Source organism: Mesorhizobium sp. WSM4807, from assembly GCF_055811615.1.
The window spans coordinates 225456-279118 of record NZ_JBVVQY010000002.1; the positions used below are offsets into that span (position 1 = coordinate 225456).

37 protein-coding genes and 2 pseudogenes (1 of these 39 only partly in view) are annotated in these 53663 nt (G+C 61.4%); 28 read left to right on the forward strand and 11 right to left on the reverse strand.

The genetic code is table 11. The features are described from left to right. Both cysN and cysQ read left to right on the forward strand, forming a co-directional pair. Window positions 1-979: the 3' portion of a sulfate adenylyltransferase subunit CysN gene (gene cysN, locus AC0L3N_RS03395; RefSeq protein WP_473545600.1), read on the forward strand. It extends 959 nt beyond the left edge of the window; 979 of the gene's 1938 nt are visible here — the last part of the coding sequence; its start codon lies beyond the left edge, outside the window; the stop codon is at window positions 977-979. Between the two features lie 10 nt (window positions 980-989). Beyond that, window positions 990-1775 (forward strand): 3'(2'),5'-bisphosphate nucleotidase CysQ, encoded by a 786-nt coding sequence (cysQ, locus tag AC0L3N_RS03400; protein WP_165848499.1) that lies wholly within the window; start codon window positions 990-992, stop codon window positions 1773-1775. A 158-nt stretch (window positions 1776-1933) separates the two neighbouring features. On the opposite strand, the gene AC0L3N_RS03405 is transcribed toward cysQ, so the two are convergent. From AC0L3N_RS03405 to AC0L3N_RS03420, 4 genes are all read right to left on the reverse strand, one after another. Beyond that, entirely contained in the window at window positions 1934-3076 is a 1143-nt protein-coding gene (locus AC0L3N_RS03405) for a DegT/DnrJ/EryC1/StrS family aminotransferase (protein WP_473545602.1), read from the reverse strand. 253 nt (window positions 3077-3329) lie between these two features. After that, the gene (locus tag AC0L3N_RS03410; RefSeq protein ID WP_473545604.1) at window positions 3330-4253 is read right to left on the reverse strand and encodes a carbohydrate kinase family protein; all 924 of its coding nucleotides are present in this window, start codon (window positions 4251-4253) and stop codon (window positions 3330-3332) included. Beyond that, window positions 4250-4693: an RbsD/FucU family protein gene (locus AC0L3N_RS03415; protein WP_473545605.1), complete on the reverse strand. Its 444-nt coding sequence runs from the start codon at window positions 4691-4693 to the stop codon at window positions 4250-4252. Before AC0L3N_RS03415 ends, AC0L3N_RS03410 begins: the two co-directional genes overlap by 4 nt. Beyond that, window positions 4694-5920, reverse strand: coding sequence for an ROK family transcriptional regulator (locus tag AC0L3N_RS03420; RefSeq protein ID WP_473545607.1), 1227 nt, complete (start codon window positions 5918-5920; stop codon window positions 4694-4696). Between the two features lie 214 nt (window positions 5921-6134). Here AC0L3N_RS03420 and AC0L3N_RS03425 point away from each other — a divergent pair, with 214 nt between their 5' ends. From AC0L3N_RS03425 to bglA, 10 genes are all read left to right on the forward strand, one after another. Further along, a complete protein-coding gene (locus AC0L3N_RS03425; protein ID WP_473545609.1) occupies window positions 6135-7151 on the forward strand; it encodes a substrate-binding domain-containing protein in 1017 nt (338 codons plus the stop codon). A 97-nt stretch (window positions 7152-7248) separates the two neighbouring features. Next, on the forward strand, window positions 7249-8367 hold the full coding sequence (locus AC0L3N_RS03430) for an ABC transporter permease (RefSeq protein ID WP_123147170.1): 1119 nt from the start codon (window positions 7249-7251) through the stop codon (window positions 8365-8367). Next, complete coding sequence (locus AC0L3N_RS03435) at window positions 8364-9146, forward strand: ATP-binding cassette domain-containing protein (RefSeq protein WP_123147171.1); 783 nt, start codon at window positions 8364-8366, stop codon at window positions 9144-9146. Before AC0L3N_RS03430 ends, AC0L3N_RS03435 begins: the two co-directional genes overlap by 4 nt. A gap of 316 nt (window positions 9147-9462) precedes the next feature. Continuing rightward, window positions 9463-11925 (forward strand): glycogen/starch/alpha-glucan phosphorylase, encoded by a 2463-nt coding sequence (locus tag AC0L3N_RS03440; RefSeq protein ID WP_473545612.1) that lies wholly within the window; start codon window positions 9463-9465, stop codon window positions 11923-11925. A gap of 51 nt (window positions 11926-11976) precedes the next feature. Beyond that, window positions 11977-14190, forward strand: coding sequence for a 1,4-alpha-glucan branching protein GlgB (gene glgB, locus AC0L3N_RS03445; protein ID WP_473545614.1), 2214 nt, complete (start codon window positions 11977-11979; stop codon window positions 14188-14190). A 36-nt stretch (window positions 14191-14226) separates the two neighbouring features. Further along, the gene (gene glgC / locus AC0L3N_RS03450; protein ID WP_473545616.1) at window positions 14227-15492 is read left to right on the forward strand and encodes a glucose-1-phosphate adenylyltransferase; all 1266 of its coding nucleotides are present in this window, start codon (window positions 14227-14229) and stop codon (window positions 15490-15492) included. Between the two features lie 3 nt (window positions 15493-15495). Further along, window positions 15496-16941, forward strand: coding sequence for a glycogen synthase GlgA (gene glgA, locus AC0L3N_RS03455; protein ID WP_473545618.1), 1446 nt, complete (start codon window positions 15496-15498; stop codon window positions 16939-16941). Window positions 16942-16944: 3 nt separating this feature from the next. Beyond that, the gene (locus AC0L3N_RS03460) at window positions 16945-18573 is read left to right on the forward strand and encodes an alpha-D-glucose phosphate-specific phosphoglucomutase (RefSeq protein WP_473545620.1); all 1629 of its coding nucleotides are present in this window, start codon (window positions 16945-16947) and stop codon (window positions 18571-18573) included. Window positions 18574-18793: 220 nt separating this feature from the next. Beyond that, window positions 18794-20806: a glycogen debranching protein GlgX gene (gene glgX, locus AC0L3N_RS03465; protein WP_473545622.1), complete on the forward strand. Its 2013-nt coding sequence runs from the start codon at window positions 18794-18796 to the stop codon at window positions 20804-20806. Beyond that, the gene (gene bglA / locus AC0L3N_RS03470) at window positions 20796-22421 is read left to right on the forward strand and encodes a beta-galactosidase BglA (protein ID WP_473545624.1); all 1626 of its coding nucleotides are present in this window, start codon (window positions 20796-20798) and stop codon (window positions 22419-22421) included. The genes glgX and bglA overlap by 11 nt, the downstream gene beginning before the upstream one ends. 18 nt (window positions 22422-22439) lie before the next feature. Here bglA and AC0L3N_RS03475 read toward each other — a convergent pair whose 3' ends face one another. Genes AC0L3N_RS03475 through AC0L3N_RS03485 form a run of 3 tightly spaced genes read right to left on the reverse strand, consistent with a single transcriptional unit; the run spans window position 22440 to window position 24744 of the window. After that, window positions 22440-22808 (reverse strand): hypothetical protein, encoded by a 369-nt coding sequence (locus AC0L3N_RS03475; RefSeq protein WP_473545626.1) that lies wholly within the window; start codon window positions 22806-22808, stop codon window positions 22440-22442. Window positions 22809-22845: 37 nt separating this feature from the next. Beyond that, on the reverse strand, window positions 22846-24216 hold the full coding sequence (locus AC0L3N_RS03480) for a pilus assembly protein TadG-related protein (protein WP_473545628.1): 1371 nt from the start codon (window positions 24214-24216) through the stop codon (window positions 22846-22848). Continuing rightward, a complete protein-coding gene (locus AC0L3N_RS03485) occupies window positions 24217-24744 on the reverse strand; it encodes a TadE/TadG family type IV pilus assembly protein (protein ID WP_473545630.1) in 528 nt (175 codons plus the stop codon). Between the two features lie 324 nt (window positions 24745-25068). On the opposite strand from AC0L3N_RS03485, the gene AC0L3N_RS03490 reads away from it, so the two are divergent. The 10 genes and pseudogenes from AC0L3N_RS03490 to AC0L3N_RS03535 all read left to right on the forward strand — a co-directional run bounded on the left by AC0L3N_RS03490 (window position 25069) and on the right by AC0L3N_RS03535 (window position 37845). Beyond that, the gene (locus AC0L3N_RS03490; RefSeq protein WP_123147179.1) at window positions 25069-26661 is read left to right on the forward strand and encodes a peptide ABC transporter substrate-binding protein; all 1593 of its coding nucleotides are present in this window, start codon (window positions 25069-25071) and stop codon (window positions 26659-26661) included. A 265-nt stretch (window positions 26662-26926) separates the two neighbouring features. Continuing rightward, window positions 26927-27850 (forward strand): ABC transporter permease subunit, encoded by a 924-nt coding sequence (locus AC0L3N_RS03495; protein WP_123147180.1) that lies wholly within the window; start codon window positions 26927-26929, stop codon window positions 27848-27850. Next, window positions 27843-28964 carry an ABC transporter permease gene (locus AC0L3N_RS03500; RefSeq protein WP_123147181.1) on the forward strand — a complete coding sequence of 374 codons (1122 nt, stop codon included), beginning with the start codon at window positions 27843-27845 and terminating at the stop codon, window positions 28962-28964. Before AC0L3N_RS03495 ends, AC0L3N_RS03500 begins: the two co-directional genes overlap by 8 nt. A gap of 1 nt (window position 28965) precedes the next feature. Then, window positions 28966-30585, forward strand: coding sequence for an ABC transporter ATP-binding protein (locus AC0L3N_RS03505; RefSeq protein WP_123147497.1), 1620 nt, complete (start codon window positions 28966-28968; stop codon window positions 30583-30585). Between the two features lie 281 nt (window positions 30586-30866). Further along, entirely contained in the window at window positions 30867-32150 is a 1284-nt protein-coding gene (locus AC0L3N_RS03510; RefSeq protein WP_473545633.1) for a glycosyltransferase, read from the forward strand. 160 nt (window positions 32151-32310) lie between these two features. Further along, window positions 32311-32512 (forward strand): annotated as a pseudogene (locus AC0L3N_RS03515) (helix-turn-helix domain-containing protein); the annotation flags it as partial. A gap of 238 nt (window positions 32513-32750) precedes the next feature. Then, window positions 32751-34223, forward strand: coding sequence for a DUF6600 domain-containing protein (locus tag AC0L3N_RS03520; protein WP_473545635.1), 1473 nt, complete (start codon window positions 32751-32753; stop codon window positions 34221-34223). A 496-nt stretch (window positions 34224-34719) separates the two neighbouring features. Beyond that, window positions 34720-35400, forward strand: coding sequence for an HAD family acid phosphatase (locus AC0L3N_RS03525; RefSeq protein ID WP_123147185.1), 681 nt, complete (start codon window positions 34720-34722; stop codon window positions 35398-35400). 510 nt (window positions 35401-35910) lie between these two features. Further along, window positions 35911-36135 carry a YjiS-like domain-containing protein gene (locus AC0L3N_RS03530; protein ID WP_244602675.1) on the forward strand — a complete coding sequence of 75 codons (225 nt, stop codon included), beginning with the start codon at window positions 35911-35913 and terminating at the stop codon, window positions 36133-36135. Between the two features lie 3 nt (window positions 36136-36138). Beyond that, window positions 36139-37845 (forward strand): tetratricopeptide repeat protein, encoded by a 1707-nt coding sequence (locus tag AC0L3N_RS03535; RefSeq protein WP_473545638.1) that lies wholly within the window; start codon window positions 36139-36141, stop codon window positions 37843-37845. A 257-nt stretch (window positions 37846-38102) separates the two neighbouring features. Here AC0L3N_RS03535 and AC0L3N_RS03540 read toward each other — a convergent pair whose 3' ends face one another. Both AC0L3N_RS03540 and AC0L3N_RS03545 read right to left on the reverse strand, forming a co-directional pair. Continuing rightward, window positions 38103-38813 (reverse strand): response regulator, encoded by a 711-nt coding sequence (locus AC0L3N_RS03540; RefSeq protein WP_123147188.1) that lies wholly within the window; start codon window positions 38811-38813, stop codon window positions 38103-38105. A gap of 67 nt (window positions 38814-38880) precedes the next feature. After that, on the reverse strand, window positions 38881-42570 hold the full coding sequence (locus AC0L3N_RS03545; RefSeq protein ID WP_473545640.1) for a PAS-domain containing protein: 3690 nt from the start codon (window positions 42568-42570) through the stop codon (window positions 38881-38883). A 455-nt stretch (window positions 42571-43025) separates the two neighbouring features. On the opposite strand from AC0L3N_RS03545, the gene AC0L3N_RS03550 reads away from it, so the two are divergent. Then, the gene (locus AC0L3N_RS03550) at window positions 43026-44408 is read left to right on the forward strand and encodes an FAD-binding oxidoreductase (RefSeq protein WP_473545642.1); all 1383 of its coding nucleotides are present in this window, start codon (window positions 43026-43028) and stop codon (window positions 44406-44408) included. Between the two features lie 698 nt (window positions 44409-45106). Here the strand turns inward: AC0L3N_RS03550 and AC0L3N_RS03555 are convergent. After that, window positions 45107-46234 (reverse strand): NAD(P)/FAD-dependent oxidoreductase, encoded by a 1128-nt coding sequence (locus tag AC0L3N_RS03555; RefSeq protein ID WP_473545644.1) that lies wholly within the window; start codon window positions 46232-46234, stop codon window positions 45107-45109. A gap of 64 nt (window positions 46235-46298) precedes the next feature. After that, a complete protein-coding gene (locus tag AC0L3N_RS03560) occupies window positions 46299-47300 on the reverse strand; it encodes an SIS domain-containing protein (protein ID WP_473545646.1) in 1002 nt (333 codons plus the stop codon). Between the two features lie 102 nt (window positions 47301-47402). Here AC0L3N_RS03560 and AC0L3N_RS03565 point away from each other — a divergent pair, with 102 nt between their 5' ends. From AC0L3N_RS03565 to AC0L3N_RS03585, 5 genes and pseudogenes are all read left to right on the forward strand, one after another. Beyond that, window positions 47403-48269: a PfkB family carbohydrate kinase gene (locus tag AC0L3N_RS03565; RefSeq protein ID WP_123147192.1), complete on the forward strand. Its 867-nt coding sequence runs from the start codon at window positions 47403-47405 to the stop codon at window positions 48267-48269. Window positions 48270-48427: 158 nt separating this feature from the next. Beyond that, window positions 48428-49265, forward strand: a pseudogene (locus tag AC0L3N_RS03570) (ABC transporter substrate-binding protein). 76 nt (window positions 49266-49341) lie between these two features. Then, entirely contained in the window at window positions 49342-50871 is a 1530-nt protein-coding gene (locus AC0L3N_RS03575) for an amino acid ABC transporter permease/ATP-binding protein (RefSeq protein WP_473545648.1), read from the forward strand. 110 nt (window positions 50872-50981) lie between these two features. Further along, a complete protein-coding gene (locus AC0L3N_RS03580; protein WP_123147195.1) occupies window positions 50982-52076 on the forward strand; it encodes a LacI family DNA-binding transcriptional regulator in 1095 nt (364 codons plus the stop codon). Between the two features lie 366 nt (window positions 52077-52442). Then, entirely contained in the window at window positions 52443-53474 is a 1032-nt protein-coding gene (locus tag AC0L3N_RS03585) for a substrate-binding domain-containing protein (protein ID WP_473545649.1), read from the forward strand. Window positions 53475-53663: the final 189 nt, after the last annotated feature.

A 53663-nucleotide genomic window follows, 5' to 3' on the forward strand; every position in this document is an offset into this window, starting at 1 on the left:
CAATATGCTGGTGTCACCGTCGGCGCGGCCGCAGGTCGCCGATCAGTTCGCCGCCAACATCGTCTGGTTCGACGAGCACGCGCTGCTGCCGGGCCGGTCCTACATCCTGCGGACCGAGACCGATCAGACCAGCGCCACCGTCACCGACCTGAAATACCGCGTCAACGTCAACGACTTTGCTCATGAGGCGGCCAAGTCGCTCGAAATGAACGAGGTCGGCATTTGCAACATCTCGACGCGGGCGCCGATCGCCTTCGATACGTTCGCCGAGAACCGAACGACCGGCGCCTTCATTCTAATCGACCGCATCACCAACGCCACGGTCGGCGCCGGCATGATCCTGCATTCGCTGCGCCGCGCCGAAAACATCCACTGGCAATCGCTCGATGTCGGCAAGCACGGCCGCGCCGATCTGAAGAACCAGCGGCCCGCCGTGTTCTGGTTCACCGGGCTCTCGGGCTCGGGCAAGTCGACCATCGCCAACCTTTTCGAGAAGAAGCTGTTCGCCACCGGCCGCCATACCTACATTCTGGATGGCGATAATGTCCGCCACGGCCTCAATCGCGATCTTGGCTTCACCGACGCCGATCGGGTCGAAAACATTCGCCGCGTTGCGGAAGTGGCGCGCCTGATGGCCGATGCCGGGCTGATCGTCATTGTTTCCTTCATTTCGCCATTCAGCGCCGAGCGGCGCATGGCCAGGGAATTGATGGCCAACGGTGAATTCGTCGAGGTGTTTGTCGACACACCTTTTGAGGAATGCGCCAGACGCGATCCGAAGGGTCTCTATGCGCGGGCGTTGAATGGCGAAATCAAAAATTTCACCGGCGTCGATTCACCGTATGAAGCCCCGGAAAACCCCGAAATCCATCTCAAGACACTCGGCAAGTCTGCCGAGGAGATGGTAGAGGCCCTGGAACTCTGGCTGAACGAGCGCGACATTGCCGAAAACCAATACGATAGCGGCGGCGGCATCTGACGACGAAGCGATGCTCGGCGTGTTCGAGCGCCTTGCCTTGGCGGCGGGGCGAGAGGTGATGCGCGTCTTCGATGCCGGCTGCGCGGTCGACCAGAAATCAGACAGCTCGCCGGTGACCGAAGCCGATCGCCAGAGCGAAAAGATCATTCTCGCTGGGCTGCGCGCGGCGTTCCCCGATATCCCTTGCGTGGCTGAGGAAGAGGCATCGGCCGGCATCGTGCCGCCCGATCTCGACGACGCCTTCTTCCTGGTGGATCCGCTCGACGGCACCAAGGAATTCGTCAATCGCAGGACCGACTTCACCGTCAACATCGCGCTCGTTCGCCACGGCGTGCCGGAGATCGGTGTCGTCTTCGCGCCATGCACCGGACGCTTCTTTTCCGGCCGGCCGGGCAGTGCGGAAGCAATCGAAGTCAATGGCGACTACCAGATCATCGGCCGGCGGCCGATTTCGGTGAGGGCGGGTGTGGCGCCACTGACCATCGTCGCCAGCCGGTCCCACAATACGCCGGAGACCGAAGCCTATATTCGCACGGTGGGCGCTGCCGAGATCGTCTCGGTCGGCTCGTCGCTGAAATTCTGTCTTGTCGCCGGCGCCGAGGCCGACGTCTATCCGCGCTTCGGCCGCACCATGGAATGGGACACCGCGGCCGGCGACGCCGTGTTGCGCGCTGCAGGCGGGATGACGCGCACGCTCGATGGGCAGCCGTTGGCCTACGGCAAGCGCAACCAGGGCGATGACGTGGACTTCGCCAATCCGCATTTTATTGCAAGCGGCAGGCCTGCGGGCCAGTAATCTCCCCCCTTGAGGGGGAGATGTCGCCGAAGGCGACAGAGGGGTCGCCTCAGCAGGTGCGACGCATATGGAAACGAAAGAGGGAAGTCGGCGCTTCACGCGTGGGAACCCCCTCTGGCCTGCCGGCCATCTCCCCCTCAAGGGGGGAGATTACGCGCTTACGCCGCGGCGATTTGCGCCGAATTCGAGCCGATATAGTTGCGGATCGTCTCGATGATCCGGTCCTGGTCGGCCTCGCTCAGATAGGGGTGCATGGGCAGGCATAGGATGCGCTTCGGCAGCTCCTCCGAAACGGCAAGGCCCGTGGGCGTACGCGGATAGTTGCGGTAGGCGATCTGGCTGTGCAGCGGCTTCACATAATAGATCACTGACGGGATGCCTTTTCCCCCAAGATGTGCCTTCAGCCCGTCGCGCTTCGGCGTCTCGATGGCATATTGCGCCCAGGCCGAACGGCTGCCGTCCAGGTTGCGCGCCGCCTTGACGATGTCGCCGAGGCCTTCGGCATACCGGTTGGCGACCGCTTGCCTGGCAACCATCTCGTCTTCGAGGATGGCCAGCTTCTCGATCAGGATCGCCGCCTGCAGCGTATCGAGTCGCGAATTGATGCCGACGCGGACATTGTCATATTGGGTTTCGCCCTTGCCGTGGAAGCCGAACGAGCGGAGCTGTTCGGCCAGCGCATCGTCATTGGTGAACATCGCGCCGCCGTCACCATAGCAGCCGAGCGGCTTTGCCGGGTAGAAGCTGGTCGAGCCGACCGCGCCGAACGAACCTAACATCTTGCCGTCGATCGAGCCGCCGATCGCCTGCGCGGCATCTTCGATCACCATCAGCCCTTCGCGGTTGGCTATTGCCATGATCGTCTTGTAATCGGCGGCAAGTCCGAACAGGTCGACGGGAATGATCGCCCTTGGCTTCAGCCGGCCTTCCGCCTTGACCATGGCGATGGCCGCTTCGAGGCTGGCGATGTCGATATTGTAGGTCTGCGGATCGACATCGACGAAAACCGGCTCGGCCTTGGCCAGCGCCACCACTTCCGCGGTGGCGGCGAAGGTGAAGCTCGGCACGAATACCGCGTCGCCTGGGCCGATGCCGGCCGCAAACAGCGGCAGCAGCAGCGCGTCGGTGCCGTTGGCGCAGGCGACGACATGCTTGGTGCCGATATAGGCGGCGAGCTTGTTTTCGAATTCGGTGACCTGGGGGCCGAGAATATAACGTCCCTCGTCGACGACGCGGTCGATGGCTGCTTTCAGCCTGTCGCGGATTCGCTCGCGCTGCGCGCCTAGATCGATGAACTGCATGTCGGCCTCAAACGGTACTAGCCAGAGAATGGCCGCTGGTAGCAGAGTTGCGCCAGCCGAGAAAGCTGCACGAACGAAACCGCGAATTGCTCAAATGTCGCAGCCTGTTACCTCTGATTCTGACAGGTCCGCGTCGGACGCCGGAAATCCGGGGCTTTGTTGCGCACGATACGACACTTGTGTCGCACGCGCTCGGCTGCGCGAAACATAAAGTGATCGATGTCCAGCGCGTCTTCAGCGCATCGCCGTCCAATCAGGCGATTTCATGCCGCCAGGGCGGATTCGCGCCTGCGCGCGACACAGTCACCGCCGCAGCCTTGGCGCCGAGCGCCAGAGCCTTGTGGATGGCGTCTTCCGGCAGATTGGCGATCGCCTCCTTCGACAGGAGGCCTTGCTCGTGCAGCGAGGCCAGGATGCCGGCGTTGAACGTGTCGCCGGCGCCGACCGTATCGACCACCTCAACCTTGTCCGGCACGACCGTGACCTTGTGATCCCTCGTATAGCCGACGGCGCCTTCGCTGCCATGGGTGACGACGATCAGCGTCGGACCGCGATCCAGCCAGTTGCGGACGACGTCTTCGTGTGAGCCGGCTTCGCCGAACCAGTTCAGGTCCTCATCCGACAGCTTCACGACATCGGCCATGGCCATCATCGAGCGGATGCGCCTGAGATGCTTGGCCTTGTCCGGGATGAAATTGGGCCGAATGTTGGGGTCGAGCATCATGAGGCGGCGCTCATGCTCGCGCCGCATGAATTCCTCGTAGGCTGATCCGGCCGGCTCCGAGATCAGGCTGATGGCGCCGAACAGCATGGCTTCGACCTCGCTGCCGAGTTTTGGCAGATCGTCGATGGTCAGCATGCGTCCGGCTGTGTTTTCATCGTAGAACGTGTAGGTCGCCTGGCCGTTGTCCAGCCGCACGAAGGCGAGCGTGGTCGGCCGGGGCGATGTGTGCGCATAGGTGGAACTGACCTGGCTTGCCCTCAGCGCGTCCTCGAACTGGCTGCCGAACAGATCCGTCGACAGGCCAGAAAAGAAACCGGCGGGTGCTCCCAGCCGGCCAAGCGCTATTGCCGTGTTGAAGACCGCGCCGCCGACATAGGGGGCAAAGGCCGGCTCGCCCTCCGTCGTGGTGCGCGGCAGCATGTCGATCAGGGCTTCGCCGCAACAGAGGATCATGATTTCCTGTTCTCCGGCGGATAGATCACACCCTTGCGGATGATGATGTTGGCGTAAAGCCGCGGCTCGCTTGTAGCGACGATGGCGTGCGCGGACCTGACCCGTAAATAGAAGTCGGCGCCAGCAAGCGCAACCACCTTGCGGCCCGGCGCGCGCGTGGCGCAGATCGCTTCCATCTCGTGATGAACGGGATCGGCAAGCATGGGATCGCCTTTGACCGAGGCGCGAAACAGCGCTGGCACGGCGTCATCGACAGGCAATACGCTGAGGATGGCGTCGAGCATCGGAACAAGATGATGACCGTCGGCGCGGATGAGCCGGTGTGCCTGTTCCTTCGCCGGGTAGTTTCCGTCGACAAGGGCGATCTCGTCGCCATGGCCCATGGCACGCAGCATCGCCAGCAGCTCCGGGCCGAGCAGGGCCGGGATTCCGATCAGCATTCAGGCACTCCTGGAAATCGTAGTCGAGCCGATGAGGAAGCGCTCGGAAAGCGGCAGGCTGGCACCGCCCAGGGCACGCGCATGGATACCGACAGTCCCCTCCCGAACGTCCGGAAGCTTCAGGCCTTCACCGTCGATCTTGCCGATGGCTCCGACAACGGCATCGACGAGGCGGCGCCGCACGGCCTTCGGCATCCATCCGTCGATCACCGCTGCCTCGAAATCGATAACCGAGGACGCCGCCACGATGGCATAGGCGAGCGCCTGCGAGGCGCAGGCGATCCAGTCGTCGAGCTCGACGCCGATCTCGCCCCAATCCTCCGGTGACGTCCACAGATGTGAGGCTTCGACGCCGCGCGCGTTGAGCGCCTTTTCCAGCATCGCGATCGACGCCACGTCGATCAATTGGGTCGGCTTGCCGTCCGGTCCGGGCACCGGCATCGAACCCAGCGCGCCGGCATTGCCGGTCGGTCCGCCGAAAAGGTGACCGTTCAGCACGATGCCGCCGCCGGCGAAGGCGCCGATATAGAAATAGACGAAGTCGCGCGCCGCACCCGCCTTGCCGAACACCAGCTCGGCGCCGCAAGCCGAGGTGGCGTCATTCTGCAGGTAGACCGGGAATTCGCACTGCGCCTGGATGTCGGCGCGGATGTCGCGGTTGCGCCATTCGTCCATGACGTCGCGCGGCGCACCTGCCGTATCGGCCCAGTTCCACAATTCGAACGGCATGGCGATGCCAAGTCCGGCAATGCGCTTGTCCTGAGCCGGGGTGAGTTCGCCGCGCATTGTCTTCATGCCGGAGGTGACGAATTCGACCGTCTCGCGCGGTGCCGGATAGCGGTAGGAATGCTGCAGCATCGAGCGCACATTGCCGAGAAAGTCGATCAGCACGAGTTCGGCGCTGCGACGGCCGATCTTCAGGCCGATGAAAAAGGCGCCATCGGGATTGAGCGCCATCGGAATGGAAGGCTGGCCGATCTTGCCGCGCAGCGGCGCCTGGCGGACAAGGAGGCTGTCCTGCTCGAGCTCGCGCATGATGACGGAAACCGTCTGGGCCGAAAGCCCGGTCATGCGCGCAATGTCGGACTTGGCCAGGCTGCCGTGCTGACGCACCAGCGACAGCACCAGCCGCTCATTGTGATCCCGCATGCCGCTCTGGTTGGTGCCGCGGTGAATGCGGCTCTCGGCTGCCTCGGGCGAACCGTGCCTTGTAATGCCGGTCTCCACCCCTGTTCCTCTCGTCTTTTCCCCTCAATGCTTTTGGGCCAGAATGAGTGAACTATGCAGCGCTGTCAATAATAAATAAGAGTGATTTAATTATTGACAGGACCCTCGGTCTGGTATTCTGTTAGGGCAGGCGTCCACGCTGGGAGAAGTCGCTGGATGCTTCGTGCAGATGCCGGTTGGCCGGCATCCGAAATGGTTCCACTGGGAGGAAGTCATGGGAAAACTGAATATTCTAAAGGCGGCCGTTGCGAGCTTTGCCCTTTATGGTGCGACGGTTACGGCCTCATATGCGGCTGATACCGTCGGCCTGATTACCAAGACCGAAACTAATCCTTTCTTTGTGAAAATGCGTGAGGGCGCGCAGGCCAAGGCTAAGGAGCTTGGTGTTACCCTGATCGCTGCCGCAGGCAAGTTCGACGGCGACAACGACGGCCAGGTGGCGGCGATCGAGAACCTGATCTCGGCCGGCGCCAAGGGTTTTGCCATCGTGCCGAGCGACTCGAAGGCGATTGTGCCGACCATCAAGAAGGCGCGCGACGCAGGCCTCATGGTAATCGTGCTCGATACGCCGCTCGATCCGATGGACGCCGCAGATGCGACCTTTGCGACCGATAATCGCAAGGCCGGCATGTTGATCGGTCAGTGGGCGTCCAAAGCACTGGGCGACAAGGCAGCGGACGCCAAGATCGTATTTCTCGATCTCGCGACCAACCAGCCGACCGTCGACTTTCTGCGCGATCAGGGTTTCATGCAGGGCTTCGGCATCGACGTGAAGGATCCCAACAAATACGGCGACGAAGATGACAAGCGCATCTGCACTCACGAAATTAGCCAAGGCGACCAGGAGAAGGGCCGCACGGCAATGGAAAACGCGCTGCAGAAGTGCCCGGACGTGAACGTGGTGTACACGATCAACGAACCGGCAGCGGCTGGCGCCTGGGAAGCGCTGAAGGCGGTCGGCAAGGATGACGGCAGCGTGATGATCGTTTCGATCGATGGCGGTTGCCCGGGCGTCAAGAACGTTCAGGCGGGTGTAATCGGCGCAACCAGCCAGCAGTATCCGCTGAAGATGGCGTCGATGGCGCTCGAGGCGATCGTCTCGGGCAAGATTCCGGACATCGATCCGAAGATGGGCTTTCTCGACACCGGTGCGGAACTCATCACAGCCAAGCCGGTTGAGGGCGTGCCGTCGATCTCGGTCGAGGAGGGCCTGAAGCTCTGCTGGGGCTGAGTGCCTTCCAACATCGTTCCACGAAGACTATTGTCCAGAAACTCGGAGGGGGCGCTCGTGGCGCCCCTGACGATGAGGCGTCGGAGAGGATTGCCTGATGAGTGATGATACCGCGGGTTCGGCCACAGCCGAACGCGGGCTGAAAGGCGCCACAGAAGCCTTGGCCAGTTTTGATGAGTCGGATGCCGGCGCGATCCGCCGTGTCCAGGCTTTTCTTCATCAGTTTCCCACATCCATTCCCTTTATCGTTCTGCTGTTGGGTGTGGCCATCTTCTCGGTTGCCGCTCCGGACAAGTTCTTTGCTCCGTTCAACTTTTCGTTGGTGCTGCAGCAGGTGACGATCATCGCCGTGCTCGGCGTGGCCCAGACGCTGATAATCCTTACGGCCGGCATTGACTTGTCCGTCGGCGCCATCATGATCCTGTGCTCGGTGGTGATGGGACGAACCGCGGTAGTCTATGGCGTTCCGGTATTGATCGCCTTTCCGCTCGGGTTGCTCTGCGGCCTGGCATGCGGCATCGTCAACGGCCTGATCGTGACCATGCTGCGCTTGCCGCCCTTTATCGTCACGCTTGGCACCTGGAGCATTTTTGGCGCGCTGAATGTCTGGTATTCCCGTAGCGAAACCATTCGCCAGCAGGACATGGAGGCGGCGGCGCCATTCCTGCAATGGACGGGTACGATCTTCAAACCTTATGATTTCTTCTCAAAAACGCTCGGGCTCGACTGGATCTTTTTGAAAGGCTGGGTGCTAACCTACGGTTCGCTGGTCATGCTGATCTTAGCGTTCATCATTTGGTACGTGCTGAACAGAACGGCGTTCGGGCGGCATATCTACGCCACTGGTGATGATCCGGATGCAGCCAGGCTGGCCGGTATCAACACCAAACGGACCCTGATCGCCGTGTACGGGCTCGCCGGTTTCATCTGCGCGATCGCCGCCTGGGTGCTGATAGGGCGCATCGGCGGCGTAAGCCCCCAGGCAGGCCAGACCGCAAACCTCGATTCCATTACCGCTGTCGTGATCGGCGGCACCTCCCTGTTCGGCGGCCGCGGCTCAATCGTGGGAACGCTGATCGGCGCCTTGATCGTCGGTATCTTCCGCAACGGCCTTGCGCTTTCCGGCCTCGAGTTGCTGTGGCAGGACTTCGCCGTGGGCGTGCTGATCATCGTTGCTGTCACTATCGACCAATGGATCAGGAGAATTTCGGCATGAGCGACACTCCGGTTCTCCAAGCCAAGGGTCTCAACAAGCGCTACGGCAGGGTTGTTGCCCTCGACAATGCCGATTTCGACCTCTTGCCAGGCGAAATCCTCGCTGTCATCGGCGACAACGGCGCCGGCAAGTCGACGCTGGTCAAGGCGCTGTGCGGGGCGGTCATTCCGGACTCAGGCACGATTGAGCTCAATGGCCAGCCGGTGCATTTCCGCTCACCGATCGAGGCGCGTGTGGCCGGCATTGAGACCGTCTACCAGAACCTTGCGCTGTCGCCGGCGTTGTCGATCGCCGACAACATGTTTCTCGGCCGCGAGATCCGCAAACCTGGCTTTGTCGGGCGGTGGCTGCGAAGGCTCGACCGCTCGGCGATGCAAAGGATCGCCCGTGAAAAGCTTTCCGAACTGGGGCTGATGACCATCCAGAACATCAACCAGGCGGTCGAAACGCTCTCCGGCGGTCAGCGCCAGGGCGTTGCTGTGGCGCGCGCCGCCGCATTCGGCAGTCGCGTGGTCATCATGGACGAGCCGACCGCCGCCCTCGGCGTCAAGGAGAGCCGCCGCGTGCTCGAGCTGATGCTCGACGTCAAGAAGCGCGGCCTGCCGATCGTGCTTATCTCGCATAACATGCCGCATGTCTTCGAGGTGGCCGACCGCATCCACATCCATAGGCTGGGTCGTCGCCTCGCCGTCATCGATCCCAAGCAATATACGATGTCCGACGCCGTCGCCTTCATGACCGGAGCGACGCGTCCGCCGGAGGCGGCACTGGCGGCCTGATGCATATCGCCCAAAAGTGCTCAGCGGTTTTGGGATGACGACATGCATCAAAGAGAAATACATGTCGCCCAAAAGCATGCCCTCGGGCGTGAACCGAGGGTGCGCAGCGGTTTTGAGACAACGACATGCACATAAGTAAGAACTTAAGGCGCGTCGCAGAGGCCGCCCAAACGCGACGCCTTTGAGTTTCTAATTGCCGCTCGGTAAGCTGCCCCGCGGCAATCTAACTCGATTGAACGCTTAACAATATGCGCTAGCATGGGCTGGGAGGAATGGTGAAAGCCGGTATGATCATGGCAACCGCACGAGAGGCAGCATGACGCGCGCGATGACATCCAAAGCTCCCATTCTCGAAAACTCCGATCCCAAGGCGCTTGCCGACGAAGTCTTGAAGGCCCTCAAATACAGGCTCGGCAAGGGTACCAGCGTCGCGACGCAATACGACTGGCTCACCGCCTCGATCAAGGTCGTGCGCGACCATATCGTCGATCATTGGATGCAGGCAACGCAAGAGGCCTACGCCCATCAGGAAAAGCGCGTCTATTACTTGTCACTGGAATTCCTCATCGGCCGCCTGATGCGCGACGCCTTCTCCAATCTCGGCCTGATGGACAATATGCGCGAAGCGCTGCGGTCTCTCGGCGTCGACCTCGACCTCATCGCGGCCCTCGAACCAGATGCAGCGCTTGGCAATGGCGGTCTCGGCCGGCTCGCCGCCTGCTTCATGGAAAGCATGGCAACCGTCGACATTCCCGCGCATGGCTATGGCATTCGCTACGCCAATGGCATGTTCCGGCAGGAAATCCATGGCGGCTGGCAGGTTGAGCTGCCCGAGACCTGGCTCGATCACGGCAACCCCTGGGAGTTCGAGCGGCGCGAACGCTCATTCGAGGTCGGTTTCGGCGGCTCGGTGGAATCGATCACCTCGAAGGACGGCAGGCTTGAGCGCCACGTCTGGAAGCCGATCGAACATGTTCTGGCGGTTGCCTACGATACGCCGGTGGTTGGCTGGCGGGCCAACCGCGTCAACACGCTGCGGCTCTGGTCCGGCATGCCGATCGATCCGATCCTGCTCGACAAGTTCAACGCCGGCGACCACATCGGTGCGCTCGCCGAAAGCAACAAGGCCGATGCCTTGTCGCGCGTCCTTTATCCTGCTGATTCCCACAAGGCCGGTCAGGAGCTGCGGCTCAGGCAAGAGTATTTCTTTTCCACCGCATCGTTGCAGGATATCATTCAGCGTCATCTCAGCCAGTATGGCGACCTGCAGTCGCTGCCCGACAAGGCGGCGATCCATCTGAACGACACCCATCCGGCCATCGCAGTGCCCGAGCTGATGCGCCTGTTGATGGATGTCCACGGCATGGATTTCGACCAGGCCTGGAGCATCACCAAGCGCACTTTCGGCTATACCAACCATACGCTGCTTCCAGAGGCGCTCGAAAGCTGGCCGGTGCCGCTGTTCGAGCGGCTGTTGCCGCGCCATATGCAGATCGTCTACGCCATCAACGCAGAAGTGCTGCTGGAGGCGCGCGCCTCCGACCAGTTTTCTGACGAGCAGATCAGTCAAATCTCGCTGATACAGGAAAACGGCGAGCGCCGCGTGCGCATGGGCAATCTGGCGTTTGTCGGCTCGCACTCGATCAACGGCGTCTCTGCCCTTCACACCGAGCTGATGAAGGAAACGGTGTTTGCCGAGCTCCACCGGCTCTACCCCGACCGCATCAACAACAAGACCAACGGCATCACGCCGAGGCGCTGGCTGATCCAGTGCAATCCCGGTCTCACCGCGCTCACCCGCGAGGCGATCGGCGACCGCTTCCTCGACGATATAGACGCGATCAAAGAGCTCGATGCCTTTGCCGACGACGCCGCCTTCCGCGACAGGTTCGCGGCAGTCAAGCGGGCGAACAAGGCCAAGCTTGCCAACCTCGTGGCCGACCGCCTCGGCATCAAGGTCGATCCCTCGGCGCTGTTCGACATCCAGATCAAGCGCATCCACGAATACAAGCGCCAGCTCCTGAACATCCTCGAAACAGTCGCCCTCTACGACCAGATCCGCTCCCATCCCGAGCGCAACTGGATGCCTCGCGTCAAGTTCTTCGGCGGTAAGGCGGCGCCCAGCTATCATAACGCCAAGCTGATCATCAAACTCGCCAACGACGTCGCCAAGGTTATCAACCGCGACCCGGCCGTTCGCGGCTTGCTCAAAGTGGTGTTCGTGCCGAACTACAATGTCAGCCTGGCCGAGATTATGATGCCGGCCGCCGATCTTTCAGAGCAGATATCGACTGCCGGCATGGAAGCCTCCGGCACCGGCAACATGAAGTTCGCGCTGAACGGTGCGCTGACCATCGGCACGCTCGACGGCGCCAATGTCGAGATCAAGGAATGCGTCGGCGACGACAACATCTTCATTTTCGGCCTGACCACCGAAGAGGTCGCCGAGCGGCGTAGCAACGGCTACGATCCGCGATCGGTGATCGAAGCCTCTCCCGAACTGGCGCAGGCAGTGGCTGCTGTTTCGTCGGGCGTCTTTTCGCCTGACGATCCGGAACGCTATCGCGACCTGATGAACGGTCTCTACCAGAGCGACTGGTTCATGGTCGCCGCGGATTTCGATGCCTACACCTCAACCCAGCGTGATGTCGACTCCGTCTGGCGCAACAGCCCGGATTGGTACGCCAAGGCAATCCGCAATGTCGCCCGCGTCGGCTGGTTCTCGTCCGACCGCACGATCCGCCAATATGCGAAAGAAATCTGGAACGTGCCCGTCTGATATGATTGCATGAGGCCACGAACAACGTGGTCCGGGGAGGGTCACTGCCTGATGAGGAAGCCGCGCGCGACCGCTGCGACAAGCGGGCCGGATGGACTGGCGTCAGCCGGTGATGTCGCGGCAATTGTCGCTGGCACGCATGGCGACCCTTTCGCTGTGCTGGGTGTGCACGAGGTTGACAAGGGCTTTGTCGCCCGCTGCTTCGTTCCTCATGCCGAGTTCGTCACTGCCTACACGCTGACCGGCAAGAACGCCGGCGAACTCTCCAAGCGCGACGAAGGCGGCTTCTTCGAGGGCAGCCTGTCGCTCAGAAAGCGTCAGCCGCTGCGCTATCACGCGCGCAATGCCGGCGGTGACTGGTGGCTGACCGATCCCTATTCGTTCGGTCCGGTACTGGGTCCGCTGGACGACTATTACATCGCCGAAGGTTCGCACCTCAGGCTGTTCGACAAGCTCGGCGCGCATCTCATCGATCACGAGGGTGCGTCCGGCGTGCATTTCGCCGTCTGGGCGCCCAATGCAAGGCGCGTTTCGGTGGTCGGCGACTTCAACGAATGGGACGGCCGCAGGCATACGATGCGCGTCCGCCGCGACACTGGCATCTGGGAGTTGTTCATTCCCGACATCGCCGCTGGCCGGCCCTACAAATACGAGATCATCGGGCCCGATGGCGTGAGGCTGCCGCTGAAGGCCGATCCGTTCGCTTTCAAGTCCGAACTGCGCCCGGCCACCGCTTCGGTGACGGCGCTTCCGCCGGTGCATCAATGGGGTGACGAGGCGCACCGCAATTTCTGGCGCAATGCCGATCCCAGGCGCGAGGCGGTGTCGATCTACGAGGTCCACGCCGGCTCCTGGCAGCTTCACGACGACGGCAGCTTCCTGTCATGGGACGAGCTTGCCGGCCGGCTGATCCCGTACGTCGTCGACACGGGCTTCACCCATATCGAATTCATGCCGATCTCCGAACATCCCTATGACCCGTCCTGGGGTTACCAGACGACGGGCCTCTACGCGCCGTCGGCCCGCTTCGGCGATCCGGACGGTTTTGCCCGGTTCGTCGACGGCGCCCACCGCGCCGGCGTCGGCGTTATCCTCGACTGGGTGCCGGCGCATTTTCCGGTGGATGCGCATGGCCTGGCCAATTTCGACGGCACCGCGCTCTATGAGCATGCCGACCCGCGCAAGGGCTTCCATCCCGACTGGAACACCGCGATCTACAATTTCGGCCGGCGGGAGGTGGTCTCATTCTTGGTCAACAATGCGCTGTTTTGGGCCGAGAAATACCATGTCGACGGTTTGCGCGTCGATGCCGTGGCTTCGATGCTCTACCTCGACTATTCGCGAAAGGCCGGCGAATGGATTCCCAACGAAAAAGGTGGGCGCGAAAACCTTGAGGCGGTCAGCTTCCTCCAGAGGATGAACAAGGAAGTCTACGGCCATCATCCGGGTGTGATGACGATCGCCGAGGAATCGACCTCATGGCCAAAAGTTTCGCAGCCGGTGCATGAGGGCGGGCTGGGTTTCGGCTTCAAGTGGAACATGGGCTTCATGCACGACACGCTGGAGTATTTCTTCAAAGAGCCGATTTTTCGCAAGCATCACCACGGCGACATCACCTTCGGCCTGGTCTACGCCTTCTCAGAGAATTTCGTGCTGCCGCTCTCCCATGACGAGGTCGTGCACGGCAAGGGGACGCTGCTTAGCAAGATGGCCGGCGACGACTGGCAGAAATTCGCAACATTGCGCGCCTACTACGCCTTCATGTGGGGCTACCCCGGCAAGAAGCTGTTGTTCATGGGGCAGGAATTCGCCCAGCGCCGCGAGTGGAGCGAGGCGCGCGCACTCGACTGGAACCTGCTCGATTTCCGGGCCCATCGCGGCGTCTGGCAGACGGTGCGCGATCTCAACTATCTCTACCGCTCACGCCCGGCGTTGCATGCGCGCGATTGCGAGCCGGAGGGCTTTTCCTGGCTGATCGTCGACGATAGCGCGAACTCTGTCTTTGCCTGGCTGCGCAGCGCGCCGGGCGGAAACCCGGTCGCCGTCATCTCCAATTTCACACCGGTGCCGCGTGATGATTATCGCGTGCCGTTGCCGACGGCTGGAAGATGGCGCGAGATCATCAACACGGACGCCACCGACTATGGCGGTTCCGGCAAGGGCAATGGCGGTGCCGTCGAGGCTCGGGCGGAAGGAGGAGGCATCTCGGCGACGATGCTGTTGCCGCCGCTGTCGACGATCATGCTCGAACTTGCTCCGGACTGAGCGATGTCTCGCAGCGCGTAACTTGGGAGGATAAAAATGGCAGAGATAAAACGGACCCAGCCGCTGGCGCGCGATGCCATGGCCTATGTTCTGGCCGGCGGCCGTGGCAGCCGCCTGAGGGAGTTGACCGACCGGCGCGCCAAGCCCGCGGTCTATTTCGGTGGCAAGACGCGCATCATCGATTTTGCGCTCTCCAATGCGCTCAATTCCGGTATTCGCCGCCTCGGCGTCGCCACCCAGTACAAGGCACACTCGCTGATCCGCCACCTGCAGCGCGGCTGGAACTTCCTGCGCCCCGAGCGCAACGAGAGCTTCGACATCCTGCCGGCCAGCCAGCGCGTATCGGAAACGCAATGGTATGAGGGGACGGCCGATGCCGTCTACCAGAACATCGACATCATCGAGGCCTACGACCCCGAATACATGGTCATCCTGGCCGGCGATCACGTCTACAAGATGGATTACGAACTGATGCTTCGCCAGCATGTCGACGCCGGCGCCGACGTCACCGTCGGCTGCCTCGAAGTGCCGCGCATGGAGGCGACCGGCTTCGGCGTCATGCATGTCGACAAGAAGGACACCATCATCTCCTTCATCGAGAAACCCGCCGATCCGCCCGGCATTCCCGACAAGCCGGATTTTGCCCTGGCCTCGATGGGCATCTACGTGTTCAAGACCAAGTTCCTGATGGAGCAACTGCGCCGCGACGCGGCCGAACCGGGCTCAAGCCGCGACTTCGGCAAGGACATCATCCCCTATGTCGTCGAGCACGGGAAGGCGATCGCCCATCGCTTCGCCAAGTCCTGCGTGCGCTCGAACGCAGAGAACGAGGCCTACTGGCGCGATGTCGGAACAGTTGACGCCTATTGGGAAGCCAATATCGACCTGACCGACATCACGCCGGAGCTCGACCTCTACGACCGCGACTGGCCGATCTGGACCTATGCCGAGCTGAAGCCGCCGGCAAAGTTCGTGCATGACGAGGATGGCCGCCGTGGCTCGGCGGTATCCTCGCTCGTCTCGGGAGATTGCATTGTCTCGGGCGCTTCGCTGAAGCGAAGCCTGATCTTCACCGGCGCACGCATCAACTCCTATTCGACGCTCGAGGACGTCGTCATGCTGCCCGACTGCCACGTCGGCCGCAGCGCGAGATTGAAGCGCGTGGTGATCGATCATGGTGTCAGGATTCCCGAAGGCCTCGTGGTCGGCGAGGATCCCGTCCTCGACGCCAAGCGCTTCCGCGTTTCCGAAAAGGGCATCTGCCTCGTCACGCAGGCCATGATCGACAAGCTGGGATTGTAATGAATGCAGGTTCTGTCGGTTACGCCCGAAATATTCCCTCTGATCAAGACTGGCGGGCTTGCCGACGTGACCGGCGCGTTGCCCATCGCGCTCGCCGGCAAGGGCGTGGCGATGCGCACGCTTGTGCCCGGCTATCCCCAGGTCATGGAGGCCTTCAAGAAGAAAAAACCCGTACACCACTATCCGCTGCTGCAAGGCGGCAAGGCTTCGGTCCATGCCGTCCAGATCGCCGGGCTCGACCTGTTCGTGCTCGACGCGCCGCATCTGTTCGACCGTCCCGGCGGCCCCTATGGCAATGCGGCCGGCGCCGACTGGCCGGACAATTGGCGGCGTTTCGCGGGTTTGAGCCAGGCTGGTGGCGACATCGCCGGCGGCGCCATCTCGGGCTACCAGCCGGAGATCGTCCATGCCCATGATTGGCAATCGGCGATGACGCTGGCCTATATGCGCTATGGCAAGGCGGTCGGCACACCGTCGATGATCACCGTCCACAACCTCGCTTTCCAGGGTCAGTTCGGCGCCGGCATCTTTGGCGAACTCGGTTTGCCGGCGGCGGCCATGGCGCTCGAGGGCGTCGAATATTATGGCGGCGTCGGTTTCCTCAAGGCTGGCCTGCAGGCTGCCTGGGCCATCACCACAGTCAGCCCGACCTATGCGCAGGAGATCCGCTCGCCGGAATTCGGCATGGGGCTCGATGGCCTCATCAACATGCGGTCCGTCGATCTCTATGGCATCGTCAATGGCATCGACACCGAGATATGGAACCCTGAAACCGACAAGCATCTGGTCTCCAACTACACGGCCAAGACATTGAAGGCGCGGCACCCCAACCGGACCGCCGTCGAGGATCGTTTCAATCTCGACCGCGACGACAGTCCGATCGTCTGCGTCATCAGCCGGCTGACTTGGCAGAAGGGCATGGACATACTGGCAGCGGCCGTCGACGGGATCGTTGCCAGGGGTGCGCGCCTGGCGATCCTGGGGTCGGGCGATGCCGGCCTCGAAGGCGCGCTGCTGGCCGCCACCGCCCGCCATCGCGGTCGCATCGGCGTCGTCATCGGTTACGACGAGGCGCTTTCCCACACCATGCAGGGCGGCTGCGATGCCATCGTCATCCCATCGCGCTTCGAGCCTTGCGGACTGACGCAGCTTTACGGCCTGCGCTATGGCTGCGTGCCGGTCGTTGCCCGCACCGGCGGTCTTGCCGACACGATCATTGACGCCAATGAAGCGGCCGTTTCGGCAGGTGTGGCGACCGGCTTCCAGTTCGCGCCCGCAGATTCCGGCGCCTTGCTGCACGCCATCCGCCGGCTGGTGGAAGCGCACGCCAACCCCACGATCTGGACGTCGATGCAGCGGCAAGGCATGAAGGCCGATGTGTCGTGGGACAAAAGCGCGCAAAAATATCTCGAACTCTATCGCTTGCTGCTTTCAAAAAGGGCTGTCTGACGCATGATACGCACCGTCGCCACCAAACCCTACTTAGACCAGAAGCCCGGCACTTCCGGGCTGCGCAAGAAAGTGCCGGTGTTCCAGCAGGAGCACTATGCCGAGAACTTCATCCAGTCCATCTTCGATGCGCTGGACGGATTTAGGGGCAAGACCCTGGTGATCGGCGGCGACGGCCGCTTCTACAATCGCGAGGTCATCCAGAAGGCCATCGCCATGGCGGCGGCCAATGGCTTCGGCAAGGTGATGGTCGGGCAGGGCGGCATCCTGTCGACGCCGGCCGCTTCCAACATTATTCGCAAATACAAGACCTTCGGCGGCATCATCCTGTCGGCCAGCCACAATCCGGGCGGCCCGCACGAGGATTTTGGCATCAAATACAATGCCGGCAATGGCGGGCCGGCGTCGGAAAAGCTGACCGACGCGATCTTCGCCAAGACCAAGATGATTTCGAGCTTCAAGATCGCCGACATCGGCACGGTCGATCTCGACACGATCGGCACGGTCGAGGCGGGCGGCATGACGGTCGAGGTGGTCGACCCGGTCGCCGATTATGCCGAGCTGATGGAAAGCCTGTTCGATTTCGATGCCTTGCGCGCACTGTTCAAATCGGGTTTCCGCATGCGCTTCGACGCAATGCATGCCGTGACTGGTCCCTACGCCAAGGAGATCCTGGAGAACCGGCTCGGCGCGCCGAACGGCACCGCCCGCAACTTCATTCCCCTGCCGGATTTCGGCGGCCACCATCCAGATCCGAACCTGGTCCACGCAAAGCACCTCTATGACGAGATGATGGGACCGGACGCGCCGGATTTTGGCGCTGCTTCCGATGGCGACGGCGACCGCAACCTGATCATCGGCAAAGGCATTTTCGTCACCCCGTCGGACTCGGTGGCCATGCTCGCCGCGAACGCCCATCTGGCGCCGGGCTACAAGGCCAGCCTGAAGGGCATTGCGCGTTCGATGCCGACCAGCGGTGCGGCCGATCGCGTCGCCGAAAAGCTCGGCATCGGCATCTATGAAACGCCGACGGGCTGGAAATTCTTCGGCAATCTGCTCGATGCCGGCATGGCAACGATCTGCGGCGAGGAAAGCGCCGGAACCGGTTCCAACCATGTCCGCGAAAAGGACGGGCTGTGGGCCGTGCTTTTGTGGCTCAATATCCTTGCTGCCCGCGGCGAAAGCGCCAAGCAGATCGTCACCGAGCACTGGGCCGCCTATGGCCGCAATTACTACTCGCGCCATGACTACGAGGAGATCGAGACCAACCGGGCCAATGCGCTGGTCGACGAATTGCGGGTGAAACTCGCTTCCTTGCCCGGCACCAGCGTGCGCGGCATGAAGATCGCCAGCGCCGACGATTTCGCTTACCATGACCCGGTCGACGGCTCGATAGCCAGGAACCAGGGCATCAGGGTGCTATTCGAAGGCGGATCGCGCGTCGTCTTCCGTCTCTCCGGCACCGGTACCTCGGGGGCGACGCTGCGTGTCTATATCGAGCGCTACGAGCCGGACAAGTCCAGGCACGATCTCGACACGCAGGAGGCGCTTGCCGACTTGATTGCGGCAGCCGATGATATCGCCGGGATTCGTAGCCATACCGGCCGCGTCAAGCCGAGCGTGATTACGTGAAGCTGGCGCGGCGCGCCTTTCCTTCTCCCCTTGTGGGAGAAGGTGGATTGGCGCGTAGCGCCGAGACGGTTGAGGGGTGTTGGACGGATCGTCGTAGGTGCCAGGCTGGAGCACCCCTCATCCGTCGCCTTCGGCTCCCCCTTCTCCCACAAGAAGGGGAGAAGGGGGAGCCAACCTGCCAACCGCTCAAACCGTCTACGATCTGCTGTTGTGAGTGCGCGTGAGCCAGCTCGGCGCAATCATCGCCAAAGAAGGCGTTCGCTTCGCCGCATGGTCCTCGTCGGCTCGGCGCATATGGGTCTCGATCTTCGATGATGAAGGGACCCGGGAGATCGACCGGCTCGAACTCCAGCTGGAAGGCGAGGGCATTCACGCGCTTTTCGTTGCCGGCCTCGCTGCCGGCACTCGATACGGGTTTCGCGCCGATGGCGACTATGCGCCCGAGAAAGGGCTCTGGTTCGATCCCGACAAGCTGCTGGTCGACCCCTATGCCGTCGAAATCGACAGGCCCTATGTCTATGACGGCAGGCTCGCCGCGCGTCGGGGCGAGGGCACGGACACTGCACCGCTGCTGCCGAAGGCGATTGCCGCCACCCTGCCGCAACCGGTGCCTGCCTTGCCGCCGCTATTCCAGCCCGGTGGTCTGATCTACGAAGTTCCGGTGCGCGCCTTCACCATGCTGCATCCGGACATCCCGAAGCCCCAGCGCGGGACGATTGCAGCGCTTGCCCATCCGGCTATCGTCGAGCACCTGAAAAAGCTCGGAGTCGGGGCGGTTGAACTGATGCCGGCGACGGCATCGATCGATGAGCGGCATTTGCCGGCGCTCGGGCTGCGTAATGCCTGGGGCTACAATCCCGTGACCTTCATGGCGCTCGATCCGCGCCTCGCGCCCGGCGGTCTCGCGGAATTGCGGCAGACGGTTGCCACGCTGCGTGCGACCGGCATCGGCGTCATCCTCGATCTTGTCTTCAATCACACCGGCGAAAGCGACAGGCTTGGGCCGACGCTGTCGCTGCGCGGCCTCGACAGCCGCGCCTACTACCGGCATTGGCCGGACGGCAGCTTGGCTAACGACACCGGCACCGGCAACACCGTCGCTTGCGATCATCCGGTCGTCCAGGAAATGGTCCTCGACACGCTTCGTCACTTTGTCTGCCATGCCGGCGTCGACGGTTTCCGCTTCGATCTTGCGTCCATTCTGGGTCGGGTCGATGGCGTATTCGACGCCGAGGCACCGTTGCTGAGGGCTATTCGGAACGATCCGGTCCTCGGCGGCCGGGTGCTAATCGCCGAGCCCTGGGATATCGGCCCGGACGGCTATCAGCTTGGCAATTTTCCGCCGCCCTTCCTCGAATGGAACGACAGATATCGCGACGACATCCGCCGGTTCTGGCGCGGCGATAGCGGCATGGTCGGCGCGCTCGCCACCCGGCTTGCCGGCTCGTCCGACGTGTTTGCCAGGGCAGGCCAGCAGATAAGCCGCAGCGTCAATTTCATCGCCGCGCATGACGGCATGACGCTGGCCGACATTGTTGCCTATGAGCACAAGCACAATGAGGCCAATGGCGAGCAGAACCGCGATGGCCACAACGACAACCTGTCCTGGAACAATGGCGTCGAGGGTGAGACCGGCGACCGGGCGATCGTTACGGCCCGTTTCGATGACCAGTGTGCGCTGCTGGCCACGCTGTTTGCCTCGCGCGGCACGATCATGCTGACGGCCGGAGACGAATTCGGCCGCACCCAGAAGGGCAACAACAACGCCTATGCGCAGGACAACGAGATCACCTGGCTCGACTGGGCCGGGCGCGACCAGGCGCTGGAACAATACGCCGTTTTGCTCGCCGCGATGCGTCGTTCCGTGCCGGCGCTTTCCGACACGCGCTTCCTGACCGGAGAGCCGCCGCCGGGATCAGAAAAACCGGGCGTCGTCTGGCTCACTGAAACCGGCACGCCGCTCGACGAGGCAGGCTGGCACGATCCGGGGCGGTACCGCCTGGTCATGATGCTCGGCGGCGATGATTGCCGCCTTGCCGTGGTCATCAATGGCGATCGCCGGGCGTGTATGTTCACGCTGCCGGAGCGCGACGGATTTCGCTGGGAGCCAGCCATCGAAACACCGGGCGGCGCAGCAGGAATTTCACGGCCTGTGCCAGGGCGAACGCTGATTTTCATGATCGAACACAAAGCCGCGCAGGCTCAGATAAAGGAGAACGGCGGTGGCAAGTGACAACGTCGAGTGGTGGCGCGGCTGCGTCATCTACCAGATCTACCCGCGCTCCTTCCAGGACACGACAGGGGACGGCAGCGGCGATCTGCGCGGCGTTGCCTCAAGGCTGGCTCATGTTGCATCGCTTGGCGCCGACGCCGTCTGGCTGTCGCCCTTCTTCAAGTCGCCGATGGCCGATATGGGCTACGACGTATCCGACTATACAGCCGTCGATCCGATGTTCGGCACATCAGAGGATTTCGACGCGGTGGTCGCCGAGGCGCACCGTCTCGGCCTGAAAGTCATTATCGACCAGGTCCTGTCGCATTCGTCCGACCGGCACGAATGGTTCGTCGAAAGCCGCGCGAGCCGCGATAACCCCAGGGCGGACTGGTATGTCTGGGCCGATCCGAGGCCTGACGGCACCGCGCCCAACAACTGGCTGTCGGTCTTCGGCGGCCCAGCCTGGGAGTGGGACGCGACCCGCAGGCAATATTACATGCACAATTTCCTCGCCTCGCAGCCGGACCTCAATTTCCACAATCCGGAGGTTCAGGACGCCCTGCTGGAAACGGTGCGGTTTTGGCTGGAGCTCGGCGTCGACGGGTTTCGGCTCGATACGGTCAACTACTATGTCCATGACCGCTGGCTGCGCAGCAATCCGCCTTTCGCATCGAGCGTTGCCGGCACCAATACCGAAACCAATCCCTACCTCTATCAGGAGCATCTGTTCGACAAGACGCAGCCCGAAAACCTCGCTTTCCTCAAGCGTTTTCGGGCGCTGCTCGACGAATATGAGGGCCGTGCCGCTGTCGGTGAGGTTGGCGACGAAACCCGTTCCTTGCAGACGCTCGCCGCCTATACCAGCGGCGGCGACAAGCTCGACATGTGCTACACATTCGACCTGCTCGGACCGCAATTCTCGGCCGCACACGTGCGCGGATGCGTCGAAGCGTTCGAGAGTGCTGTCTCCGACGGCTGGGTCTGCTGGGCGTTTTCCAACCACGATGTCGGGCGCCACGTGACGCGCTGGACAAGGCCCGGCGGCAATCCGGAGGCGGTGGCGAAATTCTCGATCGCGCTGCTGTCATGCCTGCGTGGATCGATCTGCCTCTATCAGGGCGAGGATCTCGGGCTCGAGGAAGCCGAATTGGCGTTCGAGGATCTGCGCGATCCATACGGCATCCGCTTCTGGCCCGGGTTCAAGGGCAGGGATGGATGCCGCACGCCGATGGTCTGGGAGAAAGGCGCCGGGAACGCCGGGTTTTCAACAGGCAAGCCGTGGCTTCCGATCCCGGAAAGCCATCGCGCCCGCGCGGTCGATATCCAGAACGGCGAGGAAAAGTCGGTTCTGGCCAGCTATCGGGCGATGCTTGCGTTGCGCAGGCAGCATGCCGCGCTGGTACAGGGTTCGATCCGCTTTCTCGATGCCGAGGGCGATGTGCTTGCCTTCATTCGCGAAGGCGGCGGCGAGAAGCTGCTCTGCCTCTTCAATTTCGCCGAGGGGCCGGCCAAATGGCCGTTGCCGCAGGGTATCGATGTCGCAGAGACGATCGATCTTGGCGCTGGTGCCGCCTTGCAGGGAAAAATTCTGTCGCTGCCGCCCTTGGGCTGCTTCCTCGGACGAGCCGGCTGATGTCTCTCATTTGCCAGCTCATTGAACGAGCACGGAGCGCCCGCAAGTCGCGCCCATGACCCGGACATCTGCCTCGCCGACATGCACGCCCAGTGCCGCAAGCACGTTATAAACCAATTCGTCGACCGGCGCCGTCACGGCGTTCAGAGCCGCAATCACCGCCGGCTTTACCGTTCCAAGCAGGGCGGTTACGTTCAGCAGCCCTAGTCCCAGCGCATTGATCGAGAGCGACAGTTCATCGACAAGCGATGTGGTGAGGGATTGCGTCAGGTTTTTCGTAGAAACGGTCTTTATCGTCCTGTTGGCGATTTCGGTGCTGTTGAAGGTCAATGTCGTCGGATCGTTGTTGGTGATATCAAGCGCTGCAGACCCGTTCACCGACAGCAATGGAATGAGCAAAAGCCTCACTGCCGCGATCTGGGCATTAGAGAACGATTGTGGATTGCTGAAATCGGCAAAGGCGGTGGGGCTGCTGTCGGCATCGCTGGCGGCAAGATGCAGCGAGGCAACGCCCGCGGCGTGCCGCTATGGAAACCTCCAAACTGTCCGGGCGCCCCGTCGGGCAGCTGATGTCAGTCAGCTTCGCCTCGGCGTAGGCCACTTCGATATGCAGCGGAAGATTGACGGCAAGGAGAGTGGTGCCGCCTCCGAGATTCGAATTGCCGATACCGACGGACGCAACCAGCTTAATTCGTGTCTGCGCCGTGCGCACCACGGCGCCCTTCTCGCCGATTGTCAGCCACGGCGAGAATTGCGCAGGTTCGCCGATGGCGATGGCAAGCGTGGTCGAGGTAAGCCCCGGAATGGTGGCTCCGAGATTGAGCTCGACCTGCTTCGAGCCGTTGGCCAGTGCAGCGGCGGTGGTCAGCATACCCATGGCGCTAGCGTCGACAGAAAAACCGGCCGACTGTTGTCCGAGGCCGAGTTGGCCCATTGATCCAAGGTCGACAAGGTGATTGAGCTGTATCTTGACCGTGCTGGTGGTCCTTGACGCGATTGTCTGCAAAGCAAGCTTGCTGGTGCTGCCAACGGGTGAAACATCAGCCATGGCGGTGGCTATCTGGCCCACCGTCGCTTTCGAAGCCAGCACCTCCGAATAGCTGACACCTGTCAGCTGCAACTGGACGGCAAGTGCGTCGAAGAATGAAAGCAGGTTGACGTCGGCAGCGATCAGCGCGTTGTAGTCCATCACGCTGAGTGAAATGTTGCCGCCCAGGAGCTTGCTGAGAAGAGCGTTGAGGATGCCGCCATTGACGCTGAGCAGCCTGGACCCGACTGAGAACATCGCCTGCGGCGCTACGCTGGCAACGGCTTGGGTGCCGATGACCGGCGTAGGGATAAGCGAACTTGCGAAATAGCGGGCAGGAATCTTTTTCAGCGTGACATGGACGGCGTTGTAGGGCGTCTTGCCGGCCTCGAAACGCTTGTCGACGCCGAGCGACGACTCTGGTGAATATCGGCCGGCGGTGACCGACACGACGGTTTTCCCGAGGGCAGGGGCGATCGTCTGCCCTGCCTTCTGAACAACGATACCCGGCATTCCGTTGTCGCCGAGCGTGGTCACCACCGCCGCCTCAATGTTGTTGATGTTGGAGGCGGCGGTGATTGCCGCAAGATCGACCAGCGACTGAGCCTCGCGGCGCTCCACATAGATCGAGCCTTCATCGATGGCGAAGGCGGCCAGCGCCAGCGCGAACGGCGCGCACAGCGCCGTCATGACGGTGAAGTTCGCCCTCAGGTCGCCAAGCATCGAGCGGGCGGCCCGGCCGATCCTCCCCGGCAAAGTTTCCGACATTCAGATGCCTCCGACCCGTATTGTCGACTCGCGTGAGATCGTGGTTCCAGGCATGGGCAGCGCCGGGAACAGATTCCAGACCGGCAAGTTACGGGCATCGTATTGGATGGACACGACGAACTGGTTTCCGTCGGCTGTGCTGTCCTTGGCGTGATAGGTCAGCTTGGTGGAATCGACGAACGGATATCCGCCGGCATCGGTGTTGACGAAACTGGTCACCAGTGCCTGGCGCTCGCCTTCATTCAGCCCCGCTATCGCCGTGCGGGCGGCGTCCGCTGCGATTTGCTGCACGGAGTTGCTTGCACCAAAATAGATACCGTATGCAACCATTCCGAGCAAAAGCAAGATGAAAATGGGCGAAAGCAGCGCGAATTCGATGGCGGAAGTTCCGGACTGTTCTCTAAATTGGCATAATTTGAGTCTTAGCTGGCGCGTATTGCGCCGCTTTATAGAGATTTTCTCAGTTTCTGCGCTGTTCATTTCCTTCGCCCATCGAGACATACCGAAGCCCGCGAAGATGTAATCCATGGTTGCTTAAAGACGGCTTAAGACCTTTCGCCAAAGCGGAATAGACGACAGATTTCCTGCCGGTGCCGAATGCTTGAAGTGTTGGGAAACGAAGCCAAGTCCATGGTTTCGACTGCTGTTCTGCCGGCCGCGAAGTGGCTGTCAGCGCGCCTTACTTAGGGTGACCTCACGAGTCTGTTGAAATAAAAAATTGCCACGTTACTGTTTGGCCACCAGCTGCCGGAGAGGGAACCGGCGGCGCGCTCAAAGGGACCATCTAATCGGTTTCGGGGCGTCAACACTCAAGAGGCGTAGCTAAAGGGCCGCCTCGACAGGGAGAACTTCATGCTGAAAAACATGCTGAAGGCGACGGTGTTCGCCACAACCATGGCCTTGGCCGCCGGCACGTTCTACGCGCCGGCCTTCGCCGAGGTCGTCTATAACCGCGGCAGCGCCGCCGAATCGGAGTCGCTCGACCCGCACAAGACCTCGACAATCTACGAAGCCAATGTTTTGCGTGACCTGTTTCAGGGGCTGACCATGCAGGACGCAAAGGCGAACCTCATCCCGGGCGCCGCCGAAAGTTGGACAGTATCGGACGACGGCACCGTCTACACCTTCAAGCTGCGCAAGGACGCCGTCTGGTCGGATGGCGCTCCGGTGACGGCAGATGACTTCGTCTACGCTTTCCATCGGCTGGAAGATCCGGCCACCGGCGCCGAATACGCCTCGATGCTCTATCCCGTGAAGAACGCCGAGGAGGTGAACACCAAGAACGCCAAGCCCGAGGAGATGGGCGTCAAGGCAATCGACGCAAATACTCTGGAAGTGACGCTGAAGGCGCCCACGCCCTATTTCCTCGAAATGCTGACCCACCAGGCGACTTTTCCGGTCAGCAAGGCCTCCATTGACAAGCTCGGCGCCGATTGGATCAAGCCGGGCAATTTGGTCTCGAACGGCGCCTTTACACTGGCGGAGTGGGTTCCCAATGACCACATCAAACTGGTCAAGAATCCGAAATTCTGGGATGCTGCAAGCGTCAAGCTCGACGTCGTCAACTACATCCCGACCGAAGATCGTTCGTCGGCGATGAAGCGCTTCGAGGCCGGCGAACTCGACAGCTACGACGACCTCCCGACCGAGCAGCTTGCCGACCTCAAGGCCAAGTTTGGCGATCAGATTCGCGTCGGGCCTTACCTCGGCACCTACTATTTTGCGATCAAGACCGACAAGGCCCCGTGGGACAACGTCGAACTGCGCAATGCCATCTCCATGGCAGTCGACCGCGATTTCCTTGCCGAAAAGGTCTGGCAGAACTCAATGCTGCCCGGCTATTCGATGGTGCCTCCAGGCATTGAGGGCTATACGCCGGCATTGGCCAAATACGCGGAGATGTCGCAGATCGACCGCGAGGATGAGGCCAAGAAGGTACTCGAGAAGCTTGGCTATACGCCCGAGAAACCGCTGAAGATGGAAATCCGCTACAACACGTCGGAAAACCACAAGAACACTGCGGTCGCCATCCAGGAGCAGTTGAAGCCGCTCGGAGTCGAAGTCACGCTGCTCAACACCGACACCAAGACCCACTACTCCTTCCTTGAGCAGAAGGGCGACTACGACGTGGCGCGTGCCGGCTGGATTGCGGATTACAAGGATCCGGAAACCTTCCTCGGCATCTCCCGCAAGGCAAGCGGCAACAACTATTCGGGCTACAACAGCCCGGAATTCGAGAAGGCTATGGACGAGGCTGCCGCCGCCGGCGGCAAGCCCGAAGAGCGCATGAAAGAACTCGCCGAGGCCGAGCGCATCCTCGTCGACGAGGTCGGCAACATCCCGCTTCTCTACTATAGCTACAAGGATATCGTATCTCCGAAGCTTCATGGCTTCGAGGATAACGTTATGGACGTGCATCCGTCCCGCTTCATCTCCAAGGACTGATCTCCTTGGCCGGACTGCCGCTCCTTTACAGCGCCGCGCGTCCTTCGGGACGCGCACAGGGCGCTGTAACGCCTTGATTTTGCGCGTGATCCTTTCGGAACCTTCGGTTCGGGTCATGCGTTAGGGGCGGCGGCTCCGGTTTGCCATCGCATCGGCCCGAAAATCCGAATCGATTTTCGGGAAGCACGATGCGAAGATTGAAGCGCTAGAGCGTACTTTGTGCGTCCAAGTGGACGCACGTCGCTCTAGGTCAAGCGGGGAACCGATGCTGCGATACGTATTCCGGCGGCTCCTGACCGCCATCCCGACGCTGTTCGTCATCGTGACCATGGCGTTCTTCCTGATACGTGTCGCGCCGGGCGGCCCGTTCAATCAGGAGCGGGGCCTGAGCCCCGAGATCAAGGCCAATCTTGAAGCGCAGTTCGGCCTCAACGACCCGCTCTGGCTGCAATATGTCCACTATCTCGGCAATCTGCTGCGCGGCAATTTCGGTCCGAGCTACAACATGCCGGATTTCACCGTCACCGAATTGTTTGCCAGGGGCCTGCCCGTTTCAATCCAGATCGGCGCCTCGGCCCTCGTCCTGGCACTGCTGCTCGGCGGCCTCCTCGGCACTGTTGCCGCGCTCAACCAGAACAAGCTTGCCGACTATTCGGTGATCGCGCTGGCCGCCGCCGGCAGCACCATCCCGACCTTCGTCATCGCCCCGGTGATCCAGCTTTTGTTCGGTCTGACCTGGAAGCTGCTGCCGATCGGCGGCTGGGGCGATGGCGCCCTGCTCAACAAGGTCGGGCCGGTACTGACGCTCGCCTTGCCGCAGATCGCCATCGTTGCCCGCCTGATGCGCGGCTCGATGATCGAATCGTTGCGCTCTCACCACATCCGCACCGCACGCGCGCTCGGCCTGTCGGACTGGTCGGTCATCGTCAAGCATGCGCTGCGCGGCGCCATACTGCCGATCGTCTCCTTCACCGGCCCGGCGGCTGCCGCGCTCCTCACCGGTTCGATCATCGTCGAGACGATCTTTTCCATTCCCGGCATCGGCCGCTATTTCGTCGATGCCGCGCTCAACCGCGACTACACGCTGGTCATGGGCACTGTGGTGGTGATCGCGCTGTTCACCATCGTCTTCAACCTGATCGTCGACGTCATGTATGCCTTCGTCGATCCGAGGGTGCGCTATGACTGACATCGCAGCCACCGCTCCGGCCGTCGTCGGCCGCTCCCTGTGGGGCGATGCCTGGGCACGGCTCAAGGCCAATCGCGCCGCCATGTTCAGCCTGTATTATCTTGCCTTCATCGCTGTCATCAGCGTGTTCGGGCCGTCTTTGCTGCCGCATCGATACACCACCATCTACGCCGACCATGTGCGCACGCCGCCGAGCTTCTCGGCCTATCCGAAGGCCGACATGATCGAAACCGCGCTCAATGAGGCGATCAAGCGCATGCGTGTCGACATTAAGGAGTGGCGGCAGGAAGGCAACCGCATCTTCGTCACCGTCACATCGCCCAAGCCGATCGACGACCGCAATGTCCGCTACCTCGACCGTTCGGATGCCTTCGATGACACAAAGATCGAGGGTAAATCGCCTGACGGCCTTGAAGCGGTGATGAGCGCTTCGATCAGGCAGCAATATTTCCTGTTCGGCACCGACAATACCGGCCGCGATCTCCTGTCGCGGACGCTGATGGCCGGGCGCATCTCGCTGGCCATCGGCCTGCTCGCCGGGGTCGTCGCCGGCGTCATCGGCGTGCTCTACGGCGCTACGGCCGGCCTTGCCGGCGGCAAGGTCGACGAGGTGATGATGCGCATCGTCGATGTGCTTTATTCGCTGCCGTTCATCTTTTTCGTCATCATGCTGGTGGTGTTCTTCGGCCGGAACTTCGTGCTGATGTTCCTGGCGGTCGGCGCCGTGCTGTGGCTCGACATGGCGCGCATCGTGCGCGGTCAGGCGCTATCGATCCGGCGGCAGGAATATGTCCAGGCGGCTGAGGCGATGGGCATCGGCCAGCGCGGCATCCTGATCCGCCACGTCATTCCCAATCTGCTTGGCCCGGTGGTCATCTACATGACGCTGCTGGTGCCGCATGTCATCATCCTGGAGAGTTTCCTGTCCTTCCTCGGGCTCGGAGTGCAGGAACCGATGACCAGCTGGGGCGTGCTGATCTCGACCGGCGCCAAGAACATCGGCACCGCCAACTGGCTGCTCTTGTTCCCTGCTTTCTTTCTTGTTTCGACGCTGTTCGCGTTGAATTTCGTCGGTGACGGCCTGCGCGATGCGCTCGACCCCAGGGATCGTTGAGATGGTCGCTTCCGAAACGATCCTCAGCGTCAAAGACCTTCGGGTCCGCTTCCGAACGCTCGATGGCGCGGTCGAAGCCGTCAAAGGCATCAACATCCACGTCAATGCAGGCGAAACCGTTGCGGTGGTCGGCGAATCCGGTTCCGGCAAGAGCCAGACGATGATGGCGGCGATGAGCCTGCTGGCCTCGAACGGCGAGGCGACAGGCGTCGTCGACTATCGCGGCCGCAACCTTCTGACCCTGAGCAAGTCCGAGCTCAATCAGATCCGCGGCCGCAAGATCAGCATGATCTTCCAGGAGCCGATGACCTCGCTCGATCCGCTCTATTCGATCGGCAATCAGCTGATCGAACCGATCCGCCGGCATCGCGGGCTTGGCGCCGCCGAGGCACGCGAAGAGGCGCTCAAGCTTTTGCGTCTGGTCCATATTCCCGATCCCGAGCGGCGGATGAAATCCTATCCGCACGAAATGTCGGGTGGCCAGCGACAGCGGGTGATGATCGCCATGGCGCTGGCCAACGATCCCGACATTCTGATCGCCGACGAGCCCACGACGGCGCTCGACGTGACGATCCAGGCGCAGATCCTCATGCTGCTTGCCGAACTGCAGCGCAAGCTCGGCATGGCGATCGTCTTCATCACCCACGATCTCGGCATTGTCCGGCGCTTTGCCGACCGCGTCTATGTCATGCGCTATGGCGAAGTCGTGGAGGAGGGCGAGGCGGAAGCAATCTTCGTCAACCCGCAGCATGCCTATACCAAGATGCTGTTGGCCGCCGAGCCGACCGGAACCAAGGCGCCGCCACCGCCAAATGCGCCCGTTCTGCTAGAAGGCAGAAATGTCGAAGTGACCTTCAAGATCGGCGGCGGGTTTCTCGCCGGCGAGCCGCTGATCCTGCGCGCAGTCGATCGCATTTCGATCCGGCTGAAACGAAACCAGACCATCGGCATCGTCGGCGAATCGGGTTCGGGAAAATCGACGCTCGGCCGGGCCTTGCTGCGGCTGCTGCCAACCGACGGCCTCATCCGCTTTGGCGATCGCGATATTTCCGCCGCCGACCGTCAGGCCATGCGGCCGCTGCGGCGCGAATTGCAGCTGGTCTTCCAGGACCCGTTCGGTTCGCTGTCGCCGCGCATGACCGTCGGCCAGGTCATCACCGAAGGACTTCTGGTGCATGAGCCGACCCTGTCGGGAAGGCAACGCGACCTGCGCGCGGTCGAGGCCTTAGGCGAGGTCGGGCTCGATCCGAATGCGCGCAATCGCTACCCGCACGAATTCTCCGGCGGCCAGCGCCAGCGCATCGCCATCGCGCGGGCGATGATCCTCAAGCCCAAAGTGGTCGTCCTCGACGAGCCGACGTCGGCGCTCGACCGCTCCGTCCAGAAACAGATCGTCGAACTGCTGCGCAAGCTGCAGGCCGATCATGAACTGTCCTACCTATTCATCAGCCACGATCTCGCCGTCGTGCGCGCCATGGCCGACTATATCATCGTCATGAAGCAGGGCAAGATCGTCGAGGAAGGGCCGACCGAGGCGATCTTCAGCAATCCGCAAGCTACCTACACGCAGACGCTGATGGCCGCGGCCATCGACGTCACACGGTTTCGCTTGAGCGCATAGCGCTTCCGGTGAGGACTGCAGCAGGAGGTGGGTGAAAGACACGTCCCTCGGGTATCCTGCATCAAGAAACACACGAGGCAGCGCTGAAGCGCGAGGCCGAAACGGAAGCTCAGGCTATCCGCGTTAGCGTTCAGGATGATAAGGTGGATCTTGAGGGCAAGGTCGAGACTTGGCCCGAGTGCTACCGAGCCTGCCGCCTGGTCGTCGCCGGCCCGAGAATCTGGACACGGCGATTTCTTTGAGGCCGCGTCCCTGCGATCGACAGACGCGGCAGGCCTTGCATGAACATCGTGATGTTTACCAACACATTCACCCCGCATGTCGGCGGCGTTGCACACAGCGTTGCGTCGTTGTCGGAGATGCTGCGTGAGTTGGGGCATGCAGTCCTGATCGTCGCGCCGGACTATGCGGAAGCAGCGCGATCAGAAAGCGATATCCTCCGCGTCCCGGCGATCCAGAATTTTAACGGGAGCGATTTTTCAGTGCCGATCCCGTTCACCCGCTCCCTTGAGAAGACACTGAACGCCTTCGAACCGGATATCGTCCATTCGCACCACCCGTTTCTTCTCGGCGACACCGCCCTTCGCATCGCGGCTTCGCGAGCGTTGCCGACGATATTTACCTATCACACCCGCTACGAACTCTACGGCCACTACGTTGCGCAGGATGCACCGGTCCTCCAACGGCTCGTGCTCAGCCTCGCGGCTGGCTACTGCGATCTGTGCGAGCATATCATCGCTCCAACTGGCAGCATTGCCGACCTCTTGCGCCACCACGATGTCACCAAACCGATCACCATAATCCCGACCGGGATCGACTTGGCCAGGTTCGCCGAAGGAGATCGGCTGAGATTGCGGAGCCGGTTGGGACTAGCGGAAACCGATTTCATCGTCGGGCACGTAGGCCGGCTGGCGCCGGAGAAGAACCTGACTTACCTCACTGAAGCAGTTTGCCTGTTTCTTTCGCAAAATGAGCGCGCGCATTTTGTTGCCGCCGGCGACGGTGCGTCAGCGTCCGAAATGCGCCGAATGCTGGACGAGGCGGGTCTTCAGGACAGATGCCATCTGCTAGGCGTGGTCGAAGGCGCCGAACTGGCCGACGTCTATGCCGCCATGGACGTCTTTGCCTTCTCGTCGCGTTCCGAAACCCAAGGTCTTGTGCTTGTCGAGGCGATGGCGACCGGCGTTCCCGTCGTTGGGCTTAATGAACCTGGAGTCCGTGAGGTGGTACGCAACGGAAAGAACGGCTATCTCCTGTCAGCCGATGCGTCCCCAGGCCAATTCTCCAAGGCTCTCGCCAGAGTCCGCGCGATCACTGCGCCGGGCCGAGCGGCATTGCAAGAAGAAGCCAGACAGACTGCGGCCTCCTATGCACGATCCTCGACCGCGCAGCAGACCGTCGAGCTCTATTCGCAGGCTGTCGCAAGCCATGCCGGTGCCCGAGCTACCCGCACTCGTTCATTTGAGGCGACGCTCGAAGGTCTCAAGCAGGAATGGAGAATCCTCGCCAACCTCGCCAATGCCGTCAAGGACGCGGTGGCGACGCGCGGTGACTCCGCAAAGTGACGGCTGCGGGACGCCGCGTTTGCGCCCGGACTGCTGCTATCCGTCGTCGCCTGCCCTAGCCGTTTCGCTCAATGAGAATTCGTCGGCTCGATCCGTGCGCCAGTTGGTCTCGCGGCATTATCGATGTTTTTGGATGCGCGGAGGCAGATGTTCACCAGGCACCTCGCTCTCTCCTCTGCAGTTCCAGAAACAGTTGCGCCTCATTGAGGCGAGGCGGCTCATTCTGTCGCGGGACTGCGAGCGGCGCAGCGTTCCCGGTCGGCTACGAAAGCGTGTCGCAGTTCACCCGGGAATATGGTCGTCTGTTCGGCCGGACGCCTGTTCGGGATGCCAAAGAGACAAGAGGTACAACCTTGGCCGCCGCTCGAGATGCCGAAACCCTGGAGCTTGTACCTGAACCGACGAGCATGTGCTCTGTAAGTGGCGGGCGAGCGAGGCCCTGTCTGCGCGGCAGGGGACTCCGCTGACGGGCATGTGGCGGCTTACCGAGGGACGGGGGCGGAGCATCAATTCCTCATTCTAGGCCTCTTGGGCGGTGGGTTTGGGCAGATGCGGCAACATTAGCAAGTGGAACAATCCGACAGCCGGTGAGTTTTCAAGATGAAGGGCGATCTGTTTCGGAGGAAGACCAGAATGAAACGCGTCCTTGCACAAAATGCGGTACGACTGATGCTGGGCGGCGTGACCGCCTGTCTGCTTACGGTCGTCGAGATTCCCAACCCGGTTGCGCCATTGTCGCTTGTGTCCGAGGCAAGGGCTGCCACCGATGTTTCCATTTCGATCAGCACATTCTATGACGACCTGTCTTCCCACGGTGATTGGGTTTCGTACCGGGGAGCGACCGTTTTCGTCCCGGTTGATGTCCCTGACGATTGGCGTCCGTATACCATTGGACACTGGGTCTATACCGAGCAGTATGGCTGGCTCTGGGTGTCCGATGAGCCGTTCGGCTGGGCGACCTACCATTACGGCCGGTGGGGCTATGCCGACGACATCGGCTGGTACTGGGTTCCCGGCACTCGTTGGGCGCCAGCATGGGTGAGCTGGCGGCGTGAAAGGGAGCACATCATCTGGGCTCCGCTGCCGCCGCGCCGCGATCCCGATTTGATTTCAATCGAGGTGACCTTCGACACCACGCCGGATTTTTACTGGGTCGTGGTCCCCACCCGCGAATTCCTTGCTGAGGACATTTCCGTCGTCGTTATCCGTGATGAGCCGGAGTTTGTGCGCATTGTCGAAGCGGCCGAGCCGGCCGCAGACGTGACGATCCAGAACAACGTGGTGATCAACAAAGTCATTGATGTTGATGTGATCGAGAAAGAGACGAGCCAGGAGGTGACTGTCGTCGAGGTCAGCGAGACCGAGACGCCCGAGCAGGCCGGCAAATTGGAAAACAATACGGTCACGGTCTTTGAAGGTGAAGTGAAAGCCGATCCCGATGCCAAACCAGCTGAGCTCAAAGACATCGAGGAGGTGAAGCAGGTCCAGGCAGGCCGGAAATCGAAGCCGACCGAAGGCGCAGCAACGACCGAACAGGCGCCGGCGACCGGCGAAGAGGTTGAGCCGGAAGAGACCGCCAAGCCTGAGAAGCCGACGAGCGAGGAGCAACCGACCGTTGAGCAGCAGCAGGCCGAGCCGGACCAGGCGGCCAAGCCTGAGAAGCCGAAGGCCAAGGAGCAGCCTGCCGTTGAGCAGCAGCAGGCCGAGCCGGACCAGGCGGCCAAGCCTGAGAAGCCGAAGGCCAAGGAGCAGCCTGCCGCCGAGCAGCAGCAGGCCGAGCCGGAACAGGCGGCCAAGCCTAAGAAGCCGAAGGCCAAGGAGCAGCCTGCCGCCGAGCAGCAGCAGGCCGAGCCGGAGCAGGCGGCCAAGCCTAAGAAGCGGAAGGCCAAGGAGCAGCCTGCCGCCGAGCAGCAGCAGGCCGAGCCGGAACAGGCGGCCAAGCCTGAGAAGCGGAAAGCCAAGGAGCAGCCTGCCGCCGAGCAGCAGCAGGCCGAGCCCGAGCAGGCGACCGAACCCAAGCCACAGAAGCAAGAAAACAAGGCGTGCGATCCGCAGACTGGGGCGAACTGCTAGGGTGCGGGTACAGACTAACGGCACCGCGATCGTTCCACCGCGGTGCCCGCTGAACGGCATCGCGCCAAAGCTGCGACCCCTTGCCATGCGGACGATCGCGTCCTTGACGGCTCGGCGCGGCAATCGGCGGTAATGGGGCAGTCATTCGCGGAATGTCGCGCCATTCAACGTTCTCCGCCGCGCACGAGCGTGTGGAGTCCAGTCCGGAGTATCCACTGCGAGCACCTCTCCGGAGCGGGTCTAAACCATCTCGCCGTCGGTACCCCGAACCTGTCTTCAAGAGCGTTGGTGGTAGTTCTCGCGAGGTCAACTTCTAGCGTTCACCTCAAGCACCCCGAAAGACCGCTATTGGGGCACTTGCCGACATCGCTCAGTTTCGAGGACCTGTGCCTTGCCTCGCTTGACAGAGGACTTCTCGCGACCGCAAGGTCTCGTGATGCAGACGATTAGTTGGAATAGAATTGCGCGTGGTGCGGCCGTCGGGGCAATCGTGCTGATGATTGGCACAAATGTGCCTGGGTCGGCGCGTGCCGACGGCTCGCTCCTTCTCACAAGCCCGTCTCAGCCAGCCAACGTCGGCGACGCAATGCTGGCGGCCGCCAGTTATCATGATTCCGGCGCATATGATCGCGACCTTGCCGCCGTGGCGAAGCAGGCCGGCGATTGGGTCGTCGAACGCGCAATGGAGGTGCCTCGCCCCGCACTGGTGCTCGATATCGACGAGACGGCTTTGGCCAACTGGGAAGTGATCACACGTGACAATTTCGGCCGCCCGATCGGCGGCGCCTGCGACATCGCAATCGACGGTCCCTGTGGCTGGGCCGCCTGGGACCAGCTCGCGAAGGATCCGGCCATCGACCCTGTGCTGGAGGTCTTCCGGCAGGCGCGAACGGCAAAAGTCGCAGTATTCTTCATCACCGGACGTCCGGAGGACCAGCGTCAGGCGACCGAACAGAACCTGCAATCGGCGGGCTATGCCGGCTATGAGCAACTTTATATGGTCCAGCCGGGAGCCAAATATGGTTCCGCCGCTGATTTCAAGGCACCCGTAAGAGCCGAAATCGAAAAGGCCGGCTACACGATCATTGCCAATGTCGGTGACCAGCCATCCGACCTGTTCGGGGGACACGCCGAGAAGCTGTTCCTGCTGCCGAATCCGTTCTACAGGGTTCGCTGACGACGTGTACGGCTCAAACCCGACCGCTAGGGCCCTTGCCGCCCAACGGCAGGCCGTGACCGTTGTTTACCTTGAGCAGCAACGAACGAACGACGGCTGTCGGGCGGGCAGACATGCCGATCATATTCATCTCCGGGTACGGCAACGTGCCGATGTCAGCCCAGCGCTCTAAGTTTGACAGCCGCATATTGGCCCGACCAAGACGGGGCCCCTGGTCGGGCCCGACCACAGACGATCGATTGCGGCTAATGTCATGGCTACCCCTAACATTAGCGAGGCAGCAGATAATCGGCAATTAGATCGGTGTCCCGTTGCTGCCATCTGACGCGCGAGCCAGCGTGGCTGATCTCGGACGCCGGTTTCACTATCCAGCGCCAGGAAAGAAGGCGGTTTCCCGCGCGACTCTGGCAGCTCGCAGTCCACACCGCGCGGAAAGCGCTCCCCGGCGCTGAAACAAACGAAACACTTCGCGTTCGGCGTGGAAAAACGCCTGAAACAGGGATGGTTTAAATGCAATGGCATCGCTGCACCCGCGGCGCCAATCAATGGAGTGTTGCAATGTCGATAATGCGAGCAGCTTACCGCTCTTTCCGGGACTACCGGGTTCACCGTATGGCGGAACGGACGCTTGCGGCGATGGACGATGCCTTCCTGAGGGACATCGGGATCAGCCGGTCCGAGATTGGTTTGGTGGTCCGCGGCTTGAAGCGCGGCCAAGAAGACAAGGCGGGCTGAACCATGAAACTTTCATTTAGGCTCCCGCTACTGGCCTGTGCGAGCGCGGCCGCCCTTCTGGCGGCGCCCGCCGCCAATGCCCATGAAACGGGCGTTCCGTATCGCCAGGCCAAGGCGGCGGTTGCAGCGGATTCGACAAGCGTTCCGCTGTTCGAAAACCTCGGCAGTCATTCCTACCCTGTCACCACTACCAACCCGCTGGCGCAGGCCTATTTCGACCAGGGCCTGCGCTGGGCGTGGGCGTTCAACCACGCCGAAGCGCAGCGCGCTTTCAGGGCCGCGCAGAAGCTGGACCCGACCTGCGCCATGTGTTTCTGGGGCGAGGCCTACGTGCTCGGCCCCAACATCAACGCCAGCATGGGCCAGGAGGCGGCCGCGAACGCCGCCGAAGCCGTCGCGCAGGCGCGCAAGCTAGCGCACCTCGCCTCCAGCCGGGAAAAGAATCTTATCGCCGCGCTCTCCAAGCGCTACAGCGCCGATACTTCGGCCGATCAGGGTGCCCTGAACCAGGCCTATGCCGCGGCGATGGCGGAACTGGCAGACCGCCATCCGCAGGACGACGAGATCGCCACGCTCTACGCTGACGCGCTTATGAACCTGATGCCGTGGGACTACTGGCTTGACGGCGGAGCAACGCCAAAGCCGGACACGGTCAAGCTTGTGGCCTCGTTGGAGCGGGTTCTGGCGCGCAAACCGGATCATGCCGGCGCGATCCATCTCTATATCCATGCCGTCGAAGCATCCGCGACGCCGGAAAGGGCCGAAGCCCATGCCGACCGGCTTGCCGCCCTCATGCCCGGCGCCGGACACATCGTGCACATGCCAGCGCACATCTATCACCAGGTCGGCCGGTGGATCGACAGCCTGGAGATCAACCGCGAGGCGGTGGCAGCGGACGAGGCCTATTTCGAGCGTGTCGGCATAGCGCCGGAGAGCACGCCCGGTGTCTACACGGACGGCTATTATCCGCATAACCTGCATTTCCTGATGACCTCAGCACAGATGGCGGGCGACGTCGAGGCAATCGCCGAGGCGGCCAAAAAGCTCGAATCGCTGGTCTCCGACACCATGGCCAGAAAGGTGGCCGGGCTGCAGCCGATCAAGGCGGCGACCTTTTTTGCGCACGCCCAGTACAGCGATCCCGAGGTCATACTCGCGCTGCCGCTGCCGGCAAACGCCCTGCCTTATGTCGAGGCAACCTGGCGATATGCGCGGGGCGTCGCCTTCGCCGCAAAAGGCGCGAGCGAGGCGGCGCGCGCCGAGACCGCCGCAATCCGCAAGCTCGCCGCCGAGACCGACTTTTCCACGGAAACGGCGGGAGGACTTCCGGCGCCGGATTTGCTGGAATTGAGCGCGCTGATCGTGGAGGCCCGCATTGCCCAGCACCAGGGCAACCTGCGGGAAGCGCGCGATAAGCTTGAGGCGGCGGTCGCGATCGAGGACGGCCTTGCCTATATGGAACCGGCCTACTGGTATTATCCGGTCCGACAGACCCTCGGCGCGGTCTACATGGCCATGGGTGAGCACGAGGCGGCCGCGGCAGCCTTCGAGCACGTGCTGGAGCAGACTCCAAACAACGCCTGGGCGTTGTGGGGCCTGCGCGAGGTTTTCCGCAGGACCGGCGGGACAGCGGACGCCGAAGAGATGGATGCGCGCTTCAAGGCCGCCTGGGTGGGAGCGCCGGATTTTCTCGGCATCGAACGGCTCTGACCCGCGCTTAAGGTGCCGGCGTCGTTGTCGGCTCAGGAAACGTGTCGCAGCCTCGCAACCCGGTTGCGACACACAATCCCAGGTCGAAAAAAGACCTGCGTGGCCGGTACGCCTGCCTTTCAGTGCCACACGTCATAGTAGAAACGCAACGCAGCTGGATCCCGAAAATCAGAAGTTTGAGCGGGCTATCCCCTGGAGCCACAAAGTCGCATAAGCCGAAAGGGCTGAGGCGCTGGTCCAACCAGCCAGCGGCGCGCTCAAGCGTAGAGGTAACCCATGCCGCGGATCGTCCTGATCACCTCCGGCTTGGAGGGATCGACCTCGATTTTCTTCCGCAGGCGCGAAACGCGAATGTCGATGCTGCGATCGAAGGGATCCCAGCCGCGGTCATGGGCGAGCTCGAGCAGTTGATCACGGTTGAGTACTCGTCCGCGATGTTCGCTGAATACTTTCAGAAGCCGGAACTCCATCGCGGTGATCGCTATTTCGACCCCCTCGGCGTTGTATAATTTGTGTTCGTCAGGGTCGAAGCGGCACTTGCCGAACTGGACCTGGTGAGGGCCCGGAGTACTCGACTTCTCCGCAGCGCGTTCGCTCGCCGATGTTCTGCGCAGCACGGCCTTCACCCGCGCCAGCAGCTCCCGAAGGTCGACGGGCTTCGCGACATAGTCGTCGGCGCCAATCTCCAATCCGACAACGCGGTCGACGATTTCCGCCGATCCGGTCAGCATGATAATGGCAACGTCTGAGTGCTCTCGTAGATATCGCGCCAGGGAGAGGCCATCCTCACCTGGCATTCGGATATCCAATATGACCACATCGACGTGCTGGCTATCAATAAGTTCACGCAGTGCAGGCCCCGCGTTGGCCGGCGTCACGGCATAGCCATGATGCTCCAGATATTCCGCCACCGTGTCGCGGATATCCGGTTCGTCATCGCAGACAACTACGTGTGCGTGCGTCGTCAAAATCGACCACCGAGCAACTAGCCTAATATAAGTTGCCCCTGAAGTGACGTGCAAATCAACGGATCTGTCAAGTATTGTTGTTGACCAGATTCGAGACAAACGAACGGAGCTCGTTCGGTTTGATCGGTTTCTCAAGATAGGGCCGTTTCGCGGCGCGCAGGAACATCTGCGCGTCTGGGCTGATCGTGTCCCCCGTCAGGAAGGCTAACCTGTCGAGCTCGGCCGGATGAAGCTTGGCAATCTGGTTGAACAATCCCCGTCCATCCATGTTCGGCATTTTCAGATCGCTCAGGATCAGCGCGAAAGTGCGGTTCTGGAGGTGCAGCAGCGCTTCTTCGCCGGATCTGGCAATGGTGACCTTGAAACCATCTCGCCTGAGCACCTCAGCAACCAGCTCACCCACTTCCTCTTCGTCGTCCACGACCAGACAAGCAATACCGGTTGAATTCGGGAGCTCGTCTTCGGCCGTTTCGGCTCGTTCCTCGATACGGTCCGAAGCAGGCAGCGAAAGTATGAAGGTCGAGCCACCCCCCTCGGGGGATTCTACTTCGATGGTTCCTCCATGGGATTGAACGATCCGATGACAGAATGACAGCCCGATCCCGGTCCCTGAGCCAATCTCTTTCGTCGTGAAGAACGGCTCGAAAATGCGGGGAAGTATCTCTTTGGGAATTCCCGGACCCGTGTCGGCAACGCTGACGACTATGTTGCCGGTTTTGGGATGAAGCCGCGTTGAAACCGTGATTGTCCGTCGCCCTTCCCAGCCGTGAAGCGCCTGTTCTGCATTGACAAGCAAGTTGATCAGCACCTGGCCAAGCTGATCGGGATCCGCCCAAATCGGGGGAAGACCAGGTTCAAGATGAACTGAAAGCCCGATGTCCGACGATCGAATCGAATAGCTCGCCACTTCCACCGCCTCGGAAATAATGTCATCGATCGCAACGTTTGAGGTTCGCGTCGGCTGCTGTCTGGCCATAGCCAGGAAAGTCTTGACGATCCTGGCGCAGCGTTCGGCTGCCTTGCTCATCTTGTCGGCGCGTTCCACGACCTTGGCGTCCGTTGCGGTCTCCTTCAACAGCGATGACAGGCCAAGCACCACCGAGAGCGGGTTGTTCAGCTCATGCGCAACCCCCGCCAGCAATCCACCGAGCGCCGACATTTTTTCGTTCTGGTGCAGCGTCTCGCGCTGTCGCTCCAATTGCTGCTGCATTTCGATACGGTCGGTAAGATCGTAGGCGTGGGAAACGATCACCTTCTCACCGTGGTAATCGATCAGTCGAGACGAAACCGAGCACCAGCAGGTTCCACCGTCCTTGCGTTTGAGCTGGGTTTCGAAATCGTCGACCAGCCCCGTCGCGAGCAGCCGCTCAACGTATCGCATCCGCTCTGAAGGATCGACATAATAGTCGACGGCGCTGGTGACGTCGCCGAGCAGCTCAACGGTGGCGGGGCTGCGGTAGAGCAGCTTCCCGTCATGCGCGCGGGTCATCTGGATGTTGACGGGGCAGGCTTCGAGGACTTTGCGGACCATTTCATCTGCTTCCTTGGCGGCCTCCTCGGCTCGCTTGCGCTCTGTAATGTCGACACGGGTGACCACGAACCCGCCTTCGCGGGTCGGACAGTTCGAGACGAAAAACCAACCCCCGTCCGTATGACGGAATTCCTGTTGCCGGAATTCGCGGCGGTCCCTTGCCCTCTCGGCAAGCCAGTCGTCGATCTTGTCCCGTGGAACCGGAAACTGGTTGCGCTCTGCGGTCACGCGGAGGAAATCGAACCAGTTCACCCCGGGAACGAGCACATCCGCGCTTATCGCGTGCATCTGGCGGTACCTGCTGTTGGCCAGCACTAGGCAATCGTTCCTGTCGTAGAGAGCAAACCCTTCGGCCAGAGATTCGATCGCGTCGATCAGCCGCTCGTTGGCCTTGCGCGTTTCTTGCTGGGCGGTGATCATGTCGGTGATATTAGTCGTGTTCGACACTATCACCTGCCTTCCCTGGAAATCGATCAGGCGAGCGGAAATCGAAGCCCAGAAGGCCTTGTTCTCGGTGTCGTACTGCTGGACCCGAAAATCATCGATCCTGCCCTTTGCGATCAGGGTGCGCTCCAATATTGCGCTATAATCTGGATCGACATAGTGGTCGGTTATTCGAGGACGGTCGGCGTAGAGATCTCTGGTAGCAGGATTGCGGTAGAGCGTTTCTCCCTCGATCGTGGTCATGTGTATCGGCGAAGGGCAGGCATCGAGCACCTTTTGCAGCAGTGCCGTGGCGTCGCGCTCGGCAGCCTCGGCCTTCTTGCGCTCGCTGATGTCGGCGCGCGTTACGACGAAGCCGCCAAGATCGGTGGGATGTATCGATACCGAGTGCCATTTGCCGTCGGAGAGGGGTACTTCGAAATGGGAGTGGAACTCAATTCGGCTTTGGATACGCTCATCGAGCCACTCATCCTCGCGCCCAACCGCATTGCGGAACACGCCGCGCTTGGCGGATTCGCGAAGGAGTTCGCCCCATTCCACGCCCGGTTCAACGAGATCCCGCACCGGGTGGTTCAACTCCCGGTAAAGACTGTTGCACATGACCAGGCGGTGGTCTTCGTCGTACAGCGCGAATCCCTCGGAGAGTGATTCAACGGCGTCTGCGAGCATCTCCCGCGCCGCGGCGACTTCGCCGTCACGCTTCTTCTGCTTGGTCACATCGGCGATGCCGGCGAGAACCACTCGCCGGCCCTGGAACTCGACAATCCTGAGATTGCCCGTGGCCCAGAACTCCTGGCCGTCGGGTCTTTTAAGAAGCACCTCGCAATTTTCGACGACGCCCTTTTGCATGAGCTCCCGATTGATTTCCCGGTGTTTCTCGGGGTCGACAAAGTAGTCGCCGAGCCGCACCGTCTCGCGTTGCGCCTTTTTGCTCCATCCAAGCAGCCGTTCGGCAGCATTGCTCTGGTAGATGAGTTCCCCCGAACTTGCATCGTTCATCCATACCGGCAACGGATGATGCTTGATCAGGAAACCGAACAGATCCTCGCGCTGCTTCCGTTCCGTGATGTCCAATACCCCGATGATGAGCGAGGGGCGCCCGCCATAAACGCCGCGACGGCAGTTAGTCGAGCACCAGACAGTCGATCCGCTTGCGTTTCTAAGCTGGATTTCGTGATCCCGCACGATGTCGGTGTTGCTGGCGAGAGAACTGATTTCATCGAATTCGCCAGTATTCACGAAATGATCCGTCAGGAATTGCGGCCCTTGCGGGGCCCATTTTCGGCCAAGCAGGTTCGACGCATCGAGGCTTTCGTAGAGGATCTGCCCGCTTCCCGCGTCCACCACCCAAACGGGCAGCGGGTGACTGTCCGTGATGCAGCGGAATATCTCCGCGTTTTCCCGGTGCGCGATCTGCGCTCGCTTCATCTCGGTAATGTCGACGCTTACCAGGGCCATGCCGCCATCAGGCCGAGGATGTGCGGTGAGCAACTTCCACCGGCCATCCAAAGTCTCCGCTTCAACTGGAGCGTCGTCGATTTGCGTCCATCGCGCCGCGGCGCTTTCAACAAACGCGTTGCCAGGCTCGATGGGGCGGCCGTCGAAACTCTTTAGATGTGAGAGGGCTTCGGCGACTGCGGCAATGGCATCCATCGGCTGCATCTCGCCGCGATTGAGCCGCTGGCTTCCAAATATCTGCGGATTGCTCCCAACGAGGACATTGTTGGCGTCAAAAAGGGCATAGCCTGTGTGTGTGGATGGCACCGGATTATCAGGCCGCATGGTCGTTCCCTTTGTTCACGTGATCTCCCGACGGCGGATACTAGACCCTCTTTGTTTCAGCACACATTCAGACGCCGCGTGATTTGTTTCAACTGTTTCGGCGCGTGGGAGTCTTCGCCAGCGCTGACGTGAAAACGAATTCTATCAATCCTCCGGAAAAACGGCCGAAACACGAATGGCCTAGGTTGCACGGCCGATATCAAGGCTCGAGCAAACGACCCGGACCATAACCAGCCACAAAATGCCGCCTGTCATCGCCATGGCGCGCGCGCTGAAACAAACGAAACACTCCCACCGCACCACTGAAAAACGTCGGAAACGAAGGCGGTGTATGACAAGAAGAGCCGCAGATGCGGTAAATTCAACCGGCGAAACGCAAATGTCTGGCGCCCAGGATGAACAATCTAGTCTTGGCGAGTGTCGATGCGTCTTGCTCTGAAACCTGAGGGTTCAATATGGATAAGCCAGTTACTTCGTACGATTTCCCCGACCGGCTCCTCGCGAGCCTTATTGACCAAAACCATCCGGCCTATGAAGAGGCTCGCGGGCTCTACAACGCTATGATCGACAAGCGGCCGGGCTGGATCGTCCCCTGCGCCGAGGTCGCCGACGTCGTCGCGGCAGTTAATCATGCCCGAGAGAAGCATTTGCTTCTTGCCATTCGCGGCGGCGGCCACAACGGTCCAGGCTTCGGCAGTTGCGACGGCGGAATGGTCATCGACATGTCGCCGATGAAACGGGTCGATATCGATCCCAGGACCAGCACGGTCCGCGTCGAGGCCGGCTGCACCCAAGGCGATGTCGACCGCGCCACCAGCGCTCATGGGCTGGCGGTGCCGGCGGGCCTCGTCTCGACCACAGGCATCGCCGGACTGACGCTGGGCGGCGGAACCGGCCATCTAACGCGCAAACACGGCCTCACCATCGACAATCTGCTTGCGGCCGAGGTCGTGCTGGCCGACGGCAGCGTCGTGACGGCAAGTGATGACGAACACCCGGAGCTGTTCTGGGCGCTGCGCGGCGGCGGCGGCAACTTCGGCGTCGTGACGCGCTTCACATTTCAGGCGCATCCGGCGAAGGATGTCTATGCCGGGCCGATCTTCTTCGACATCGAACATGCCGCAGAGATCATGCGCTGGTACCGCGACTTCCTGCCCGGAGCGCCGCGAGAGCTCGGGATGTTCTTCGGCATCAAGACGGTGCCCGCCTGCGACCCTTTCCCACGCGAGATCTGGGAAAGGCGCATCTGCGCGCTGATCAGTTGCTACAACGGCGCGGAGGAGGACGGCATCCGGGCGATGCAGCCCGTGCGCGACGCGCTTCCCAGGCCTCTGATGGACGGTATGATGCAGATGCCCTTCGTCGATCTGCAGGCGCTGTTTGATCCGCTGCTGCCGAAGGGCTTGCAGTGGTACTGGAAGGGCGATTATGTCGACGAGCTGTCCGATGCGGCCATCGCTGCCCATGCCGAGCACGGCTCGAAGACCCCGACCGAGCTGTCGCTGATGCATCTGTACCCCATCGACGGAGCGGTCCAGGAAGTGGCTCCGGACGCCACCGCCTGGGGACCGCGGCGAGCGCGTTGGTCCATGGTTATCGCCGGCATCGACCCCGACCCGATGAAGGCGCCGGAGCTGAGGCGCTGGGCAAGCGAGTATTGGGCCGCGGTGCACAAGCACAACCCGCATGGTGGCGCCTATATCAACTTCATGATGGATGATGAAGGCGAAGCGCGCGTACGCGCCGCCTACGGCGCCAACTATGAGCGGCTCGTCGCGGTCAAGCGCAAATACGATCCGGCGAACCTCTTCTGCGTCAACCACAACATCCGGCCGTAAGCCGAGGCTGAGCCTGTCCGTCCTTGGGTCGCGCCGAGGCGGACAGGCCTGTGGCATGCGGAAGCCGGTGTCGCGCCATCGAGGAAGACTCTCGTCGAATCTCCGACGAGACCACAACCAACAAAATGCGGCCCGCCCCGTCGCGCGTGCTGCTGAAACAAACGAAACACTCCCACCGAACTACAGAAAAACGCCTGAACGAAAGCGGTATATGACAATAAGAACCGAAGACACGGAAGATTAAATTGGAGAGACGAAAATATCCAGAGCCAAATACCGAACATCTAGTCTTGGCAAGGGTCGACACGTTTTGCTCCGAAACCTGAGGTTCAAAATGCATAGGCCAGTTACTTCATACGATTGCCCCGACCGGCTTCGCGCGAGCCTTGTTGACCAAAACCATCCGGCCCATGAAGGGGTTCGCCGGCTCTTGCAACGCCATGATCGATAAGGGGCAGACGATCATTCGTTGCGGACGCCATGTCACACAGACGCCGCGCAGGCGCTCTGTACTGAGTTTCAAAGGTTTTGATGGCGCCGCGCGTGAAGGGCCAGCCTTGCTGCGGCCGCGGCTAAAACTAAACTACGATTGTCATGTTATCCTAGTCAGGTGCGCGGATCAACCTCCTGAAGGCGGTCATCTGGGCAATGCCACCGCGGGCTCATCTGGACAGTCGATCTCGGCCGCGATTGCCCTTTCAGCCGAAACGGTTGGCGCGGAAGGTTGCAAGCATGGGGTGCGGATTGCCGGAGGCGATTTCTTTGGCTAGCAATTCGCCGACGATCAGTCCAAGCGTGGCGCCGCTGTGGCTAAAAGCGACGTGAAGGTCGGCGACGGTCTCGACGGAGCCAAGTACCGGCTCGCCATCGCCGGGGATAGGCTTCGGACCAACGGCGTAGGTTGCGAGTTGGAGCCGCGGATTGCCGTCGAGCACGGCGCTAGCTTCGTCGAGCAGTCCTTTTACGGTTTTGTCGTGCACGGTGTAGGTGTCGTCCGAGTTGACCACGACTTCTTCCTCCGACCATGCCGAATCCAAAACAAGTGCGCCATCCGGCGTCGGGCGTACCGCCACGCGCGGCGTATTCAGCACGGCGCGGAGCTCGGTCTTGATCGGCTTGGTCTTCAAGAGAAGTGAAATCGGCGTGGCGTCGGGGACATGGACTCCGATCTCCGCAAGCATGGAAGGCGTCGCTGGCCCAACGGCAAGGACGACTGCATCCGCCTCGACCGCCGCACCGCCAGCAGTGACGACGCCACGCGCGCGACCACCTGTGGCAACTATCCGCACGCGTCCAGCGTCCTGAACAAGCTTGCCGCCGCGCGAGCGGAATTCATTGAGCAGCAGATCGATCAAAGAGGGCAGGTCAACCCATCCTTCGCCAGGATTGAAAATGGCGCCCTGCGGGGTGACTGCACTGGCATTGACCCCGGGCGTCACTGCGCCAACTTCGGCAGGGCCGAGCAGAAGCGCGTCATAACCAATATCCTGTTCCAGTTGCCAGATGGACGCGATCTGGTTCGCCTTATCATCCGCATCCCAGGTGAGGCCGCCGTCAAAGCGAAGCCAGGACGCGGTTTCCGGCCTTGTGGCGGCCAGGGTCCGATAACGGTCGACGCCTGCAAGCCTCAAGCGGTGATAGGCAGTCTCCGCGCGTCGCGCTGAGTTCAGCCAGGAAAGTGAACGGCCGGATGCACCGTTGGACGGCGCGCCGTCATTGACAATGGTCACATCAAAGCCAAGGCGGGCGAGGTGCAGCGCAGTTGAGGTACCAAAGATGCCTGCGCCGACAACGACGACATGGCGCGGCTTTGGGAATGCAGTCATAGAGAAATCCTTCTACGCAGAAGATGGGCCGGAAATTGTGAGATCGCTACAAAGCGCTGCGGAACTAGTAGTCCGACAGCTTCTTCATGTAGCGCCTACCCTCGAGCATCGGCCGGTCGCGCAGACCTGCCAGCTTGTAGGCAAAACGCCATAGAGTGTCGAAGAAGACCAAAGGCACGAGATAGGGTTTGATGCGTTCGGACATACCGCCGAGGTCGACTTCCGCTCCATCGAGCACCAGGATGTTTTCCCGGCTGCCGTACTTGATAAGGAAATCACGGGCACGTTCGGAAAGGCTCCGCGTTTCGTCCAAACCCAGCAGGACCACGAAGCAAGCATCCCTATCCACCACTTCGAATGGGCCATGAAAGAACTCGTTCGCGTGTATTGCCTGCGAGTCGTACCACTGCATTTCCATGAGCACGCAGATGGCGTAGGAATAGGCCGCACCGTAGCTGGCACCGCTGGCTAGTGTGTAGATTGCCTCTCGAGGTGCGAAGCGAGCGGCGAAGGTCTCGAACCGGTCAGCGTAGGCCCGGTGCGCGCGCTCGATGGCCGGTTGAAGATGGCTCAGGCTGATCAGCAGGTCGTCGGTTAGCCCGCCGTCTTCCCGAGCATCGATCAAACCGGCGAGCAGCATGTAGAGCACGCCGTAATTGCTGTAGGCTGCATCGATTGCTTTGCCCGTCGTATACGAGGCCTGGTAGGCAATCGGGTGGTCGACCGCCCGCGCGAGCGGCGATGTTTGGTCGAGCGTCATGCCGATTGTCATTGCGCCTCGGTCTTTTGCGTGATTGGCCGCCCGCACGGTCTCCTTGGTGTTTCCTGTCTGCGAGCAAAGGACAACAAGCGTGTCAGGTCCCAACCGCCGCGGATCTCGGCAGACGAACTCATCCGCGTTGTAGATGTCGCAGGCGAAAGTGCCACTATGGCGGTCGAGGAAGTATTTGCCTGCCATCATGATCGAGAGCGAGCCGCCGCACGCCACGAGAAAGAGGTGCGAAAACTGCCTGCCCGCCGCAGCGTTCAGAGCGCGTTCTAGGTCGGCGGGCAGGGCGGAAATCATGAGCTTCCTCGTCTGGTTGACAGAGCTTGGGCCGGCGCACAATTGACAGATAATTGCCATTATGCGAACGTTCTCACATCCTTTTAAGCTGAAAGTCCTGTAATGGTCAAGATTGCCGCGATGGGCGATAACGTGGTCGATTGCTATCTTGCTCGCGGCGAGATGTATCCTGGCGGAAACTGCCTCAATGTCGCGGTCTATGTGAGCCGCTTCGGCGGGCAGTCGGCCTATGTGGGAGCGATCGGCAAAGACCGGGCCGGGGACCTGATCTGCACTGCACTGGCGTCGGAGCGCGTTGACGTCACCAGATTGCGGCGCCTCGAAGGGCCGACCGCTTACTGCCTCATAGGTCACCACAACGCCGATCGGATTTTCCTGGATTTCGATCTCGGCGTTTCGATGTTTACGCCGACGCAAGAAGATCTGGATTTTCTCTCAGGCTTTCAGGCCGTCCACATCGGCCAGTCCAGCGGGTTAGACCCATGGGTTGCCGCAGCTTCGAGTAAATCACTGTTATCTTACGATTTTTCCACGCGGCGGGAACCGGAACACCGGCGCGAGGTTGGACCCTATTGCTATCTGGCTTCTGTTTCAGGGGATGGTCTTGACGACAAGGAATTGGCCGTAGTCGCATCCGATCTGCTTGCGTGTGGTCCAAAGTGGGTTTTGGTGACTCGCGGTCGAGCCGGCGCGGTGCTTCACAGCGACACAGGCTCCTACCGTACCCCGGCGCGGCTGGTCGAACCCGTCGACACCCTGGGCGCGGGCGACACCTTCATCGCCCGAACGCTACTCGGCCTGCTTACGGAAGAGGCGCCTCAGGACATTCTCTGCCATGCCGCAGAGGCGGCGGCTGCAACCTGCCAGTACTACGGGGCGATCGGCCATGCGTCAGCAATCGATATAGGGAACATGACGCCCGAGATCCTCCGCGGAGCCCGGCACGCTCAACACGGGAAAACCGTCTAGCTGCGAAATTCTCCGAAACAATTGACGCGAGAAACGGACAATGCTAGGTGAAAGTGATAACGTTCTCATCCATCTAATTAAATGCCACCTAAGAGCATTTTGATGGATCAGACGTCGAGTGGGAAGGCCGGGTTCGGCTAATCGTAAGAGGAGAAGACATGCAAACGAATTCGAGCAGGCGCCAACTGGTGAAATGCGGCCTGGCGCTGTCTATCGCGCTGGCGACAGGACTTAGCACCTTGGCCGCGTCAACGCAGGTAAAGGCGAGCGACAACCCCTACAACCTCATCGACCCGACGGTGATCAGCGTCGGAACCATGGGCGATGCGAAACCCTACGTCTTCACCGACGCCAACGGCAACTTCACCGGCTTCGACGCTGAGCTCTTCCGCGACGTGGCGCACCGGCTCGGGTTCAAGGAGGAGCAGGTCGTCTTCACCGGCCAGGAATTCTCGGCGTTGCTGCCATCCGTCGCCAACGGCCGCTTCGACGTCGCTGTCGCCGCCATTGGCACGACCGCGGAGCGCAAGAAGACCGTGGATTTTGGCGATGGCTATCTCGCGGGTTACCTTTCGATCATTTCGGCCGATCCGGCTCTGACGAGCAATGAGAGTACCGCCGGAAAGCGCATCGGCGTGATCCAGGGGACGCTGCAGGAAATCTATGCCGAGAAGAATCTGAAGGGCGACATCGTCAAGTTCCCCGACAACAATACCGCGGTGGCGGCGCTGAACAACGGGACGATCGACGGCCATTTCACCGACTATGAGTCGGCCAAGCAGTATGCAGAACGCTATAAAAACCTGAAGATAACAATGAACGTGCCGTCCTTCGATGCGCCAGCCGGGTTCGTGGTCAAGAAAAGGCAACGATGCCTTCCGCGAGGCACTGAACAAGGCACTGCGCGAGGCCATGGAGGATGGCACTTGGAAACGGCTGCACGAAAAATGGTTCGCGGGCACCCCCATGCCGGATCAATATCTGCCCAAGAAGTGAATTCGAGCGACTTCGCTGTGTTTTCCGGCCGGGCCCGTGAGCAACGGTGCCCGGCCGAGTTATAGATGGACTTGATATGAGCTGGTTCGATACCTTCTCCCGCAGCTTTCTTGATTTCCAGGCGATGGCAGAAGTTCTGCCAAACATGGTGATGGTCGGTCTCAAGAACACCCTGATCCTGGCCGTTGCCTCGACGTTTTTCGGGACGCTGATCGGTATCGTCCTCGCCGTGATGGGGATTTCCGAAAACCGGCCGCTGAAACTCCTAGCGCGGGTCTACACCGATATCTTCCGTGGGCTTCCCGCCATTGTCACTATTCTGATCATTGGCCAAGGCTTCGCGCGGTTGGGCCGGGACCTGTTCGGTCCATCGCCTTATCCGCTGGGCATTCTGGCACTCAGCCTTATTGCCGGCGCCTACATCGGAGAAATTTTCCGGGCCGGCATTCAGAGCGTCGAGCGTGGTCAGATCGACGCCACCCGCACGCTCGGAATGACGTATGGCCAAGGCATGCGCCTGGTGGTGATCCCGCAAGGCATCCGCCGCGTCCTGCCGGCACTGGTCAACCAGTTCATCGGCAACGTCAAGGACTCCAGCCTCGTCTATTTCCTTGGCCTGCTCGCCTCCGAACGCGAACTGTTCCGCGTCGGCCAAGATCAGGCCGTGCTGACCGGCAACCTGTCACCGCTCTTGCTGGCCGGCGTGTTCTACCTCGTGATCACGGTGCCGCTAACCCACCTCGTCAACTACATCGACGCGCGCATGCGCGTCGGCAAGCGTATCACCGGCGTGCAGAGCGGCCTCAAGGAAGTCGCCGAGCTTGCGGAAGCCGGCGTGCCGGGCGCAGGGAAGTCGCCGGCAGCCGCGCCCACACGCTTTAAGGGCGGCAGCATCGAGGTCAAGAATATCGACATGGCCTACGGTGCCGTCCAGGTGCTCCATGACGTCAGTCTGAAAGTGGAGCCCGGGACGGTCACCTGCCTGATCGGGCCATCCGGCTCGGGCAAGTCGACCTTGCTGCGTTGCCTCAACCGCCTCGTCGAGTGTCGAGCCGGAGACATCCTGCTCGATGGTGAAAGCATCTACAAGCAGACCCCTGACCAGCTCCGGCGGCGTGTCGGCATGGTTTTCCAGCAATTCAACTTGTTCCCCGACCGCAGTGCGCTCGCCAACATCACCCTGGCGCTGCGCAAGGTAAAAGGCATGTCGCGCCAGGAGGCTGAGCGCGCGGCCTTAGCGAGGCTGCATGAAGTCGGACTCTTGGAGCGCAAAGACCATCGGCCGGCAAATCTTTCGGGCGGACAACAGCAGCGGGTGGCCATCGCGCGCGCCCTGGCCCTCGAGCCCGAAGTCATGCTGTTCGACGAAGTCACCAGTGCTCTCGATCCGGAATTGGTGAAAGGTGTCCTGAACTTGATGGCCGACCTCGGACGGGGCGGGATGACGATGGTGGTCGTTACGCACGAGATGAACTTCGCTCGCAAGGTTGCAAACCAGGTCGTATTCATGGACGAGGGGCGGATTGTCGAGGCAGGGCGACCAGAGGACCTTTTCGACGATCCGAAAAGCCCACGTCTTCGGCGCTTTCTGTCTGAGGTGCTGTGATTGCAATGGTGTATGCAACGGCGAGTGCTGCGGTGTTCGGGCTTGCGGGGTGGGCCTAACTGCCACTAGCTCGTCTTTACGACGCACGAATGGGCGGCGGGGCTTGCTGAGTGATTCAAAGATCGTCGAAAAACGCAACCATCATAGAGGTTGCTCGCCGGGCCGGGGTCAGCTCCGCCACGGCGGGGCGTGTGCTTGGCGACTACGGCTACAGCAGCCCCGAGGTTCAGGAGAAAGTGCGCGCCGCCGCAACTGCGCTGGGCTATCGCCCCAATCGCCTGGCAAAAGGTCTGATCACTGGTAAGACGCAGACTATCGGAGTTGTGGTCGGCGATATCGAAAGCCCATTCTACGCGAGCGTCTTGCGTGGAATAGGGGATGTCGCGCGCCGTGGCGGGTTCGGGGTTATCGTTACGAATAGTGACGAAAATGCCGAACTCGAGCGAGAGGCGGTGCAACTGCTGCTGGAAAAGCAGGTCGACGGTTTGATCGTCTCGTCGACCTTCGTGGATGAGCCGGATCATCTTCGTGAGGCAGTCGCGGCCCGCTGTCCCGTGGTGCAGTTCGACCGCATCGTGGCGGGCCTGGAGACCGATTCCGTGGTGGTCGACAACGTTTCTGTGACGCGCAGCAGCATCGCTGCGATGATCGGGGCCGGACACAGCCGCATCGGCATACTGGCCGAACTGGGTCCGGGCCAGCGCGATGATGTCGGCTCCTTTGTGGCGAACGTCGATCTCTCCAGCGCTGACGTTCGCTACCACCATCCAAGCTGGCAACGGCTGTTGGGTTATCTGGAAGCTCATCGTGCCGCAGGTATCGAGCCGGATCTGCAGTTGGTCCGCCGGGTGGCGGTCTATTCCAGCGAGGCAGCCCGCAAGGAGGCGCTCGATCTGCTGACAATGCGCAATGCACCGTCCGCTCTATTTACCGCCGACGGTGTGATGTCGACAGGCGTTCTGGAGGCGACTTCCGCACTGAAGCTTGTGATTCCAGGAGACGTTTCGCTGCTTTGCTTCGACGATCTCGATTGGATGCAGTTCGTGGCCCAAGGTATCACAGCCATCGCGCAGCCAGCGCACTTGATCGGAGCGGCGGCGGCGGAGCTTCTCTTGAAGAGGCTGGCGGAGGCTACGTTACCTTTCGAGCACCGTGTCCTGACGGCCCAAATCGTGGAGCGCAATTCGATTGCCGTGCATGTCTAGCTGCAGGCTGGATGTTCTGAGGTCCCTGAGCGGAAGCGGGCGTGTCCCTGACATTCAACCCGTGGCTGCGTTGACCTAAAACGGTCGTACGTCATGCTGGAAAACATCGGCAGGTCAGTTTGAAACCGCTGACCTGAGCTTGCCCGGCTCGTTCGTTCACCAACACTGGCGGCCCCATCGGTGCTCGTCACTGCCAGCCAGTCTGTGAAATATATTTCAGCATGTGAATTTTATTGACACTCGAGCCAACTCCTGCGAATGATCAGCTGCTGGGCCTCGGGAGGAGGTTCGGCCTCATCAACCACAAGCGGCGGCACGTAAGTGTCAGGCCGCCCAATTGACCAGGCTTCGGCCGAGGGAGGACTCTTGCGGAAATTTTTGAGCATGCTCGCCATTTCGGCAGCCGCCAGCACAGTGTTGGGGGCAGGCCACGCCGCGGCCCAGGCCGCTAACCCGTTCAAATGCGAGCCGGGTGAAAAATACGTCATGAACGTCATGGTTTCCGGCGTCGAATATTGGTTCCCGGTCTACGAGATGTTCAAGCAGGCTGGCCAACAGTTCGGCTGCGAGACCGAATATACCGGGACGCCCGAATACGACGTGAACAAGCAGATAGCGACATTCGACCAGGCGCTGGCTCAGAAGCCGGCTGGCATCCTGGTGCATCCGATGAACTCCGATCCGTTCATCGAGCCAATCAACCGGGCCATCGACCAGGGAACGGCAGTAGTCACATTCGCCGCGGATTCGCCCAACTCCAAACGAGTGTCCTACATCACCTCCGACAACGTCGCCGAAGGTACCTATGCAGCCGATGCAGTCGCCAAGGCGATGGGCGGCAAGGGCGAATACGCGGTCCTTGAAAACCCCGGACAGGACAATCACGACAAGCGCATCGCCGCCTTCATCGCCCGCATGGAAGCCAAATGGCCGGAAATGAAGCTCGTCGGCCGCGCGGCGTCGAACCAGGATGCGACGAAGGCGTATCAGGCCGTGCTCAGCCTTGCCCAGGCCCATCCCGAACTGGGCGCGGTGTTCATGCCGGAAGCCAACTCGGCAATCGGCGCCGCGCAGGCCGCGAAGGAGGGCGGCGGCAAGATCCGGGTTATGCTGGCCGACGTCAACGCCAAGATCCTCGATATGATCAAGGCCGGCGAAATCTTCGGCTCGGTCAACCCGAACCAGGGCATGCAGGGCTATATGGGCTTCATGCTGCTGTGGCTGGCCAAGCATCCTGAGCTGATCGATCCGATGAACGACGCCCGGCGGTCGGGCTTCAACGGCATGGGCGTGCCTTTCGTCGACAACGGCTTTTCCATCGTCACTGCGGAAAACGCCGATGATTTCTATTGGGATGCCTACCTCACACGGCGCGGCACCAAGGGCATCGAGGAATAAGTCCGACTTTATGCCTTCGGGCTCTTCGGAGATGCTCGAAGCGGGACGGGGGGGGGGGGGGGGGGGGGGGGGGGGGGGGGGCCCGCGGCCGGGGGGGGGGGGGGGCGCGGGCGCGGGGGGCGGGGGGGGGGGGGGGGGGGGGCCGCGGCGGCGGGGGGGGGGGGGGGGGGGGGGGGGGGGGGGGGGGGG

What these genes read in the sequence shown, in the direction of transcription:
- cysQ (WP_165848499.1), top strand. Translation starts at nt 990, where the DNA reads ATGCTCGGCGTGTTCGAGCGCCTTGCCTTGGCGGCGGGGCGAGAGGTG.
- AC0L3N_RS03405 (WP_473545602.1), bottom strand. Translation starts at nt 3,076, where the DNA reads ATGCAGTTCATCGATCTAGGCGCGCAGCGCGAGCGAATCCGCGACAGG.
- AC0L3N_RS03410 (WP_473545604.1), bottom strand. Translation starts at nt 4,253, where the DNA reads ATGATCCTCTGTTGCGGCGAAGCCCTGATCGACATGCTGCCGCGCACC.
- AC0L3N_RS03415 (WP_473545605.1), bottom strand. Translation starts at nt 4,693, where the DNA reads ATGCTGATCGGAATCCCGGCCCTGCTCGGCCCGGAGCTGCTGGCGATG.
- AC0L3N_RS03425 (WP_473545609.1), top strand. Translation starts at nt 6,135, where the DNA reads ATGGGAAAACTGAATATTCTAAAGGCGGCCGTTGCGAGCTTTGCCCTT.
- AC0L3N_RS03430 (WP_123147170.1), top strand. Translation starts at nt 7,249, where the DNA reads ATGAGTGATGATACCGCGGGTTCGGCCACAGCCGAACGCGGGCTGAAA.
- AC0L3N_RS03435 (WP_123147171.1), top strand. Translation starts at nt 8,364, where the DNA reads ATGAGCGACACTCCGGTTCTCCAAGCCAAGGGTCTCAACAAGCGCTAC.
- AC0L3N_RS03440 (WP_473545612.1), top strand. Translation starts at nt 9,463, where the DNA reads ATGACGCGCGCGATGACATCCAAAGCTCCCATTCTCGAAAACTCCGAT.
- glgB (WP_473545614.1), top strand. Translation starts at nt 11,977, where the DNA reads ATGAGGAAGCCGCGCGCGACCGCTGCGACAAGCGGGCCGGATGGACTG.
- glgC (WP_473545616.1), top strand. Translation starts at nt 14,227, where the DNA reads ATGGCAGAGATAAAACGGACCCAGCCGCTGGCGCGCGATGCCATGGCC.
- glgA (WP_473545618.1), top strand. Translation starts at nt 15,496, where the DNA reads ATGCAGGTTCTGTCGGTTACGCCCGAAATATTCCCTCTGATCAAGACT.
- AC0L3N_RS03460 (WP_473545620.1), top strand. Translation starts at nt 16,945, where the DNA reads ATGATACGCACCGTCGCCACCAAACCCTACTTAGACCAGAAGCCCGGC.
- AC0L3N_RS03480 (WP_473545628.1), bottom strand. Translation starts at nt 24,216, where the DNA reads ATGTCGGAAACTTTGCCGGGGAGGATCGGCCGGGCCGCCCGCTCGATG.
- AC0L3N_RS03485 (WP_473545630.1), bottom strand. Translation starts at nt 24,744, where the DNA reads ATGGATTACATCTTCGCGGGCTTCGGTATGTCTCGATGGGCGAAGGAA.
- AC0L3N_RS03490 (WP_123147179.1), top strand. Translation starts at nt 25,069, where the DNA reads ATGCTGAAAAACATGCTGAAGGCGACGGTGTTCGCCACAACCATGGCC.
- AC0L3N_RS03495 (WP_123147180.1), top strand. Translation starts at nt 26,927, where the DNA reads ATGCTGCGATACGTATTCCGGCGGCTCCTGACCGCCATCCCGACGCTG.
- AC0L3N_RS03500 (WP_123147181.1), top strand. Translation starts at nt 27,843, where the DNA reads ATGACTGACATCGCAGCCACCGCTCCGGCCGTCGTCGGCCGCTCCCTG.
- AC0L3N_RS03505 (WP_123147497.1), top strand. Translation starts at nt 28,966, where the DNA reads ATGGTCGCTTCCGAAACGATCCTCAGCGTCAAAGACCTTCGGGTCCGC.
- AC0L3N_RS03510 (WP_473545633.1), top strand. Translation starts at nt 30,867, where the DNA reads ATGAACATCGTGATGTTTACCAACACATTCACCCCGCATGTCGGCGGC.
- AC0L3N_RS03520 (WP_473545635.1), top strand. Translation starts at nt 32,751, where the DNA reads ATGAAGGGCGATCTGTTTCGGAGGAAGACCAGAATGAAACGCGTCCTT.
- AC0L3N_RS03525 (WP_123147185.1), top strand. Translation starts at nt 34,720, where the DNA reads ATGATTGGCACAAATGTGCCTGGGTCGGCGCGTGCCGACGGCTCGCTC.
- AC0L3N_RS03530 (WP_244602675.1), top strand. Translation starts at nt 35,911, where the DNA reads ATGCAATGGCATCGCTGCACCCGCGGCGCCAATCAATGGAGTGTTGCA.
- AC0L3N_RS03535 (WP_473545638.1), top strand. Translation starts at nt 36,139, where the DNA reads ATGAAACTTTCATTTAGGCTCCCGCTACTGGCCTGTGCGAGCGCGGCC.
- AC0L3N_RS03545 (WP_473545640.1), bottom strand. Translation starts at nt 42,570, where the DNA reads ATGCGGCCTGATAATCCGGTGCCATCCACACACACAGGCTATGCCCTT.
- AC0L3N_RS03550 (WP_473545642.1), top strand. Translation starts at nt 43,026, where the DNA reads ATGGATAAGCCAGTTACTTCGTACGATTTCCCCGACCGGCTCCTCGCG.
- AC0L3N_RS03555 (WP_473545644.1), bottom strand. Translation starts at nt 46,234, where the DNA reads ATGACTGCATTCCCAAAGCCGCGCCATGTCGTCGTTGTCGGCGCAGGC.
- AC0L3N_RS03560 (WP_473545646.1), bottom strand. Translation starts at nt 47,300, where the DNA reads ATGATTTCCGCCCTGCCCGCCGACCTAGAACGCGCTCTGAACGCTGCG.
- AC0L3N_RS03565 (WP_123147192.1), top strand. Translation starts at nt 47,403, where the DNA reads ATGGTCAAGATTGCCGCGATGGGCGATAACGTGGTCGATTGCTATCTT.
- AC0L3N_RS03575 (WP_473545648.1), top strand. Translation starts at nt 49,342, where the DNA reads ATGAGCTGGTTCGATACCTTCTCCCGCAGCTTTCTTGATTTCCAGGCG.